Source organism: Bacteroides sp. 1001302B_160321_D4, assembly GCF_015667765.1.
GTDB lineage: Bacteria > Bacteroidota > Bacteroidia > Bacteroidales > Bacteroidaceae > Bacteroides > Bacteroides xylanisolvens.
The window spans coordinates 57,672-110,353 of sequence record NZ_JADPLO010000013.1; the positions used below are offsets into that span (position 1 = coordinate 57,672).

Here is a 52,682-nt window from a genome sequence, read left to right on the forward strand (position 1 = left end):
CCAAAGATCAAGTTTCTTATCTTCTGCTTTCTGAATAACGAACAGCTTAGCCAATGATGAAAAGTAAGTTTCATTACCCCGTCTCAATGCACTTCCATAAGCAATAAAGAAGTCCTTAGCGTTCTTTGCTTCAGTACCTTCTGGGTAAGAAACTGCAAACATATAAGCATCTGTCATCCAGCCGTCGGGCATAATCCATGAATTACTGTGCATTAATCTTCCGTCCGCCAGTTGGTTGATATATAAATCGGTAATTTTACCTTTATGACGGATACGAAGCCCTATCCAGTCCTGCCCTTCACGTCTTTCCATTTGAGGCAGGTCTTTTTCATCGGGAGCGTCTTTCAGAATAATAGCTGTCAGTCCTTTCACACGGTTCACCTCGGCTGGTAAATGGAATGAATAATATTTTTCGGTTCCTTTCAGATCTTCCGTAGGAGCTTCTATTTCTTCCCAATATAAATCTTCGGGATAGTCGTGCACAAAATCGGACTTAGCCAGCATGCGGGGATATAAAGGACGGATGACTACTGAAGAATTTCCGTTTGTCACATTCACGTCAATGCCCGATTTCTCATAAGTTCCATTAGTATGCCATAACCATTCGAACTGCCCTACCTTATGTGTCTTCAAATCATCGATCATATAAATCACATTATCCATCCACAGGAAATGACGGAAGTTACGGCTGAAATTATTAGAGACAGGACCTGTTCCATTGGCCAAAACATATTTCACATTACCCGCATCCAAGAGATGATAAAGATTTCCTCGCAAAGTAGAGCCGCTATACTGTTGTTCACGAGGTTGCCCCTCCCCGTTGAACAGGACTACATTATGTGCCTGGCTTTGAAAAAAATAGTTGCGATAGGCAGGATTGGGATACCAGCAGTTTCCTCCATCCTTGATAATATCGACGCCTTTATGAAAAACAATAAAGGAATTGGCATCCGCATGGGAATGATTCCACGTATGACCGCTTTTCACAGCAAGCATCGTAGCATCTTTTTCCCAAGAAGTACGCATGGTGGCCCAACCGAAATCCGAGAATAGCTGTGAGGTTTTCAAATCGGGAGTTACGGGAGCTTTACTCAAATCAGGGGTATAGAGAAAGCCCATCGGACGATTCAGGAAAAATCCATCGCGATGCTGTCCTTGCTCTACTTGGGTTATATACCACAGAATAGTCGGGTCTTTCAGTCCCAATGCATACAATAACATCATACTGGATTCTGCTGATACATTCTTATGACTATCACCAAAATTCAAACTATACAGCATACCTGTACGAGGATAGCATACTTGAGAAAAGTAGTTCGGAAGTTTTGCCAATTGGGGTATATTGCCGGGATTTTGTCCCGGATGAGTGTTTATCCAAGCGATTCGAAACAATAGGGCTTCCTGAATACCAAAGTTTGCATAATTCAAACTTTCATACATTCCTCCGGCCTCATCAAAACTCTTTGCTTTCTGTTGCAAGGCATCGCCGGCAAAGTCAAACCATTCGGGAAGTGATTCATGAAGTTGCTCCACCCAATCTTTTACTTCGGGAAGTTCATTCTGTAGGCTTAATGCTAATATTCCACCCTGGCATACGCAGGAAGTCCACCAGTTGTGTCCCATAGAGTTCAAAGAATGGATTCGGGCAGGTTCCAACAGCCAGTCGCCCAAGGCAGGCTCTACAGCCAATCGTTTCAAGCCTTCGGCAATCTTTTTTCTTTCCGAAGAAGACATTATGTTATAAGCCGCATCATATCCTATGGCAGAAAGGAAGCTCTTATGTGCCATGCCCAGTTGCGAACGCCAGACTGGAATACGTGCCATCATTTCCATATCTCCCCAGGATTCGGCTTCCACAGCTTTCAAAAGAATCTCTTTGATTATATTTGCATACTCTTTATTATCCGTCATCAGATAGGCCAACGACAAATAATCCAACCGATTGAAATCTTTCTTTTGTAAGGCTTCATCGGCGGTTTTCTGAATATCCTCCCAGGCTTCCCGCAATTTCGGTTCATTCTGCATACGTTGTTTTACCTGCTGAATACGTTGAGGGGTATACAAAAGTGAAGGATGATTTATCTTTTGTGCAGATACAAACGATGCTAATAATATTCCGATCAGGCATAGAACTATTTGTTTCATGATACTTATTGCTTTTTCATTTTACTGTTCAATATTGATTAAAAATTCTTCTAAAGCTGTATTGAATTCCTCCGGTCGCTCCATATTCATCATGTGCCCGCAATCCTCTATGATTTTCAGCTTTCCATTAGGTAGATATTCCAATATGGGAGGATTTTTTGAAAATTTGTTATCAGAAGAATGACCTTCTACAATTAAAGCAGGTACAGCAGGATGACTCTTCTTCAATTCTTCAATAGCATCCAGCCCTGCTACTACCCGTACTTCTTTGTGCAGCGGTTGCCATGCATCCCATTCGTCAATCATCTGCCACAAAGGAGCACGCATCCGCTCACGTTGACTTCCACCGGATTTCATTAATCCTTCAAACCACTCTTTCTTCATCACTTCCACTCCTTTCTGTTTCAGGGCAGCTATTTCTTCATCACGCACCTTTGCTTCTTCTTTAGTCATCGGCTCACTGGGACCCTTCGATTTCCGGATGTTTCCACTGGCTAAAAAAGCCGATAACATCCGGTCTGGGAAATACGCCAACATATCAGCAGTAATGAACCCGCCCAAAGAAAGCCCGACAATATGCGCTTTCTTGATGTGCAAAGAGTCCATTAAAGTAACCAGATCTTCAACATGCATAAATTGATAATCTTCTGTTTGGGAAGAAGAAATGCCGTATCCTCTTAAATCATAGCGAATGACATGATACTTTTTCGCAAACACAGAAAATTGTTCATCCCACATACGATGGTCGAGCGAATGACCGTGAACAAAAATTATCGGTTCACCCTGACCGGCTTCTTCATAGTATAGAGAGCCGTTTCCTACATTGATACGCCCTTGTTTGACAACCAATGGCTTGCCTTTCAGTATTTCTGAAACAGTCCGTGAAATGACAGGGCTGCCAAAGAAAGAAGAGAAACCGTCTTCTTTAGCGAAAGAACCTGTTACATGGGAGATAAAGAATCCGTAAACTTTATCACGCTTATTTATCCATGGGTAAGCACCAGCCCATCCCGGTGAACTGATCTGATAAGCTTCGCCTGTCTTTTTGTCTATCAGTTCACGCCATTCTCCCAATCCATAGATTCCATTGTGGGATTGTCCCAGTCCTTTCGCTACATAATTATCCGAGTTATTCGAAGGGGTTATGGCGCCTTTCACTTGGTCGGCCTGCATTTCTTTCACAGTTTCTGCTGATATAATTTGCTTGCCATCATACATTCCATCGTGATAAATCATGGACAAGAAGTGAAGATAATCATTCATTGTAGTACACAGTCCGCCCCCTAACATAGGTGCATGTCCGCCGTCCGTGTTGATTGGGGTAAAATGAGAGTTTTTCATTTCCAAAGGTTGCGCCAGCAGTTCTTGAAAAAGAGTCTCAAACTCCTCTCCCATCGCCACTTCTGCCATTCTTCCGGCAATTTGCATGGCAAGTCCACCATATTCAAAACGAGTGCCGGGAGTAAAGACTGTATCCAAAGGGAGAATTTCAGTGACTGCCGAATCCAAATGATTATAGTTATCTACACGGGGCTCGGGAAGATATGGACGTACTCCTGATGTATGGGATAATAATTGCCGGAGAAGAATCTTACCTTTAGCATCGTCTTTAAATTCCGGCAACCATTTTTCTACCGGATCATCCCATCCCAAATCAGTACGGTCTACCACCGCGCCTATGACAGCAGCCGCTACCCATTTTCCGGCAGAAGCGACATATACTTTTGTATCGGGTGTATAATCCCGATAGTTCTTCTGAAAAATGACGGTATCATTCTTCACTACACAAATGGATGCTCCGGGGTAATATCCCTTGTCTACCCATCCTTGGATAACAGAATCCAAAGAAGAGAAGTCATACCGACTTCCCTGACCGGATGATATTTTGCAAGAACCGGACAAAAAGCAGATACTTACAAAAGCGGCAATTAATAAACGATTATTCATTTCGTTGTTTACTATCTATTCTTCTGATTGTAAATCCCAATATACGACATAGCGCTGGCGATGCAAATCGTATAGCGGACGAATCACATCTCCTTGTTCTGTCGTAAACTTCAAATCACTTCCTACACGTTGCAAAGCACGTTCAGGGTGTTTCTTATCTAGTTTCAAAGAGGTACGCAAATGTGCTGGGACATGAAAATTATAGGTATAATAATCATTATAAAGAGCAGGATTTGAGAAAGGAGCAGGGGCTTGCATACCTTCAGTTCCCCGTTCTCCCGCCAATACCAACGGGCCATATAACAGGGCTGCCTTATCCGGGTTATCCGGAGTAGTTTCCAGTTTGATTTGCATCGGATAAGTAGCCGAGATTTGATCGCCATCTTTCCATTCACGGGTAATGGCAATATAAGAACCAAATTTCTGTTTTACAGATATTTTCTTACCATTCACCGAAACTTTTACATCCTTGCTCCACGAAGGATAGCGCAGATAAATAGTCGTGCGGACAGGATTTTCTGCCTGAAGAGTAAAACGTGTTGTTTCTTCCTGTGGGAATTCCGTTTCCTGACGGATTGTCAGTCCTTTTTCTTTCCAGGTTACCTGTGAAGGGATAAATAGATTTACATATATTCCCTGATTGTTATGGTAGTAGATGGCTTCTCCAAACTTTGCATGATTCTCAAATCCGCTACCGACACAACACCAAAAAGAGTTCTCTTTTGTGCTATACAGTTTATGAGACCCGGAAAGCAAAGGCAGAAAATAAGCTACCATACCTGTTTCAGGGTCTTGTTGTCCCAAGATGTGATTATACAATGCCCTTTCGTAATAATCCGCAATAGATGAATCGCCCGTCCAGCAGAAAAGATGGCGGCTAAGTTTGAGCATATTATAGGTACAACAAGTTTCTCCGGTATAGCCGGTCAGATGTTGGGATAACTTCCTCGGATCAAAGTAGTGTTCTTTGTCACTGCTACATCCCGGAGCAAAAGTATGATGGTCAATCATGGTGTGCCAGAAGAATTCCGATAGTTTCCTGCTTGTCTCGTTGCGGGTTAACTCGTAGTTGCGGGCTTCGGCTATCACTTTCGGGATGAAAGTATTGGTATGCTTCGTTCCCAAGTCATCACGAAGTTCTTTCAATGGGTCGATTACGTCATTGTGGTAGAAATATTCCGCCAGCCAGCGATAACGTTCATCTCCCGTTATTGAGTATAAATTATAGAATGACTCATTGATACCGCCAAATTCATTGCGGATCATAAGTTTACGTGTTTCTTCACTAAGGGGTTTCAATTTATTGTATGCCCAATCACCCATTCGGGTGACGATAGTCAATGCTTTCTTATTATCCGCATACAGATATTGATCTATCAGCCCGGAGAAAAGTTTGTGCAGAGTATACCAGGGAGCCCATACACCTTTTCCCTGAATATTCCGGTTTATCAGTTCTTCGGGCCAGGCACTCAAATACCCGTTTTTCAGTGCATTCTGCACTTCTTCCAATCCGTTAACCAAGCTATCGCCTTTCAGTTTGAATATCTCACTGCCGGTAGCTGCGTACATCAAACCAAGTGCCGAGAGCATGTGTCCGGTAGTATGTCCGCGAAGTTCGCAATCCAAAGATTCCCAACCACCCAGTTTCTTCACTGTCATATATCCGCCCTCACGTCCGGCAAACACACCGGCATTGGTACGGAAGCTATGTAGCAGACGATTCACATCTATTGACGTCATCCAGGCAGAATCCCGAAGCATATTATCACGGAAACGACTTGGCAACAGGCGAACATCTTTCAAATCAAAACTTTCCGCCTGAAGGGGAGCGACTGTTTCCTTTTTCAACTTTCCCTGATGTTGTCCGGGATATACAGATTGAGCTGACACTATACCCGATACTGTCAATGAACCAAACAAGATTACCGTAACTAAAACTTTCTTATTCATATTATTTCTATCTTTTATCTATAAGATACGAACAAGGTGCCTTAAACACTCAAAGCCACAAAATTATTTAATTAAGCTACAATTCTTTAATTTAAAGCCCACTTTCTTATAAAATTCATCTAAAACGTCCTATCTTTATTCCCCAAATTAAAGAAAGGAGCTACATGGATTTACGTACGGCAAATGTTACAAGATATATTCTTCCTCTGCGTGAGGGAGGCTCATTGCCTGCTCTAGCCGAAGCTGACGATGAATTTAAGTATGTAGTCAAATTCAGAGGGGCAGGACACGGAACAAAAGCGCTGATTGCCGAACTGATTGGTGGGGAGATAGCCCGTGCACTAGGTTTCAGAGTCCCCGAAATAGTTTTTCTGAATCTGGACGAGGCCTTCGGAAGAACAGAAGCAGACGAAGAGATACAGGATTTACTTCAATGGAGTCGAGGACTGAATATGGGATTGCATTTCCTTTCCGGTTCGTTGACTTTTGATCCGATAGTACATCAAGTAGATGGAAAAACGGCTTCGCAAGTAGTATGGCTGGATGCCTTGCTGACTAACGTAGACCGTACCATTAAAAATACCAATATGTTGATATGGCACAAAGAACTATGGCTGATAGATCATGGGGCGTCCCTTTATTTCCACCATTCCTGGACTAACTGGCAAAAACAGGCACTGGTTCCTTTTGTACAGATAAAAGATCATGTATTATTACCGTTTGCCGATAGACTGGAAGAAGTAGATATCGAATTCAGACAGATATTGACTTCTGATAAAATCCGTGAGATAGTCAATGCTATTCCCGACGACTGGTTGAACTGGACAGAAGGCACAGAAACTCCACAGGATTTGAGAGACATTTATATTCGATTCTTAGAAGAAAGGATGAAACATTCCGAAACATTTGTAAATGAAGCGCAAAATGCAAGAAAGGCACTTATATGAATACGCAGTCATCCGTTTCGTTCCTAAAGTAGAACGGGAGGAGTTTATCAATATGGGGATTGTGTTGTTTTCCAAACAAGCCAAATACCTGAAATCCCTCTATACGATAGATGAGAACAAACTAAAACTGTTTTCTTCCGAACTGGATATTAATTGCCTGAAAGAAGGGTTACAGGTCTTTGACAAGATATGCATGGGAAATAAAGAGGGAGGAACCATAGCCAATATGGATATTCCTGACAGATTTCGTTGGCTGACTGCAGTAAAAAGTTCCTGTATACAAGTATCTCGCCCACATCCGGGATTTTCTACTGATTTAGATAAGACTTTGGAAAGATTGTTCAAGGAATTAGTACTCTGATTCCTTGAACAATCTCTTTGTCAAACTAACGGGCAGTAATATAAAAGCTCTGTTCTACTGCTTCAGCAGTCTGCACTTTAGATTCTCCGCTACGCCCATATTGCCAGGCTACCACTGTCACCTTTACCGGAAATTTTGCACGTGGGGGAATTTTAGTCAATACCAGTTTATCTCCCTTTATCTCTGCCGGACCTTCTTTTACATAATAGTAAACCGGAAGGCCGGAGTCAGCAGTTCCATTTAAACTTATTTCTTTCACTGAAGCTTTTACATCGGATAGTTTCGGGAAAATTATACGTTGGGGTATCCCTTCCTTATTCCGGTAAGGAATACGAATCTCTACCTGCTGAACGGCACTCCGGTATTTATGATCCTGTTTTACGGAAGCCATCAAACAGATGCCTCCTGTACGTTTAGGATTATCCAATCCCATCCGATAGAAACGAACAGTAAAAGTTGTATCATTCACCACTTCCACCGGACCGCAAATTCTCGACATTCGAATGGGATGCGTACTGTGTTCTTTTGAATATTCGTTCCTTAACATATCTGTGTACACTGCTTTCAGGTGGAAAGTGACTCCGTCCGCTTCGGGTTGAAAAGAAGGAGACATACGTACATGGGATTTCGGATTGAAAGTTATCAGTTTTCCTTTTTGCTCAAAGCCGATATACTGCTCTGTCTTTCCACGCTCATTGGCGTAATATTTTTCTGTGGCATCTGCCATTTCCTTATCAAAATACCAAAACGCATGGTTCTTGTCTCCTTTATACTTATCATAGGAAGCGGCTTCGGCTGTAGGCTTTTCATTCTTTCGCCAACGGTCTGCCAGCCAGCCATTCTTTGCTTCTACCGGAATTAACTGAATCGGAGCATCCAATGACGAATGCTCCGGCAACCGATATTCCACTGTCTTTTTCAGAAAGAGGGAAAGATAATCAATCAATTCATCGGATATGTCGAAATGTCCGTGTCCTGCATCAGCAAGAAATGCAAGGGGAGCATTCGGATATTCACGACGATAATCGAAAGAGGTTATCAACCGGTCTTCCCACCATTCGTCCTCTCCCATCACCATTAATGAGGGGATACCTTCAATCGTACGGGTTCCCCAATCCAAATTCGCACGCCCGTAACCAGTCAAATGAGTTCTGGGAGAATCACCGTGAATAGAGAGTACGGCCAATGTACGTTCAGGATTCCAGGCGGCAAAGTTCCACGGATAAGTAGCCATTGCCGAGTGTCCGATAGGTATAACCGGGGCAAACTCCAGTTCTGTATATCCGCTTATTTCAGACAAGTTCTTCATCATTGTTTCAAAGATTTGTTGGGTACCTTTTGTCACGTCCCAGCGTTGGTCTATTCCGGGAGTGATCCATATCTCTGCAATTCCCAGTTTGCCCATATTCTTCCGAAATTCAGAATGCTCGAAAATTGTTTCTTCGGTCATATTGTGTTGCCCGATGATGACGGCACGGACTTGTTTACAGTTTTCCGGTATCCATAGATAGGCAGAAGGGTGGGCGTTTGTCTCTTCTGAAATCAGCTCTTTTATTTCCACTGACCATTGCCAGGGGGCTGCTGCCACCTTAGCAACCTGCATGAATAATGACAACAATACAACAAGAAAATATTTATTCATAATGCTTCTTTTAATTGATTTAACTTCCTATACTACGAATATGAAGAACAAAATACTCAAAAAACGACTATATATAATAGTAGATATTAAATGCAAAGATAGCGTTATCCGTAAAAAAGGTAGCAAAACCCGTAATCTATATAAAAACAGATTACCTTTTACAGACTAACTTTGTATAGAGGAAATAAAGATAATAAAAACATTAGAATACGCTTTTATTTTAATAATATACTTGATTATGGAAAAAGTGAAATTGAACAATGGCATTGAAATGCCTATTTTAGGTTATGGTGTTTATCAGGTTACGCCTGAAGAGTGTGAACGTTGCGTGTCGGATGCAATCAGTGTGGGCTATCGTTCTATTGATACGGCACAAGCCTATCATAACGAAGAAGGTGTTGGAAATGCAATCAGTAAATGCGGCGTACCACGTGGGGAACTGTTCATCACTACAAAAGTATGGATTTCAAATGCCGGTTACGAAAAAGCTAAAGCTTCTATTGATGAATCGCTGCGTAAGTTAAAGAGCGATTATATTGACCTATTGCTCATTCATCAGCCGTTCGGTGATTATTATGGAACTTACCGGGCTATGGAGGAAGCATATAAGGCTGGTAAACTCCGTGCAATCGGTGTCAGCAACTTCTATCCTGACCGCTTTATAGACTTGGCAGAATTCTGTGAAATTACTCCTGCCGTCAATCAGGTAGAGACACACGTTTTCAACCAACAGATAAAGTTGCAGGAAGTAATGAAAGAATATGGTACTAAAATTATGTCATGGGGACCGTTTGCTGAAGGTAGAAACGACTTCTTTACCAACCCGACTCTCCAGGAAATCGGTAAAGAATATGGCAAATCAGTGGCACAGGTCGCACTGCGTTATCTGATTCAACGCGATATTATCGTGATTCCTAAATCGACTCATAAAGAACGTATGATGGAGAATTTCAATGTCTTTGATTTTTCATTAGCACCGGATGACATGGCGGCCATCGCTGCGCTTGATACAGCTAAAACACTCTTTTTCTCCCACTATGATCCGGAGATGGTGAAGTGGTTGATTAATTATGGTAAATAGTGGTAAGTAGTAAATCCCAATAAAGACTACAAATGGGAATTTAGCTCATTCCTACACCGTTATGAATATATTTTTAGACGCGGATGACACGGATTACGCGGATTTTAATAGGCTGCGCAATAAAAGAATCGCGTTATTCGCGTCATCCGCGTCTAAAAAATATACCACAATAATTTATTTCTATTCTTCTGCAAATAAATTAGCATTTACTTGTCATTTTCACATACTCAATGACCATCAAAATAATTTGAGTCATTTTTCCAGCGGAGTAAAATGCAATGCGGCTCCGCCACTCACTTTTAGCTTCAAAACAAGCTTATCTCCGGCTTTTATCTTCTTATGAGTACTACGTACTTTCGTTCGTGTATTCAGCTTGTCATCATCTTCGTACAGGTGAAGCATATACTTCTTACCCGGTTCCAGAAAATCCGTAGTCAATGTAATTGTGCGGGCTTCCGTATTCGTCATTGCTCCTACAAACCAGTCATTCCCCGAACGACGTGCCTGAACGATATATTCACCAATCTCTCCATCTAACGCGCGGCTGTCATCCCATACACTCGGAATTGCTTTCCAAAATTCCAGTTCTTCTTCTCCCTGGTAGAATTCCGGTCTGTCATACCAAAACATAAATTGCAAAGGACTGTAATACACAGCTGCCATCGCCAACTGATGTGCTTTCGTATTCTTCACCCGGTTATTGAAATAGCAAAGCGTATAGTCTCCTGCACCTGCCAGATAGCGGGTAAAAGGAAGAGTCATATTGTGTGTAGCATCCGGCATTTCTTCATTTCCACGAATACCTTCCTGCGTCATCAGGTTAGGATAAGTACGGCTGAAACCTGTCGGACGATATTCGTCATGAATATCTACCATCAGACCATATTCTCCACATTTACGAACTGCATCATGCAGCCAGGTACTCCAACGCTGATTACCTATCTGTACAAAACCGAACTTGACACCTTTCAGCCCCCATTTCTTATACAATGGCAATAAAGTATCCAACTGCTGCACTAATGCGCGCTGATTGACATACACCATAAGTCCGATTCCTTTCGATTCGGCATATTTACACAAAGCGGGTATATCAAGGTCTTTATCAGGAGAAACAGTAGTAGCGTCCGAACTCATTTTCATTTCCGGTCCGTACCATCCTGCATCCATGTGCACATACTGAATACCACGTTCTGCCGCAAAGTCAATGGCTGCTTTTACTCTATCTTGTTTCAAGTCGCCCGAACGGAATACTTTCCCGGGTTTGATCCAAGAAGTATCAGCCAGTTTGCAAGCCGGATTCAGATTCAAGACAAGATCATTATTATTAATTAAATCGACCGGACGTTCGCCAACCATGATTACACGCCACGGAGTACTGTAAGGAGAAATAATATCGACGCTACTATACAGGCTTGTCTCCAAAGTGGAAGGTTTCTCTGCCGATAAACGGAATTTACCACGAACATAATCCACCATTTCTGCTTCCAACAAAGCTACTGATAATCCATCAGGAAGTTTCAATGTCAATGGACGCTCACTCTCCTCTTTACCCCATCCTTTCAACGGACGAAGTTCATAAGGTCCTTGCGCCCAACGTTCATAATACGCCATCGTTCCTTCAGGCATTGTGAAGCTAGTCTGCTCACCGACAATATGCAAGAAAAGCCCGTTTGTCATTTCCGGAAAATGATAGCGGAAAGCAACTCCTTCATTATAGGCGCGGACTATAATATTCATAAAGTAGTTTTTACGCTTATCATAACCACCATCCCGATTACCTTTTCCTTCTCCCTTCTTGAATTTCAAAGTCATCTCATTGTAGCAATCACGTACTTCCGCACGTTCGCCATATACAGGCTTCCATCTCTCGTCCGTCTTTTGATGTTCAGTCTCTGTCAACTTCAGATTCTCACACCAAAAATGACAAGTATCATTCGGTATACCCAACGCCGATTCAAATAACTGATTTTCAATCAGAACACCCAGTTTACTTTCTTCAATCACCGGACGATTCTTATAAGTCAAGGCATAATACATTTGTGTATTATCCTCTCCTACCGCACGCTGATAAAAGGTAAAACGATAAGCTCCGTCGGGAGACGTCAGTTCCTGACGGGTTTCTGTCATCACATCTTGCGCTTTTATCAATGCCGGTATCACCAACAACAAAAGTAAAATTCTTTTCTTCATTCTATTTACGCTCATGTTTATTCATCTTTTCTATTATATACGAACGAGGAAGAAATTATACTCAAATGTTTATTGCCTGAAAAGCTTATTCCATCTGCTCTCTATATAAAGTAGGTGTCATTCCTGTCACCCTTTTAAAAATGCGGTTAAAATGTACAGGTGATTCAAATCCGCAAGTAGCACTGATTTGAGATATATTCATCATACTACTATTCAATAGTTTACAAGCATATCCGATACGCATATCAAGTACATACTCTTTGAATGTTTTTCCTGTGTTTTCTTTAAAGTATCGGCAGAAAGCAGCAGGGTTCATCGCTGTATAAGAAGCAATTTCATCCAGACCGATAGACTCGGTATAATGTTTATTCAAATAGGCAATCACCTTTTCCATTCTTTCATTACGCATAATCGAAGGGGACGGAGTATAATGAGAAGTAGTCAGATATTTCTTATGATTGCTAGTAGCCATCATCTGTAGAAGTGAAAGCAACAGGATGATTTGATCTGCTCCTTTGGCAGAAGGAATTTGCTCCAATAATTTAATGATTTTCCCCGAACGGGTAATTGTGAATTTAATCCCTCTGCAAGCATCCTCCAATAAATTCCTGATAGGAATAAACTGGGAGTATTGAGAAATAGAATAATGCATAAAATCTTTCTCAAACTGAATATTGACTCCTCTTACTTTCGGTTCGGTTTTTTCTTCGTTATCAGATTCTTCCCCGCCGTCCGGTGGACTTTGCATACTATGAGGCAGTTCGGAACCAAAAAGAATCAAATCACCTTTTGAATAGGAGATAATGCTGTCACCCACCAGACAATCCCCCTCTCCCTTTTCCACATAAATAATTTCATACTCACTATGAAAATGCCACGGATACGTGAAACGTGGATATTCATAAAAGCGGGCACGGACGGGATTAGAAGTCGTAATAGTCAACTTCTCATTCATTATCTTCTTCATAAATCTCCTTTCTAAACTGCTTTTGCAAAGATAGGTAAATATCTTGCAAAAATACGCATCATAGCATGTATAAAAACCCGCTATTTTTGCATCCATTCATAAAAACATTTGATAGAAACCATGAACGAATTATTTAGTATTGCCGGTAAAGTTGCTGTTATTACCGGAGCAGGTGGTGTACTGGGCGGAAATATTGCCCAACACTTTGTACAGCAGGGAGCAAAAGTTGTAGCTATTGACATTCGTCAGGAGCAACTGGACAACCGCGTAGCTGAACTTAAGCAATATGGTAACGATGTAATCGGCATCATTGGTAATGTACTTGACATCGCCAGCCTGGAGAAAGTAGCCGAAGAAGTTGTAGCCAAATGGGGAAAGATCGATATTCTATTGAACATTGCCGGTGGCAATATGCCGGGAGCCACTCTCGAACCGGATCAGCACTTCTATGATATGGACATCTCTTGCTGGGAAAAAGTGACTAACCTGAATATGAATGGGACAGTCTATCCGTCTATGATATTCGGTAAGGTAATGGCAAAACAGAAGAAAGGATGCATCATCAATGTATCTTCTATGGCTGCTTATAGTGCTATCACCCGTGTACCGGGTTACTCGGCCGCTAAAACTGCAGTAGCCAACTTCACCCAATGGCTGGCAAGCGAAATGGCACTGAAATACGGTGATGGTATCCGTGTTAATGCTATCGCTCCGGGATTCTTTATCGGTGACCAAAACCGTCGTGTACTTATCAACCCGGATGGTTCATTGACCGACAGAAGTAAAAAGGTGTTAGCCAAAACTCCGATGAATCGTTTCGGCGACATCAAAGAATTGAATGGTGCTGTACAATTCCTGTGTAGTGAAGCCGCTAGTTTCGTAACGGGAGCTATGTTGCCTATCGATGGTGGTTTCAGTGCATTCAGCGGCGTTTAATATTTAATCTTTTAATTTATTCAAACGCTATGATGGAAAAAACATGGAGATGGTTCGGCAAGAAAGATAAAATCACCTTGCCGATGCTCCGTCAGATAGGTGTTGAAGGAATCGTCACTGCATTACACGAGGTACCGAACGGAGAGATTTGGACAGTAGAAGCCATCAACGATTTAAAATCGTATATTGAATCGTATGGGTTGCGCTGGTCGGTCGTGGAAAGCCTTCCGGTTTGTGAGGCAATCAAGTATGCGGGTACGGAACGTGAACAGTTGATTGAAAATTATAAAGTAAGTCTTGCCAACCTGGGTAAATGCGGAGTGAAAACAGTCTGTTACAACTTCATGCCGGTAATCGACTGGATACGTACGGATTTACAGTACCCTTGGCCGGACGGTACCAGTTCGCTTTACTACGACCGTATTCGTTTCGCTTACTTCGACATCAAAATACTAGAACGTGAAGGAGCTGAAAAAGACTATACAGAAGAAGAACTGCATAAAGTTGCCGAACTGGACAAAGTGATTACAGAGACCGAAAAGGATGATTTGATTGATACTATTATCGTCAAGACACAAGGATTTGTGAACGGTAATATCAAAGAAGGAGATAAAAACCCGGTTGCTATATTCAAACGTCTGTTAGGTTTATATAAAGACATAGACCGGGACGCTTTACGAGAGAATATGTGTTACTTCCTTTCTGCAATTATGCCTGTATGCGATGAATATGGTATCAACATGTGCGTACACCCGGATGATCCTCCATTCCAGGTTCTCGGCCTACCCCGTATTGTCACCAATGAAGAAGATATAGCCTGGTTCCTGAATGCCGTAGACAATCCGCATAATGGGCTGACTTTCTGTGCAGGTTCTCTTAGCGCAGGCGCACATAATGATACTCGTGAATTGGCAAAGAAGTTTGCAGGAAGAACCCATTTCGTTCATCTACGCAGTACAGAGGCCATGCCGGGTGGAAACTTCATCGAAAGTTCTCATCTATCAGGAAGAGGACATCTGATTGATCTCATCCGCATTTTCGAGAAAGAGAATCCAGGACTTCCCATGCGCGTAGATCATGGACGAATGATGCTCGGAGATGAGGATAAAGGCTACAATGCCGGTTATTCTTTCCACGGACGTATGCTGGCTTTAGCACAGGTAGAAGGAATGATGGCTGTGGTGGATGATGAGAAACAACATAAGATAGAGTTTTAATCTTATTTTTCATCAATATACTTTGAAATACAGGAAAGGAGCTTTACTTTTGTGAAGAAATAAAAAAGAAGAATATTATGAAAGCAAAAATGGCGAAGCTCTGTCTACTATTTATTCTATTATGCTCCCTTCCTGTATTTTATTCATGCAGCGACGAAGCTGATGCTTTTTACCTATATGAATATTGGGAAGTGATGTTCGACCCGGAACCTCCTATCAGTGAAACCAGTTTGTCAATCACGGGAGGAACAAAGTTGGGAATTAAAGGTGGCGTAGCTCCTTATACAGCAGAAATAGCCGATGGGCAAATTGCTACAGCTTATGTGGACGAAAACAATGATATTCAGATCAGCTCTATAAAACTGGGCAGCACGTCATTGATGGTAAAAGACGCTGATGGAAGAATCATAAAAATAGGGCTAAAGGTCGTCAACGGCAAACAATCTTTTTCAGTGAATTCCGTGGAAGCAAGAATCACAGGAATAGATGAAAGTCTGTTGGATGAACAACAAAAAGAAAAACTAGAAGCGGTCAAAAAAAAGATAAAGGATGAAGCGGGTATACAAGCTACAGGAGGAATAGCTTTCTCTTATGACCAAAAAAGTAGTGGTAAAGTGACAATTGTTACTAGTAAAGATAATGCTCCGAAAATAGAAAGAAGCTTCTCCCGCTCCACATCAGAGTCAGGCACTACATTCCAAATTACAATCAATGGTAAAGAGTATGACTGCAAATTTAAACTTCCCGAACGTTCCGATACTTCAAAGAGTATCACCACACGAGACCTTGGCCCGATTCCTTATTGGTTAGTGGAAGATGTGACTGAAGATTATAAATCAGATGTGACCGACCTATTCGGAATAAATGCCACCTCCCTGAAAATAGAACGCATTTATATAGGTTCATTCACTCCTTTACGATAAGTTTATTCCTCTTTCTATAAAATAGATGCGGCAAAAAGCACGAAAAACTGTTTTTTGTCGCATCTTTCATCTTTTAGTTATTAGCTACTTTATCCGTATCTTCTCTACAAAATCTTTTTTATCTATATTCAATTCTTCCAAAGAAGTGATCCGCCTACCGTTCAACACAATGTTTTCGAACAAAATATTCTCAATCTTCCTATTTTTATCATAACCTTCTATTAAAGAAGAATTGATATATTTCCCGGTACATGAAATATTACGGAATGTTATGTTCTTGACACCTCTGCCGGGAGCTGTATTGTATTTTTGGTTATACATCACCCGAAGATGAAATAACTGTCCTTCCTGAATATGTTCCACACGAATGTCCTCAAAAGTAATGTTTTGTGCTAGGTTGTGATCCCCTACATTGATAGTCATACAGCCTTGGTAATCACGATCATCCTCATCATGCTCCAATATATCAATATTCCTGAATACTATATCTTCCAAAACTTCATCTCCCGTTTCCGTATTTCCATGTGTACCGATATTGATAGGATGCGCAATATCTGCCCATAGAGTAGAATTAAGTACATGAATATTGCGACAGTCGCCATAATAATTCCAACGATGCGTATAAAGAGCTATACAATCATCCGAATTACGAAGAAACACATCATCAATCATCACATCCGAGCAGGACATAAAATCCAGCCCATCACTCCAACCCTGATAGCTGAATGATTTCAGATTTTTGATAGTAATTCCGGTAGATTGTCCCCCAGAGACAGTATAATGCCGTGGATTTACCACCGTAACTCCATCAATCAGTACATTCCGGGAGTAGGTAACCGAAATTCCCTGTTGCGGTTCAAGCAACATGCCATGTCCCAATATTTTCACATTCTCTACACTGTCGCAAGTGAGACAACCTTTCAAAACGGCACCACCTTCTAAATAAACCGTCGTATTACTGGGAATACGGAAGCATTTTCCAGCCGTATCAGTCGGTTCATGTATTCCAGCTTCAAAATAAATCACGTTCGGATCATTCTTATCCGGCACATTTTTGATGATAGGATTGGCAAATACATGCAAATTATTCAGGCGATCTCCATTAAACTCGACCGACAACTTTTGTGGTTTATCTATCGTAAACAATAAAAAGTTACCATCAATCTCCGGTTGGATACCTTTGGATAAAGGACGCACCACTGCCGAACGGATCTCCCCATTGTTCTTTTGTACCAATACTTCCACTTTCCCTGAAAAGTCGAACTGAACCATCGTGGCATCGGACTTCGTATCCATATCCACCTTTACGTTATACTCATAAAGGTCTACCCAGTCTTTTTCTCCCACTTGCCGTACTTTTACCGTATAGTCATCATTGTGACGGGCATAATAGATGCCTTGAGGTACCGGATAGATGACTATTTCTGCTTGTATGACTCCTGTGGTCATTACAAGTAAAAATGTGAGCGCTATTCTTATTAGTTTATTCATTTCAAGTTTTTACTAATACCGTTAATGTCCTGGAATTCACCACAGATTGAAACAAATAATCCATCCACACTGGCATATCCGAATCTGTGGCGAAGTCTAACACATTTTATTCATTTTATCTTGCATACATCAGCGTACCGAGCCCAAGTACGTCATAGCCACCGGAGTTAGCGTCATAATACCCACCTCCTCCTTCTATTCCTACATATTCCGTAGCTATCTTAGTATATTTGAGATTATCATCCGAGATGTCTTTTACCCCTTTGTAATGATAGTAAGGCAACGCCCATATTGCACGTTTGATCCATTTACCGCCACCAAGTGTTGTTTGCTCTTCCGGAATCGGATATCCCCATTGACTCTGTTTTTGCCATATATAAGTAGTATATGGTACAGTCTCATTAGTGTAATTACAACAAGCAGCATATTCACAAGCCCGCATGAACAGATTGTCATCATAAGCAAAGAAATCGTCTCCCTGACTCCATGCCAACTGACAAATAATTCCCATCAATCCGACACACATCAACGTGTGTCCTTGGTCACGTCCACTTTCCTGCCATTGAGCAAAGTTATAGTCCGGTGCATAATCGTGATAGATAGCACGACGTAAACGTCCGTTTGTATCACCTGTCTGCAAATGGCCGATACCTTCATTATAAATATCACGACGATCGGTTACAATGCCGATAGCCATTTTAGCTGCAATATTACAAAGACACCAGTTAGCCCAATAGTGTAACGGATTGGTATCGTGATGACGTTTCAAAAAATCATCATTAGCAGGATAGAACACTTTAAGCAACCAATTCTGGAATGCTGCGAAGTCCGCACGATCCCATCCTTCATAATCCCTTAATAATTCACCGGCAATAGCAAATTCATAACCATAAAGTCCTGCAGCAAGCGATAAATTCGTATTACCTGTTACACCTACACAAGTCTGTACCCACTTATTCAGATTCTCCACCGCTTTTGCTGCATATTCATCATCTTGTTCAATCTTCCAACGAAGCGCCTGCTGATATGCAATAGTGGCCCCTCTGGCTGCATTCATATAATTTTCATCACCGGAAACTCCACGTTTAATCCATTCCGTAGGATAAGTATCTGCCGTCTTCTGCGAAAACTGACTTTCTACTAATAATTGATAAGCGCTAACCCAAGGCTCTTCTCCGGCAGCTTTTTTATCCCGGATACGCTGAAAGTCTTCCTCTGTATGCAACCCTTCATGCAGCATGGGTTCCGTTGACGGCTTAAGTTCAACCTGTTCCAAATTTACGTTATTATCAGGAAGAGGAATTTTATTCAAATCAGTTTCCACATTGACACCCGGAAGGTCAATGCCGTCCCCACATCCTACTAAAAACAGGGTAGCAAATACTGCGGTTATATAATATATCTTTTTCATCATATTTTTGGTTTAATGGTACACCGTATCTACCATTGATTACGGTGCACCCAATTATAGTTTATTGCTCTACTAACTCTAATTTGAAATTATCTATCTTAGCCCGTCCTTGTTTTACTGTAATCGTACATACAAAACCAATGACAACATCGGTAGGCTCTTCAACAGAAATATCAACTACTACATCACCCGTACGTGAAATAGAAGCGTTTGCCAGACTCTTACTTGGTATATCACTCGTATTTGCCATCTCGTTACCTTTACAAACCGCAACATAACCGGTAAAACCTCTGCCGTCATATTCATAAACGTGTGCCGTCAACTTATATTTTCCTTTTTGAAGATGAGAAGTCTGATATACCTTACCATCATTTTTAGGATTGTCAAATCCCCAATCTGTTTGTAAAGCCAAACCTGCATCACTTCCATCACCATATTTCGTTTTAAATGCCAAATCAACAGCAGCACCTCCTTCACCAGCAGTCAAGTTAGAGTTCTGAACTATCCAATAAGCAGCTTTTGCCCACTCTCCTTTTTTATGGAATCCTTTATCCCCACCTTCTTTTACATATTCAAAAGGCTGTTTATAGTTCATGAGTACATATTGAGAAATATCTCCATCCACCGGCAGAGGTTGTAACATATCACTCTCTACGGGTTGTGCAATACCTTCAAACACCATTGTTACTTTTCCACCATTGAAACCCTGCGGAACCGTTACAGTAATAGAAGTCGTAGTAATCTCTTTAACCGTAACGGGTACGGATATTCCCTCAAAAGTAACTGTAACAGAATTCTTATCCGTTCCAAAACCCTTTCCTGTAAATGTTATTTCCTGTCCGGCTTTTACTAATGTACCATAAGGATAAATATACGGTGTTTCAACAGAAGTGATTTCTGGAGTTTCCCAAACCTCAAATGTGCCCGATTCGCCCATCTCTATTTCCTTACCCTGAATTATCAGTTTAATCTTCACCGGAGCTTCAGATGAAACTCCTTTGGGAACATTCACTACGATATTACCTTTATCATTCAGTGTCACTTTATCACAAACTGTTTCTCCGAAAAAGACCTGAATATTTTCAGCTTTCGTACCAAAGTTCTGACCAATGATCGTTACTTCCGCATTAATATATCCGGCTTTCGTTGAAATGCTTGTTACTGTCGGCATCGGTAATACCGTATATTTCAACTGTGTCCCGATAGTTTCAAACGGAGTAATGACAGTAATTGTATAATCTCCGGCTTCCAACGAAGCAGGTACAGTGAGTGGAATACTCTTATCCATCAAATTATCTGTATCTATTACAGCTTCTACAGGTTCTCCGCCAGCTTTAGAGAAAATTACTTTCAAAGGCTCCAACCCTTCAACAGACTTATCCAGCAATTCTTGCACAAGATTGGTTCCTGTTATTGCAAATTTACTGCCAGCAAAACCTGATGGAACCGGTTCGTCTTCCTTAGGAATATCAAGCGTTGCATGCTTCAACACAGTGAAAGGATAAGAAGTCAAATCAATCGTTTGTTCTGCCATAATAAGTGTCATAACTCCACTGACAGCTGTCTCGGGAATTTTGGCCGTAAATTCGGTATCAGTAGGTGTACCCACAATCTCTGCCTTGTCTGTAGAAGTCCCGAAAGTCAAAGTATACAGTGTTTTAGAAGAAACAAATTCTTGTCCTTCGAAAACAATACTGGCACCCGGAAAACCATAAGAAGGTTTCACTACGCTGACACCCGGCTTACCAAGTACACGATAAACTAGATCAGTCTCCACACGTTGCCCGAAAACCTCAACGGTTATCTTTCCGTTTGTTGCCGATTCCGGCACTTTCGCAAGGATAGCATCATCGGCACAGGAGACTACTACTGCCTCCTGGGAACCGATAAACACTTTTACATCTTCAGTTCTGATTCCAAAATCATCACCATTAATGGTAAATTCATTCCCAACATATCCTTCGACGGGTTCTATCTTTGTTACGGTCGCCACAGGATCAGTGTAACTCATTGGAACAATTTCTTCATTGTCCTCGTCACAAGCAGCTAATGCGAAAAACGAGAGAAAAACGGGAAACAGATAGCTATATATTTTCTTCATAATCTTAATTATATTATCACGATGAATTACTCTTTTTTCTTTTTCCACATTATTCAAGAATCAATTTCAATTCTGTCACCTTAAAGTATGAATTACCCTTTGCCAGTGAAGTCAGGAATCCAATAACAACGTCCGTTGTCTCCGTTACTTCAAATGAAGGTGTAACCAACGTACCCGAATCATTCGCTGTTCCCATTTTATCATAGGCCACATAAACTCCATTTAATTGCTCAAGATCAGCGACATTCGGTATATCACTTTCACTATCTCCTTTAGCTATCAATACGGAAATAAAGTTCCCCGCATCAGTAACTACCAATGTATATGCATAAGTGACTTCCAGTCTGTATTTACCAGGACGGAGCGTAGCAACCTGCCACATTTTCCCATTCGTATAAGCTTCTTTATCCCATCCATTCTGGAATGCTAACGTTAAGCCTTCTTCTGATTTATATTGCATTCCGGAAACAGTCGTATTGCCTTTTGCATTGAACGATGCTGCATTTTGATTCCACACTGCCGGAGTCCACCATTCACCGTTCTTCCAACTTTCATCATTTGCCTTGGCAAACGGCTGCTTATAGTTTTGAAGATAAAGCACTGTCACATCACCCTTCGAGTTAGGATTGAACATTGCACCACCTGTCATTGTATATCCGTGAATAGTCACAGTCACACTACCTGTCTGATAATCAGCAGGAGTTGTCGCAACAATAGTAGACTCATCCACCAGCTCAAATTCGGCCGGCGTTCCATTGAAACTAACAGAAATATCGGATGGATCCGTACCAAAGTTTTCACCTGTTATAGTGACCTTGTCTCCCGTATCGGCTACCCCTTCACCGTCTTCACTATCAGAAGTCACTGTAATGACACGTGGCGTAGGCAGTACTGTATAATGACCGATATTCTCCACCTTTTTATTATAAATCTGTAAAGACAGATTGCCTGTTACTGCAGTTTCCGGCACTTCCACTACCAAACGGTTATTTTTGCAATCGAGTACTTTATTGGATTGGGCTTCACCGAAGAAAACTTTCACTGCTTCAGCACGGTCACCAAAATTGGTTCCCATAATAACTACCTGTGTAGTGACATATCCGTCCGTAGGATAAATGCTCTCCACTACTGGTACAGGATAATCATAAACTCTATACTTGGGGTCTTGCTCACAACCGGAGAAAAGTGCGGAAACACAAGCAAGTATTGCCAAGTGAAATGTATATTTGAATAAAAACTTCATATAACCTATGGTATTATACGTTAAACGATTGAATGATTAATATCCTGGATTTTGTACCAGATTTGAATTCAGGTTGATTTGATTTCTTGGAATCGCCCACAAATAATCTCCCTTAGTAAATGCGCAGTCGGATGATTTGAGGAGTACTACACAAGGTAATTTGCCTTTACCTGTTTCCACTTCTTCCGTCCCCTTCGTAAAGATAGCCGGATTGAAAGCACTGGTAGCATTCCCGTTTTCGTCTATAAATGCCGTCGGATAGCTGGCATTACCTACTACCGCACCGCAACGAGACTCATTCAGATTCTTCTCCGCAATACCCCAACGTTTCAGATCGTCACAACGGAAACCTTCCATATAGAGTTCCAAAGCACGTTCACGGCGGATCTCATCCAACATTACCTGATTGACTGTCTTACTCGCATTTGCCGGCACTCCTTCCTGAATTCGCTTTGCCAATGCATTTGTTAGGTTAGCAATTCCCGCACGGGCACGGATTTTATTTATCGACTTATTCAACTGGTCATCTGATATTTCACCATAGCGTTCCATCACAGCTTCGGCATAGTTCAAGTATACTTCTGCCAACCGAAGTACCGGATAATTGGCCGATTCATCTTTACTTTGGCGTTGAATATCGGTAATAGCAAACTTGGAAACACCATACCCACAGTTCTCAACTGTCAGGCTCGTAGCATATGAACCTATATAAGAAGTCAAACGGAAATCCCGATTCTGAAATTCGTCCCCCGGATTTTTATATCCCTGGAACTTATCAGACATGCTGATCGGAAGCCCGTCAGTGCATAAAAACATATCAATCAATTTCCGGCTGGGACGCATATCCGTATAAATCACCTGATTCAAATCTACCTGTCCTTTACGCGTTTCCTGACTATATACAGAAGCGATGATAAATTCCTTGTTCGTCGCTCTTCCGGCACCGGCAGGATTACTGGCTTCTTCTTCAATATTAAACAGGTAACGATTGCTCATATTTCTCATAGCTGCAACATTGTTATAATTCCAAAGGGAATAAGCAGCATCTCCCATCACTGTTTCGGATAATTGAACGGATTCTTCCAGAAAAGCATTTACCTGATCGGAAGCCGGACCGGCAGAACCTTCAAAATCAGTAGAAGTGCCATTGTACTTACGCCAGGTAGCTTCATAAAGTAACACGCGAGCCTTAAATGCCTGTGCAGCCTGTTTGCTGATTTTACCTTTGTCGGCAGAGGTTATATTCTGTTCCAACGGCAACCCTGCAATAGCCTCATCCAAATCGGAAAGAATCAAGTTGACAACCTCATAACGGCTGTTACGTTTTCCATATAACTCCGGTGAAGTCACGTCGAGAACTTTCGTAACGACAGGCACTCCACCAAAAAACTTCAATAAGTAAAAATAGTTATAGGCACGGAAAAAATGACCTTCGGCTAATTCTTTTTTAATATCCGCTAAATTACCTGTATAGGAAGAAACTGCTCTTTCAAACATGTGATTAGTGGCACGAATATTACCATAGCAATTACCCCAACGGCTATCGTCATTAGGAACTCCCATCACACCGGTCCCCACACCATACGAATATCTGAAACAAGTAGAAAGATCGGATGCCGCATCCATGTGATCGAATATACTTCCATAGGAAGACTGCCATCCCAATAATTGCCCGTAAAGCCCGTTAGCATATTCACGGAAATGCTCCGGAGTTTTGAAATAAATCACATCTGTCTTGGCATCCAGTGGTTCCAAGTCAAGGAACGTATTCACGCATGAAGAAAATCCCAATGCGCAGGTGAAAATTAATATATAGTTCGTTATCTTTTTCATATCTTCTATTCTGTATTTAATTTTCCATAGCTACTATAAAGTGATGTTCAGACCGAACGACCAAGTACGTGCAAACGGGTATCCACTGTTGTTGGAGGCTGCTCCCATTTCCGGGTCGAAACCGTCTCGAATACTGGTAGCTTCCCATAAATCATTACCAGAGAAGTAAACACGCACTTTTTCCAGTTTCACCTTGCGCGTCCATATCTGCGGCAATGTGTAGCCGACTATTAATGTTTTCAAACGGATATAGCGGTTATTCTGCATCATAAAGTCGTTATTCTGATAATTCCAGCGTGCGAGATTCGCATTGGTAGTCAAGCGAGGGAATTCAGCATTCGGATTGCTCTCTGTCCATGTCTTTCCCAAATATGTCGGGTTCTGATTGGCAGTACGTGTTTGAAAAGGATAAGCCATCCAGTCATTACGGATAACATACTGCTTGCCGACACCTTGGAACATTGCGTTCACATCAATACCTTTCCATGATCCTCCCAGTGTGAAACCGAAAACAAAATGTGGATTGGAGTCACCGAGATATTGCAAATCGCTATTTTCATTCCCTGCACCGGAAATCTTATAATCACCATTCAAATCCAAACGTTTGGTATCACCCGGACGCAACCGGCTTGCACTTCCTGCTCCTACACCAGTCAGATCTTCTTTACCCTCTCCATAGAGTGCATAATAGCGGTCTACTTCTGCCTGATCTTTAAAGTAACCATCTGTACGATAAAGGAAGTACGAATTCAAAGGATACCCATTCACGGCTGCATTCCAACCAGCCCCATAAGAATCTGCTCCTTCCATCTCTTTCAACAGACTCTTTGTATCACCAATATTAAAGTTGGCATAGTAAGAAAAGTCTTTAATCTGATCGCGCCATCCAATAGTGAACTCCCAACCTTTTACATTCAAATGACCACTATTCGTTTTAGGAGCTTTACCTCCTAAAACACCCGGATATGTGACATTTACCAACATACCGGTATTATCTTTTATAAAATAATCGAATGTAGCTTTCAAACGATTATCGAAAAAGTTAAGATCGATACCAAAGTTTTTCTGTGAAACTTTCTCCCAAGTACGGTCATAAGAAATTAAACCGCCAAAACCTGAAGATACTTGATTAGCAGGTATAGTTCCAAAACCGGCTGTTCCAAGAGAGACAGTAGACACATAATCGTAATCACCCAGCCCGACATCATTACCCGAACTACCGTAACTTAAACGCAACTTACCAAAAGAAAGAACAGGTTTTAAAAATTCTACAAATTGTTCTTCCGAGAACGCCCAGCCCAAAGAAACGGAACCGAAGCTCTTAAAACGATAACCGGGAGCAAACTTGGAATTTCCGTCACGACGCCCCATCAATTCAACCATATATTTTTCCGCATAGTTATAATTCAAACGGGCAATATATGAATAGGTACCATTATGAGTCTTTCCTCCACCGTTACCCTGTGTACCCGTAGCCAAATTCAAATCGTAAATTCCGGCATCCTCAAACTTCTCACGGGCGGTAACGACTTTTTTATTTACCCACTTCTCGGCACTGATACCGAACATAGCATCTATATTATGTACTTCGGCAAATGTACGCTTATATTTCAATAACCCTGAATAGTACTGATACCGGGCATTATTTGCCTGTACCAAATATCCCGGCTGATGAGAATCTTTAAAGTTCATCACATCTTGCGGAGTACTAAGGGTTTGTGTTGTTTCATATACTAACTTCGCCGTCTGCTCGCCGAACCAATTGTAACACTGTACCGGAAGCGAATAGCGTTCTCTACGGTATTCCTCATTTTGAAAGGAAGCAGTACCCTCGAAAGTGATTCCTTTCCAAATATCCACCAATGCTTTGAAATCGACACGGGTAGTCAGTTTTTCCCTCTCGTCACGTCCTCCATCTGTTGTAGCTGCCGCCGCATTGCGGTCGCCCACATTACCAAAGTTGGCATACCATTGTCCATAGGGATTCTTAGCCGGAAAAAACGGAGCATCATTTCCGTAAAGTGTACGGTCGATACCATGTGTCGGTGTTTCAGTATTTGTTTTAATCATACTTGCCGAAGTTTCCAATTTGAACCAATCAGTCAATTTGATTCCATAATTCAAACGCAAGTTCAACTGTTTCTGCCCGTCATAGGCAGTGGCCAAATTGGCTTGATTATCAGCATAAGCCAAAGAAATACGGTAATCAGATTTATCCGTAGAACCTGCTACACTCAAATTATGCTGATAAGAATAACGACGGGCAAACAATTCATCCAAGCGATTGGCATTGCCCACAAACATTGTACCCCAATCGGCTACAGTCGACTCGTAAATTCCTTCAATGCCTTGAGCCATCTTTTTCAGGTTTTCTTCTCCCCAGCCCCACCAGTCATGTTCCGGCATTTCTTTATTGGCTTCCAACCACATGGTGGCATATTCCTGCATACTGGGAGAAAAAGCCATAATACCATTGGTAGTGAAACGCATATTGAAGCCATAATCTACCGTTGTCTTGCCTTTACCTTTTTTGGTAGTTACCAATATAACACCATTAGCTGCTTTTGCACCGTAAATGGAAGCTGAACCGTCTTTCAATACACTAATATTCTCAATATCATCCGAATTTAGATTTTGAAATGACTCTGAATTCAATACGGGTACTCCATCCACAATAATCAACGGACTACCGCCATTGACAGATGTCAAACCACGAATCTGAAAATTTAATCCTTCATTACCCGGACGTGAAGAAGAACGAGTGACCACCAATCCCGGAGTAGCTCCTTGCAAAGCAGCACCGACATTGGTAATGGCACGACTTTCCAATACCTGGCTACCAATTTGTTCTACCGCCCCTGTCAACGTCGCTTTTTTCTGCGTACCATAACCTACTACCACCACTTCGTCCAATGCATTATTATCTTCTTTCAACACAACCTTGAAATCTGACCGCCCATTCAAATTGACAATCTGATCTGCATACCCGATATAAGTAATTCTAATTTGTTTTGCATCCGCAGGAACATTCAGCGCGAACCGACCGTCAATATCGGTAATTACCCCTGCATTGCTTCCTACGACCACCACATTACAACCAATCAGCGGTTCACCATTCGCGTCCGTAACAAGTCCTTTGATGGTACGCCCTGCCTGGGCTACCATCAAACTCTCTTCTACAGAATCATTTGCATAGAGCAATACACCGGGCGAACCACCCAGCAGCATGGCGAAAGCCAATGCGACTCCTTTTGAACATAAGAATTTGGATTTAATTTCCATAATACTATTAAATTGTTAAAGTTAATATGTGTTTTTCCGAATCTGGTATCTAACCGACTTTGGAGAATTCATTTTTCAAATAAGTACGAACCGTTTTACGAGCCAGTAATAATTGACATTCTACTGTACGGGGAGATAAGGACAGCTTTCCTGCAATGGCAGGACAAGAGAGTTCATGATTGAAACTAAGTTCATAAATCTGACGGCGTTTGACAGGAAGAGTTTCCATTACCTGGTCGTGCATCTTCTTTAGTTCACGAAAATGAATGGTATCTTCTGTGGTATTCCGACTGGTGTCTTCCATCCTATTATATACGTAGGCGACGAAATCTTCCTGCTTATAATAACGACGTATCTTGTCCGTTACGATATTGCGGGCGATGGTGAAGAGCAAAGACCAGACAGTGTCTTTATTCACGAATGCCCTGTGTTCCCATAAGCGGACAAAGACATCCTGTGCCAGATCTTCCGCTTCGTGCGGATGGCAAATGCGGATAGCGATATAATTTTTGATATACTCCCTATATTTAAGGTAGCATTCGGAGAAGAAGTCGTCAAATGTAGTCTGCTGTTTATTCATGGCATTAAATTTATCCGTTTAACGATGATACAAAAGTAGGAACAAGTTTCAAATTCAAATATCACAAAAGTAACAGATAACAAAACTATCGTAACAAGCGTGTATTTTTGCAAAAACTTCCCATTTCATCGGGATAAATCTAACCGTCACACCAATAAAAAAGGGGAGGTCGTTACATTTGACGACTCCCCTGTTCTTATATTTGCATGGATGAAAGCTTTCATCCGGAAGGATTCATTATTTATTTTCCTGTGATGCCTGGAAATCCGGTATACGTTTTACGTTCGCACCTTTCATCACACCTCTTTTGATCGCTTCATTCGTATCGGTGATTTCTTTCTTCACACGTTTATAGTATTCTTTTGTCAGTCCTTTCTCTACTGCTTCCGATTCTGTTACGGCCCAAAGATACTGATAATCCATCAACATCAAATCCGGTGCCACTATTTTAAAGAAAACACTATCATTTGCAAATTTTTCACGTAAGTCTCCCAAATAGATGGTATCTGCAGGATTTACCTCCTTAACATTTGCATTATTTTTTGAACTGCTACCTCCGCAAGAGGATAACATCAAACCTCCTACCAATGAAATTAAAACTAATACTTTCATATCAACATATATTATAAAATAAAACTTCTTCTGCCCCAATGTGAACAAGAACTTACAATTATCTCACTTATTCAGCGCAAATGTAATAATTAAACTACAAACACAGGCACAATGTCATTCTTTTCTTCCCGATTCCTCGGCATATTGCTTGGGAAGCATACCGAACATTTCTCTAAAACACTTCGAGAAATAGCTGGGTGAACTGAATCCTACCCGGTTCGCTATTTCAACAATCGGCAACTGACTTCCTTGTAATAATTGTGCCGCCCGTTTCAAACGGATGCTGCGAATAAAGTCTGTCGGTGTGTGTCCGGTGATGGATTGTAACTTACGGTAAAGGCTCATACGCACCATCCCCAGATCGCCACTCAATTCTTCTACGCCATATTCCGGATTATCCATGTTCTTTTCTATGTATTCCAGACACTTCTGTATGAGCTGCTCGTCTACTGAAGTAATGGTGATAGCACTCGGATTTACTTCTATGTTCTTACGGAATTCTTGTTTTCTCTTTTCCTGCTGCTCTATCAGCTTTTCAATGCGTACCATCAGCATATCAAAGTTGAAAGGTTTCGACATATAAGAGTCTGCTCCTACTTCATAGCTGTTAATCTTGATGTCATCGGCAGTACGGGCTGTCAATAATATCACAGGTATATGGGATGTCTGCACGTTCGTCTTGATCCGACGGCAAAGCTCGATACCGTCTACTTTTGGCATCATGATGTCACTGATAATCAAGTTCGGGTTTTCCTCTATCGCTTTCCGCTCTCCTTCCTCGCCGTCTGCCGCTTCAATAATCTGATAGAAATCTTCCAGCTGTTCTTTCAGGAAAGTACGGAATTCCTGATTGTCCTCCACTAACAACAGTTTCTTCAGGTTATCATCGACTGTAGATGTAGTGGTTTCTTTCTCTTTAACATCTGATGCTTCCGTTCCGATGATTTCTTCCGGCAGTTCGTCCGGTTCCGGTTTCAGGTCCATCGGCAACCAAACGGTGAATACTGATCCACGATCTATCCGGCTGTCCACTTTAATACGGCCACCATGTATATTTACATATTCCCTTACCAAATGAAGTCCGATGCCACTACCTATTTTTTCGTCTCCTTCATTTCCTACCTGATAGAAACGGTCGAAGATATAAGGAAGGTCTGATTCGGATATTCCGATTCCAGTGTCGGATACGGATATTCTCACGTAGTTTCTTCCTTCTATTTCTTCTGTTGCAAGCAGTAAGTCGACCGTCCCGCCTTCCGGCGTATATTTGAAGGCATTGGACAAAAGATTATTCACAATCTTATGTACCTTATCCCGGTCGAAGAACATATAAAGCGCTCTATGTTCCGATTGGTTCACAAAGTTAAGGTGCTTCTCTACTGCCATTGGCATGAAGTTGTTATAGGCAGAAACAATAAATTCCTCCATATCGCCGTTCATCAGATGCAACCTCTCTCCTTTCATTTCCAGTTTGCGGAAATCGAGTAGCTGATTCACCAATGACAATAGGTTTTGAGCATTCTTATAGATGGTATTCAGTTGTTTTTTCATCGCATCGTCTGTCAATCGACGTATCACCATGTCTAATGGCGTGATAATCAATGTCAGCGGAGTGCGGAGTTCATGGCTTATATTTGTGAAGAAGCGGAATTTCATCTGATCCAGTTCTTCTTTCTGCTTCAACGCTTCCTCTTCTTGCATACGAATCATCTTCTGCCGGTTGCGGCGGTTTATTACGTAGATCAACCCGAAGATTAAGAGAATAACTAAAATTGCATAGAAAAAACGAGCGGCCAGTGTATCCCAGAACGGGGGATGAATTACAATTTTGAATGCAGACTCCGGTCCCCATATCCGGTCGTTTCCGGCAGCGGACACACGGAAAATGTATTCGCCCGAAGGGAGATTATTATAGACCACACGTCCTTGTCCATTCTCAAAAAGGGTTTCCGTCCATTCTTTGTCAAATCCTTCCAGTTGGTAACGGAAAGAGGTTTGAGAAGGATTAGGGAAGTTCAGACCGGAGAACTCAAGTGTAATATAGTTCTCATCATATTTTAATTGTACTTCGCCCGAATAACTTAATGCTTTATCAAATAAGACACGTCCGTTATATGTTTCGCCCGAAACAACCGGAACATTAAACAAGCGGAATGAGGTAAACAGAGGACGATTGAGGCACTGATTATCTATCATGTTTTCTGGTGAGAAAGCGATAAAGCCGTTCATCAGCCCCAGGAAAAGCTGATTGTCCCTGGTCATTAACGAAGGGAAACTATATAAATCATCCTGACGGATTTCATCTTCCGACAGACAGCTGATTACATGAAAGCTGTATTTATCTGCTCTTCTGTCTACTTTTATCTTATAAATAGAAGTGACTGTCGAAATCCATATATCATGGTTCTTATCTTCCACTACGTTCAGGATAGCTTTAGACAGACCTTCTTCTTTCCCTAATGTGTAGCTTTGCCCATTGTAAGTCAAAACGCTCAAGCCATATTGTGTAGCAAACCATAAAGTTCCCTCATGGTCTTTGAGTATCTGATTATACTTGATACTTCCCTGATTGAATATAGAATTAGCCTGGCCATCTTCCTCCGGTATCCATATTTTATTCGTTGCAGGATCGTAAATGTAGAGTCCGTTATCACTGCCTACGACCAACCGGGATTGATTATCTATGGCCAATGCATTCGCTACTTTGTATTTTTTGAGTTCGGGAAACTGTTCGGACAATAAGTTTATTTGCCCGTTTTCAGGATTAAATAATCCTACACCCCCATATATACTTACCCACAATCGACCGGAAGAATCTTCGACCATGACACGGATATTACTGAAATCCAATTCATTCTGATAATCCGTATCGGGATAATCGTAAGATTGTACCTTTCCATGATCTATGCAGTAGAGCCCATCGTGGTATGTTCCGACCCAAACACGCTTCTTGCTATCCTCATAAAGTACACGGCAATTCTTCTGACTGAATTCATGATAGAATCTGTTCATGCTTTTAGTCTCCGGTTCATAGCGATAGACACCCTGCGTAGTACCCATCAGAATTTCTCCTTTAGATGTTTCGAGCATACAACGGATTTCCTCTCCTTTCCAGTCGCCATTTATCATCTTCTTATTGTACAGCACTATTTTATTCATGCTGGGATGATAATAACACATTCCCTGATTATAAAGTCCTATCCAAACGGAATTATTTTCCCGGTCGCAATAGATGCTTTGAATACCGTTTCGTACTGTATTACCTGATAATAAAGGAATATCCAGTGTCCGGGTTACAGAGAAATTGTGCATATCAATGATATAGAATCCATCAATAACGGTTCCTACCCATGCATTTCCACCTTTATCCACATCCATAGAAGTAAACCATGAATAGTGTCCGAGTTGGATACCTGAAATTTGGTTCCATTTTTTATTATAGACATCATAATAGCCTACTCCACGATCCCACATCAACCAAAAGTCACCATTATCGAGTATCTTCAAAACCACACGGTCATCCGGTTTCAGTTGGTCTTTCAGGAAATCAAGTTGATGCACGAAACGTTTCTTTTCCAAATCGTAGCAACGGATAGCCCCTTTCTGATGAACCATCCAACTGTATTTTCCATGACTTTCTACTCCGAGTAATCCTCCATAGTATTCCATAAACTCATCATTCCTGCAAACCTGTTCGATTGACTTTGTCTCTGCATCGTACATATAGACAGAGGAACCCGGCGTCAGAAACCAACAATGTTTCTCTGAATCAATAATCAGGTCCGCCACTTTATCCTTTAAGCCGAATTGTTGAAATAAAGAATCTACGTTATAGATGTACTGTTCGGTAGTCAAATCGAAGACGCGTAGGCTCTTGCGTTCTTTCATCCACAAACGTTTGTCGGCATCAATATATTGTTCGGGAATAATATGGTTATATGCTATCGAATATTCGCCATGAATATTGAAAGGGAAATTTGAATAGTTCGCACCATCATACAGGCTTAATAACACAGTACTTCGCACACCGATACGTCCGTCGGGAATGGGGAAAACGCTTTTTACATAGTTATCCGGTAATCCTTCGACAACTCCAATCTGGCGGAATACATAAGGGGATTCTTGCGAGCTAATATAACCCGGATACAATAATCCCATTAGTATGATTAACAAACATATTCGAATTTTCATGGCCATCTTTTTTTGTAGTACTATTATTAAGTACGAACGAAGAATCAAATCCCCTTATCCTACTTTACTATTATTTTCTGAATTTCGAGTTTATCTCCGGCTTGCTCTATCTGTAAACGAAGTACACAAGCTCCTGCGGGAAGAGTGAGTTTTCCTATTTCTCTTTCCGTCCATTGTATAGAACTGGGTAATTGCATGGGTTCTGTCTTTACTTCTGAATCAGAAGCTACGGACAATAAAGAATTTCCTTTTGATTGATAAACAAGATAAACGGTATAATCTCCATCGGTAGGAATACTTACAGTATAATTCATCCATTCTCCATCTTCTATTTGGGTAACGACGTAATTATCTTCTTCTTTTCGTAGCTCTACTGCTCCGTCAGGTCTGTATTCGTTGCCACGTTTCTTTCCTACATTGTGATAGGTATGCCCTTCGGGATCTTCCGCAAGACAATAATAATCGTAATCGGCAGCCGATATTTCACAAGGTAGCAAATGAATTCCTGATACACGCTTTCCCGTAGAGAAAGAAACGGGATCGCCTGCCATCCAGGGAGTCAATCGCTTGGTCAATGTTCCCCAGCCAGTCCATTCATAAAACCAGTTGGGTGCTATCCCCCAGTTTTCGCAACCGTGATGTTCTATCATATAATCACGGTAACGTTTCAACCAGGTATAGTTGTTCTCCGGCAATCCAGCACGTACTGCATAATGCGCCAATGCCATTTCACGAGTTCCGCCACTACCTGCTACGTCTCCACGTCCGTGAGGAGATACGGCTACGGATTCCCAACGTCCACTACGGCTTTTTATCTGGAGAAATTTTCCGTTCTCAAAGGTAACTTCATTTGAATTCTTACTATAACTTGTCGGTTCCCAAGGCTCTTTTTGCTCTTCATAGGTCTGGACTTTAGAGAGGTTATAACGATAGTTCCATTCCAAACCAAGAAGCAAACGGTTATTGAGACAATTATACAAAGAATCTCCCTGATTCCATGCCATTTCTGCGATAGCTACATAATTGTGGATACCTGCCAATACATGTCCCTGGTCGCGACTCGACTCCTGACATTGACCGTTTGGATAGATATAATACTGTAGCTGTTCATCGTATCCATAATCTGAAATCTTGTTTTCTCTTCCTTCCAATTTATAATCAAGCATGGTTGGTGATTTCTTAATCGGTTCTTTGCTAGTGACCGTCGGTCCTGAAGGATAAGGTAAATCATCCGGTCGATGCTTCATTCCCAATAAATAACGGTAAGCACGGTCATACATTACTTCGTTATCTAAGTAAATCCCCATTGCCATCATTCCACGAGCAGCGAAAAGTCCTTGATTACCAAACCTTGCGGCATCGAAATTAAAAATATTCCAATAGAATGTAACTCCGTTCTTTGAATCATCCCAGTAATTTGCATATTTGGAAGAGAAATCTTCCGTATTGCTATATCCAGGATAGACCAACATATTTTTAAAACGTTGCTGGTCTTCTACTTTCCAACCGGAATAATCACGCATTAATTCGGCGGCATCAATTAAAAGGTAAATCTTTCCGTTATCTAATGGTCCTGTTCCACGACTACTTGTATTGGTATAATAAGAATTAGCATTCAGATATTCGACCGCTTTACGGGCATAAGCCTCATCGCCCGTCAGATGCCAAAGCAATGCTAAGTCATGTGCCCGCCTGCCATCTACTCCGATAGTAGCATTAAAACGTCCTTCTCTGATTTGTTTTCCCCGATTGATAACTTGCGTATTGAGTGAAGAATAGGGAGATTCCTTTAATTTCAGAAAAGTAGAATAATAAGGCTCATGTTTCGCCTTGACCATAGCTTTCATCCGGTCTAAATCACCTTGGGTATAGGTGATTCCGGGATGGATAAAGTTACGTCGTTGCGCTTGCACTCCATTTTGAATATTCCCAATCCATACAATCCCAATAATCCATATAATTTTGTTAATCATAGTGCGATTCGTTTTTTATACAAGTGATAAGCAAAGATAGTATTTAGTAATAAAAAGGAGTTCAAAGTGAATGAAACATTTACTTTGATTAGCATAAACCCGGGAATAAAACTCTTGTATTTATACTCATGGTTCTCTTCCAGACTCCTTAATTCTGATTCCAGTGCAGCTTTGCTCTCATCTATTAATAGATAAGTTATTATCTTCCTATTGCAAAGTTCTTTCCTTCTAATACTAAAGTTACTCTTATCTAATAGAAATCTATAATTGCAAGCTTTGATTATAAAAACGAAAGTTTCATTTATATAATTGCAAGTTCTAATTATATAAATGAAACTTGCATTTATAGTTTATGTTTAACCTAAAGAAAGTTTGATATTAGAAGAAAAGAAGTTTGCACCTAATACAAAGAGATTTTTCCATTCATACTTCATATACCAGATTATGCTATTTGACTGTGATATTCTTTATGTATTCATTCGTGATAAAATCATCTATATTTTTCATCTTCATGCCGTTGATAATCACATTATCGAAGATGATATTCTTGACGGAACGTTCTTTATCAAACCCTTTCAATAGAGATGGATTCTCCCCTACTCCATTATAAATGATATTCCGAAAAATAATATCTTCAATTCCCCGGCCGGGTTGCTTATCATACTTTGAATTGAAACGAACATTAATATGAAACAATCTTCCCTCCTGGATATTCTCTACACGGATATCCTCAAATAATACTTTGCGTACCAAGTTTTTATCACCGCAATCCACTGCCATACAGCCCTGATAAAGAAGATCATCTTCATCATGTTCCAGAATATCGACATTACGGACAGTTATATTCTCAAGAATCTCTCCAACCTTATCGTCCGGGTTACCGTGTCCTCCAATGTTGATCGGATGAGCAATATCCGCCCAAAGGATTGAATTCTGTAAAGTCACGTTACGACTTCCTCCGTAATAGTTCCAGCGATGGGCATAGATGGCAATACAATCATCACTGTTCCGCATAAAAACATTGTCTATTAATACGTCACTGCAACACATCAGATCTATGCCATCACTCCATCCTTTACAACTAAAAGACTTTAAATTATTGATGGTCAACCCTGTAGACTCACCACCAAATACTGTATAGTGATCTGGATTTATAACTGTAATACCGTCAATCCATATATTTTTAGAATGGGTAACTTCTATTCCACGGATCGGATGGTCGAGAATACCACGCCCGACAATGCGTACATTTTCAGCTTTGTCAATCAATAATTTAGCTTTTACAACAGCTCCGGGAGCTAAATAAACAGTAGTATTGGAAGGAATCTGTATCTGTGTGTTCGGCAAATCTTTCGGACGATGGACACCCGGTCCGAAATACATTACTTTGTCACTGCTTTCAGTATAAGTTTCTGTTTCCAAAGGATTAGCAAACAAATGAAGATTATGCAAACGATCACCGTTAAACTCAATCGACAGGCATTGAGGTCTAGTGAGTGTAAAAAAGATAGCATTGTGGTTTACCGTATGTTGTATACCTATTGCTAACGGACGGATTTTCACATCCTGAATGGTGCCATTGTTCTTTTTCACCATCACTTCTACGGGACTGCCTATATCAAACTGTACCATTGAAGCAGATTGTACCCGATCCATATCTACTTGGACTTCATATTCGAATACATCTTTCCATTCACCACCTGCTTCACGTACTTTGACTGTATAATCATCATTATGTGGCATACCAGTGTTCAATCCTTCCGGATAGGTTACTAATTGGGCATTCCCGAATGTCGAAAATGCAATAGCTATTGCTAACAAACATTTTCTTTTACCTGATAAAACTCCTACTATATTCATATCACTAAACTATGTTATATTTTAATTATTCTGTTTATTGAAGTTCTTTCTAAAACTATACTTTCTATTCCACCCAGGTTGGCAAACTGGTAACAGAAACTATAGAAAAAATAACCAATGCAAAAAATCTCCTTTATTGTCTATTACGAACAATAAAGGAGATTTACCTAGAACATTCCAGTTTTTTCTGTCTTCTTATTTTTTACTTTTTACATACGGTTCTGCATATTGAGTCGGCAGTGCTCTCGATATGTCTTTGAAACATTTAGTAAAACTAGTATACAATACACCTTCCTATTCTTTATTATAGCTTTATTCGAACGGAACTGCCAAGTACTAGAATATGAATTGAAAACGTCCCTGTACTACACTAAAGTTTGTGCTTTCGATCTCTTTGATATGCGAGCCGGGGATGAAGTAGCTATAATTCAATTTGACAGCAATGTGTTTATTGATATAGTAATTCAATCCGAAGGAGAGGTCTTTCTGTGTTCCGCCTTTTATTCCGGCATCATTCAGAGAGAGATAATTGAAACGGGCACATAGTTCGAGTGCTTTTCCTTCCGGTCTTCCGGGACAGGCTACTTCTTCGTCATACAGATAATTCTGTCCCAACAATAGCCAGGAACATTGCAGATAAGCTCCTTGTGCCGTATAGTTCTCAAAACCCTTTTCCCGTTTTACATGGGCGCGGATGTATTCACCCTGAAGAAAGAATTTATGATAGTAAATTAGCAGTTCGGTTCCTATTTTAAATTGGGATGCTGCATGATCTACATCTGCTTGTATTAATGTACGATTATCAATCGTGCTCACGCCCGGAGATTTATAAGTAAACGTATTCCTGTTCTCATCTTCGGGAAGCGTGCCGTCCGGTGTACGATGGATAGCTGCTAATCCTATATGTACCAGTTTCGCTTGCTCATAAAGTGGACGGTAAACCAAACGTCCGTCAATGGCATATCCTTGCGATGCGTTTTTCAGGTTGCTCAAATCATTATCGGTAAAGAATCCGCCACACAGATAGTAATATTGGGTACGATAGGAATAGGCTACTCCCATACGTCGGCTATTTGTCAATGCCAGCACAGCTCCCGGAGATTGGTTGAAGCGAAGATCAAATGTACTACAAATCATATCGAGACTGAATGGCTCATAGAATTGTCCTATCTGAATGGAACTATTCTTATAGGAATAGGTGGCAAAAGCATCTTTGATGGCTACTTTGTTTCCGGCATATCCCATTTCCAGTTTCATTCCCCAGTTCTGATAGGTAGCTTTTACACCGATGCGAAGGTCATTAAATTCCGTGCCGTTGCCAAAGTTATTCGGATTCTTCAGATACACTCCTCCATCCATTAATAGACGCCCGGTGATTTTATATTGTATGCCATCGGGCAGATTCTGTGCCGTTATCCGGGAAGTCGTTAGTATTAGAGATAGAAGGAAGGAGAATTTCAAATATAGTCCTATTATTTTCATCGTCCACCTTTTATCAAATTTGTGAAAAAGTAGTTGGCTCCATACCTTCTCCCGTAAATTTTATCCCGTTGCTCATTTCGGCTTCTTTCGCTTTCTTCAGTTGTTTCTCTTTTTTATAGCGCTGTATCAGGTAAATCATGGAGCAGGTGAAAGCAACCGTACAGATCAGTCCTACGTAACCGGATAATATATTATAAAATTCCAACCAGTTTATGTCTGCATGGGCAAATTCTTTGAACATCAAGACAAGTACAGTTCCCGTATATCCGATAAAATCAATGGTCACAATGAAGAAACCGACATTTCCTTTTATCTTGAAACAAGCGATGAAGCGGTCGAAAAAAATGCTTTGAAAACAGAGGTAGGCAATATACAGACAGAGACTTTGGACAAACAGCCAGGTGATTGCATCCAATTGCAGAGAATCATAATTGAAAGATATAAAACTCATGGTGGCTGTCCCAAGTACGACCAATCCCAGCAGGGCAACCAAAACTTTTATGTTACTTTTCACAAAGGCCATCGCTCCGAATAACGCCAGAATTATTAATGTAACGACTGTATCTACCTGCGCAAACATCCATGAGGACTGTCCGTTCATATCAATAATCTTCACCAGGAAATCTTCCTTAATATCTCTAAGCACTACCAACATTAGGTTAGCTACAAACAATAATACAAGAAATGGCATAAAGTCGATGAACAGTTCTTTCCGTTGCTTGCCATTCAGAGTTACACGACTACTTTTTTGTTCTATATCTTGTGCCGTAGGTTGTGGCAAACGGGTTAAGCTATATCCCAAAAGAGCCAATAAAGGAAGTGCAAAAGCACCGATAAGTGCCGGCATCCAAAATTCGCTGACGTTCAATGTATTCATAACGAACAATCCGATGGATTTTGCCGTTCCCGAACTGATAACAATACTGATTCCTAAAAGACTGGCCAAAATATCCGTAGTGCGGCGACCTTCGATAAAACTGAAAATAACTCCCCACATACAGCCCAATGACAATCCATTGAAGAACATGGCAAACATATTATAAGGAGTGGGAAGTGCTCCGAACGCAACCAATGACAATTCCGCTACGGCAATGGAAACGAGTATAAACTTCAGGCGATTCTCTCTCTTCAATTCGGAAATCAACTTGATACCTATAAACTTGGCTATCAGATAACCTGCTATCTGAATGATAGTAACCAGTACTTTATAATCAAAACCGAATGCTTCTATCCCGTCAAAAGTAGCAGCTGTGAAAGGTTTACGCAATGCATAAACCAGTGAGTAAGAAAGAAGGGCTGCTCCACCTGCCCATAGAATAAAGAGGAAATCGGCTAATCTTCTGTTTGAACTTTGTTTCGATATTGCTTCAGTAATCGTTTTCATACGTTTTCGTTTTAATTTCTGGAGCAAAAGTAGAGGAGAATAGCAAGGGAGAAAATGAATTCTAAAGATTCATTTTATTCATTATCAGGTAGAAATGGAAGTAATATTAATGTAACGTTTATGTAACCGTAATTTCTTGGAAATGGAATACAAAAAGGGTTGCACAATCACTAATCCGGTATTGCGCAACCCTTTTTATTCGATTTCTTATTTTTCTTCTTATTGGAAAGTAGGCATCTTGAATCTGTACAATAATCCACCTACCATGGAAGCTACGCGGTCAGGTCTTCCCTGTTCGGAGCCATCGTATGTATCGGTACGGATACCGACTTTAGGTTCGGCATACAGATACAAAGAAGAAGCCACTTTCAGCTTTACCTGCACACCGGCATCCAGTCCCGGCACTGCTCGGAACTTACCGTAACGGCGTACCAGTCCGGCCGTAACTCCCACAAAAGGAACAACATCTATCACATGGTCGGGGCTGTATCCTTTTGCCAATGTGGCCAGACTCATCATATAATCCATACCCAAACCGGCATAATGAAGATTCATCTTCGACGACGTTTTGGCCTTGTACATAATTGTTCCATTTACCCGCCATGCAGATAACGGAGTGTACCATTTACCTATGCTTCCTTTTGCTTCTACACCTGCATTCTTCACCAAATCTTTGTTGGCTACGAGCAAGCTACCCAATCCAAGTGCACCGGAGATGAAGTAACGCTTGTCATCCTGACCAAACACGCTGCGATTGGCTGCTTTTGAATAAGGAACAAAGCGATAGTGGAAACCTGCATTGACTCCTACCATTACGTCTTTCTGCATAAAGCCCAGATTACCTTCAATGAATTTATCTCCATACAAGCGAATCTGCGGTTCAATGTACAAACCGAGAAAATCATTCACATGCCATAATCCCTGTATGCCTGCATTAATACCCAGTTGGAACTTATGGTCTGATTTGGAAGTATAAGCAAGGTTGACACCTACCGAACCTATTAAATCAAAGATACGATCGGAATTATATCCACTCATGGTAGACGTTATGTTCCACAAGTAATCAAGACCACCACTGACGCTGGCATGTCTAAGTTTGCCCGCTTTAACACTTCCCGGAACTACATAGTTCGTAAAGAATCCACCCGTACCCACCAGGCGCAAACCGGAATAAGGGCTCAACCACTTACCGATAGAGACAGAAGCCTGCGGACCTAAAGAACCAAGGTTTTCAAGATTCGTCTTATTCAGGAACATTTGCACACCGATTCCCGAAGTCATAAACAGATTGTCTGCGATGTGATTGCTTGAGAATCCGTTCTTCGGACGTGCCGCACGGTCAATCGTATGATAAGTCAAACCAAAATTCAACTCTCCGAGCTGATCCGTATTGCCACCTACTCCGCGACCTCCTGCATATCTCTTATTATACACATTGAGGCGAGGTTCTATAAATAAATCCACAGAACGGTTGATACGGAAACTTCCTTGCACACCGACTCCTATTCCCGGAGCATACTTGGCGGTTTTATCCACTCCTTTCGTACCTGCCAGGTTAACTCCGGCAATACCGATCAGACTAAATATTCTGTCTTCATCATATCCCCAAAGAACATTATTGATATTCAACAGATAGTCCGCATGCAGATCGACATGTTTAAAGTAGCCGCTTGCACTGCCCGAAGGGGTGTCTGAAAGTCCAACCGTCCCGGACAAACGCAGACCGGAAGAAGGACTGAACCATTTACCGATTCCGGCAGAGAACTGGGGACCTAATCCTTTAATCGTATTCTTGATTCCCGGAACTTTCAGTGTACTGATACCACCGGATAAAGAGATAAACATATGATTCAGGAAGGAACTTTTATCGAAATCATCGAAATGAATCTTAGTTCCCATCGGAGCAGCAGGCATATAGGTCAGACCTACCAGAACCGAACCAGCCATTTTATAGTTTCTCCAACTTTCCGTATACGCAAAACCGTCATTATACCATCCGATCCGCGGTTCTACAAACAAATCCAATGTAGAAGAAAGACGTACATTTCCCTGTAAACCGAGATGAGCGCCGTAATAAAGCTGACCGCCGCCTTTCAAATCCGGATACTTTTCGGAACGATCGCTATTGTCGCCCACCTTAGAATAACCGGCTTCTATACCTGCAATCCCTACTAACTCAAAACAACGGTTTGCATTGTATCCGTATGCCAGGGAGGACATATTCAACAGATAGTCCAGGCTGCCGCCACCCATTTTTATTTTAGAATCGTAGATACTCGACGGCAGATAACCTAAATTCACCCCTATCCGAAGTCCATGAACCGGAGTAATCCACTTTCCCATAAAGAGATGGGCGGTCATTCCCATTCCATCCTGACTATCTCCACTTGTTAACAAGCTGTATGGCCCTATTCCGGCAGAGAAAAAGAGATGTTCATTGAATTTATTGCTCTCGAACTTTTCATTTGCAGGCCGTTTCTGTAACATATATTGCAATGCACCATAATCCTGTGCCTGTAAGGTAACAGCAAGCATCAGGAAGATTGCCACTGCTACATATTTATTGTTGATTCTGAAGATATTCATCGTTTACTCTTGTTGTATATATCATTATTTAATTTTCTGCTCTTCCGGCAGCAAGTCAATAATATCACCGTCCACCTTCGCTACTTCCAATAAGGAAGGATCAAGTTCAAGGGCCTTCTCAATGCTCATAATCGCATCACCTATTTTCTCCAGGCGGTTGGCGGCAATCGCTTTTATATAATATTCGCGGGCGGTCTCTACATCTATGGTAGAAATCTTATCCCATGCTTCCTGATTCTTCTTCATTGCCAGCAGCATCACCACCTCATTGAAAGGGCTGGTAGCCGCCACCTTTTCGAAAGCATCATTATAATAACCGGCCAATGCCTGAACGATGGCCTGCAAATCTTCAGAAACCGCTTCTTCGGGAACCAATGTCAAGACTGAATCCGCTTTTGTATATTTCCCTTCGTGTAGCAAGGCAATAGCCTGATTAGACAATAACTCCGCCGGTGCCGATTTACTGACAAACGGTTCGAGAATACGTGAATCCGGAGTATCTTTCTGTATCGTTGCCACTGCCAGTTCATTGGCTGCATACGTAAAGTTATCATAAAGTTCAAGAGCTTCCCTACAATACTTTTCCCTTTCGTCGGGAGTTTTTGCTGTCGTAATCATACGGTAATATTCGAAACGGGTCAGTTCCTTCGGATTCTTTCTGTAAAGTTCTCTAATCTCGTCGTCCGTCAAAGAACGGAAGATTGAATAACCATAGGTATATTGCACCTTTCTCAATTTAGGCAAATAAGTAGCCGCAAGTTCCTTGTAGAAAGGTTTCGATTTCAAGACCCCATTCAACCGGTAAGGAGTAGCTGTATATTGTTTGATTAAGTCCTCTACTTCTTTAGCCAGTTCCGGCTTGGAGTTTTTTTTCAGCAATTCAGCTACCTCCTTCCAGGAGGCAACCGATGCATCCGATTTCACCTCCAACAGTTTACGTGTTTCCGGGTCCAGTTGTGCCAGTATACGTTCCAGGGCCTTATCCGTACGCAATTTTGCCAGACGAAGATTCGTCGCGTAAGAACCGTCCGGCGAAGCCACCCCCGTAATATGAAAACTCTTCAAAGAGGCATCCGGGTTCGTCTCAATACCACGCAATTCCTGATTCAACCGGTTCAGTTCCACCTGATTTTGTGGATTCTTATCATCCAGGTCGGCTTTACCTACCAGGAAGGTTAAGTTTACCTCACCTTTCGTATCCCGCAACTGCATCACGGGTTTCGGAAGGTATTTCTCGTCCGTCAGGCTGAAAGCGGAGAATTTATACTCCAAGAAGCGAAGCGGGTTGACCGTTCCGCGTGCAATGGAGAAAGAGTCACGATAAATGATATTCCGGTAATTTTCCATCGCCAGATGCACATCTGCACGGTAGTCATGTTGCAGATATTCTATATAGATAGAATCATGGTAAGCAATAATATCCCCCTTGCGTGAAGAAGTAGTTTTCACACGGATGTAATCGTGCAAAGGATCTTTATCCATATCATAATCGTACATTCGATTTTGCGTTGTATTATAAGTATCCCCGTCGAATACAACAGGACGCATCAACAGACGCTTTTTCAGTGTCACATCATAAATGGAAGGCTGCAATACCAAGCGACGATGTGAGTTAAACATCTCCTTAGGCACCGGGACACGAGTTTTCAGATGGAAATAATTACCTTTGATTTCGATGTCCGTAGGTTCCGGAATCACTTTGTCCTTCACTTTGGAAGTAATTGTAACTTCGTCCAGTTCGATGACGGCATCTTTCAATACTACATTCAGAATCTGCTTTCCTGCCACCTTCACTGTTTTGTCTTCATAACCGACACATGTAAACTTCAACGAGCCGTTTTTCTCAACCAAGACACTGTAACGGCCATCCTCGTCGGACATTTCTATACGTTCGTCATTGACCGGATTCAACACATTTACATTCGGAACACTTTTTCCCTGCGGGTTTGTGATATGCCCCTGCACGCGGATCCGTTGGGCGGATACATTCATACCGACGAACATCATCGCCACGAGAAGTATACCTGTTAATCTATCACGTTTCAAATTGATTTTCATTCTCTTTTCTGACTAGCTAATGTTCGTTATCGAATAATATAAACAAAGGATACCCCCAGTTTGACAGGTGCAATGGTGGTCTTACTATCGTTGACCGCACCCGGTTTCGGAGTACCCTTATCATACTTAAACTGACGGTAGCGCAACACACCCACTCCGGCAGTTGCTTCGATGTTCCAATGATCGCCCAGCACCCATGCGTATCCATAGGTCAAACCGGCGGCGTATGCATCGCCTTTGTGATGCACATCTTTTACCATCATATCAAAATTATTCACGAAAGCGGTGATTCCAAGAAAATGACTCACCATCGGACGATTTAGCCAGTAACGAACTTCAGGCTGAAAATGCGTGAAAGTCGTTTTAAAGTTGTCTGTACTGATTGGGTTCGCAGCAATCCCCATGTTCAAGGAGACATGACTACCCAATACAAATTCTGCTTCTACATTCGGACTGGCGGTCAGCCAACCCAATGCATTTGTCTTTACAGCCACCCGTTGTGCGTGCACATGTACACCACAACATAATAACAGAAATGATAACGCAGCTATTACCCTGCGACCATTTCTCATCACATATACCATCATTTATTTCCCACTAAATATTTCCCACTAAATATTTCCCACTAAATATTTACCCACAAAAAAAGGGCTTACTGTCCATTTTATATACTACTTGGACAGAAAGCCACAAAATTAGAAAAAATATAGTATTAAAAACGTTTAAACACGCTTTTTTTGTTTTTTATTGCAACAATTTCCATCTTAGGCCATAATATACCATACTACGGATAAGATATACAATTTTTCTTTATTACCAATGAAACATCAGATACGCAACAACATAGGCTCCGACGAAGCATCGGATTTTATCTTCTTATCGCCGATAACAACCGTACAGGGAGCAGAAGAAATAATATACCATTTCCCTTCTTTCTTTTCGAGCAATACATTAGCGGCATTGTCGGTCTGAATCATTACCCCGGGTGCAACCAATTGGGTCCCATTCCCTAAAAACAACGTCCGGTTTCCTGCATATTCATTGCTGATAACAGCATAATCCGCTTTCACTTTCATTCCTTGATAAATAGCGGTTTGTGCAGCATCAGATAGAGAGAAGATATGATCTATACGTCCGTTTTTGCTTTTCACACAGATACCGGCAAAGTCTTCCAAACCTGCTCCTTCTGCATCAAAGTAAGAGACGGACTGAATAGCAGACGGTTCCTTTTTCGTACTCGGTTCATATATCGAGACAAAAGGACGATTCCAAGCTTCTCCATGCTGACGGGCAACAAATGTCAGCGTCGGCTGCTCCTTTATATTATAGGGCATATTCGGTGTACGGCTTAGCCCTTCGGTCATTGGCGCCAAAGCCGTAAAGACTTCACGATCCGGTTCGCCTTTCATCCAAAGATTCATGTATATATCATCGCCGTCCTTATCTTTCATATCTATGGTGAAAGTTGCCTTGACATCCTTATTGGTTGCAGCCACTTTCTTATCATATAAATAGGAATAAGCGTAAAGATGTGCGCCTGCAAAGGCGAGTTCTTCCGTAGACTGGAGATTCAGGTCGCTGCCATCTGCTGCCGTCAATGTCAAAGTCTGTCCAAGGTTGTGATAGAAGTAATCGTGCATCTTATCGCCTCCTTTCTCTTTCCGGCTGCGGAATACATCGACATAATACCCCGTCTCCGCCCCGGTAGTGACAATACTCATCATACGGGTCTGATCCGCCCTGCTTTCCGGTTCACGAAAATAAAGGTTACTGTAAGTAACGGACGTAAATGCTTTGCCCGGTTCCGCTGATGCCGGGAAACAGGAAAGCAAATCAAAAGAATGATTACTTTTCATCACCGGATAGCTCGATATTCCATCCACACAAACTGTATTATGACTGGGGAATTGAGAATAATATTCCGCATAATCCAGTCCGCTATACAGGAAAAGCCCGATACCTGCATCCGGCCCCAGTACGTATCCTTTTCCATAAAGTTCCATCGAAATGCCGTTAGCGTGCATGTGGTTCCCTTCACTGCCATTCAACGAAATCATCAAACTGTTGCGCGGATGCATACCGTTGCGCTGTACCAGCCATGACACATTGGGAGCATAAAACAAAGGAGAAACATAATCTTCTATCTTTCCCGGCTGCACTTTGGGATTTAGCGCCAGCGGTTTATCTTCAAAGAAAGAATTGACAGATACACGCACATTCTTCTTTTCTGTTTTATCATTTCCCAAATCCGGGTTCAGGCATTTCAATAAAGCCGTGAAATAGTTTTCCTGTTCTTTCTTCCCGTTCGCCTGTGCATTCTGTATCATACGGATAAAGAAGTTCGTACTCAAATATCCCGGATGCGTATCTCCAAAGCCACAAATCATACGGTTGGGAAACAGATATTGGGGAGTGGTTGCTACCGCTTTCGACAATACAGGCATTGCTTTCACCAAATCATATTGCAGATTCGTATCAAACTGATTCACAAAATTGGCATAATCATTGATTACCACACTGCTATATCCCGGACATTCTGCCCAAATTCCCGTATTTATATCGAAACCATAATCTGCCAATTGCGTCAGACTCCATTGGCGGATGCTGGAACGGTTCATCACATAGTCGATATAATATTCACGTCCTTTTCCGTCGGCATATTCTTTATTGTCTTCCAATACCAATCCGACATTCATAATAAACCGTGCCTGTAGCAAATTCCAGTTGTTATGAGGTACACCGTTCGCTATGATATTATCCGCCCATTTCTTAAAAGCTCCGGCGTAGATTTCCATTTTATCCGGGTAATTGGCCTTTAGATAATTATATAGAAAATCGTATAAAGGGACAGCGATATGGAGTGCGTCTTCATGGATGACTTCGAAAGAAGTCAATCCTACCAATGTTTGCTGATGGCCGTGATTCAGGTCGATGGGCACGTTTCTATAATAAATACCTGTCATATATGTATCAAAGACCCCCGCGGCAAGTTTAGCGAATTTCTCTTCATCCGTCATCCAATAAAGGAAAGCGGCATCACGGGCAATTCCCAGGATTTCGCAGTTCAGGCTTTCAATATTCCGGCCTGTTTTGGATGGGTGTACACTCTCCATAGGACGGTCGGGAAGTGCATTATTGCAGAAAGTGACATTCCCATCCTCATCATCATAAGGAACGACATCCGCCAATTTGGGACGGCCGTGGGTAGCAGCTGTGCCACGGGTTCCTGTGTAACGCACAGTGGGATAAGGAGCTTTTTCACCACCTGCATGGTCGAACGTTTCACCTTTCACATATACTTCCGTGGCATGAGACTTCCAGTACATTGCCAAACGAGACAGCAACCACGCCGGTTGAGCATCCGTCAGGTTCGTATATACTTCCGTCCGTTCCTTCAATTTATTGAAAACATCTTTCGCCCATTCTTCTTTTTTAATCAGCTTCCATGTTTCCTGCTTTCCCGCCGGAGTAGTCAGTACCCGCGGATGTGTCTGCGGCATCTTTTCCGGCAAAGGAATCTCTTGTCCGGATGCGCTGTTCAGAAAGGATAGAAAACATAGTCCAAGTAAAATTCGTCTCATACTTCAATTTTCTTTTTTTAGGTTTGATACCTATTAAATACGAAGATAGAGATTTATTTACCTAAATCCTCCGTCAAAGAACAATTTTATTTGTACGAGACTACGCTGTTATTTCAAACAAAGAATTATATTTGCAAAAAACCGACTAACAATTCTGATACTTATGAAAATTTTATCTATCCATGATTTGGCAACAATCAGGAAGAGAGCAGAGCACAATCTTTCATTGCGCGAAGAAAGTAATGAAAAGGTGACTGAAAAGTGTTACGGACTGGCATCCGGTGCGCAACATCTTCAGATTCTGATCTGCGGTGGTACAGGCTGTAAGGCATCTTCCAGCCAGGGTATTACAGACAATCTTCTAAAAGCCATCCAAAAGAACGAAATCACCGACAAAGTAGAAGTCATCACCGTAGGCTGTTTCGGCTTCTGTGAAAAAGGTCCTATCGTGAAAATTATCCCCGATAATACCTTTTACACCCAAGTCACTCCCGAAGATGCGGAAGAAATCATCAACGAGCATATCATCGGAGGACGAAGAATCGAACGGTTGCTGTATGTAGATCCCAAAACGGAACATACCGTCAGCGACTCCAAGCACATGGATTTCTACCGGAAACAACTCCGCATCGCATTGCGTAACTGTGGTTTTATCGATCCCGAAAATATTGAAGAGTATATCGCCCGTGAAGGATACTTTGCATTGGCCGATTGCCTGCTTAACAAAAAGCCGACGGACGTTATTGATATTATCAAACGTTCGGGACTTCGCGGACGTGGTGGTGGCGGTTTCCCGACGGGACTGAAATGGGAATTTGCCAACAAGCAACAGTCAGATGTCAAATACGTGGTTTGTAACGCCGACGAAGGAGATCCCGGTGCATTCATGGACCGTTCCATTATGGAGGGCGACCCACATTCGATTGTAGAAGCGATGTGTGTCTGCGGTTATTCCATCGGGTCCACCAAAGGATTAGTATATATCCGTGCCGAATATCCGTTAGCTATCAACCGACTGAAAACAGCTATCAATCAGGCGCGCGAATACGGATTACTGGGAGATCATATCTTAGGAACAGATTTCAGTTTCGACATAGAAATACGATACGGAGCCGGAGCTTTTGTCTGCGGAGAAGAAACTGCCCTTATTCATTCGATGGAAGGAAAACGGGGAGAGCCGACTCTGAAACCTCCCTTCCCTGCCGAATCCGGTTATCTGGGAAAACCAACCAATGTAAATAATGTGGAAACGCTTGCCAATATTCCCATTATTCTAACCAAAGGAGCCGACTGGTTTGCAACGATTGGCACAGAACGTTCCAAAGGAACCAAAGTGTTTGCTCTTGCCGGAAAGATTAATAATGTCGGACTGATCGAAGTGCCGATGGGAACTACTCTTCGGGAAGTAATCTACGAAATCGGAGGAGGCATCAAAGGCGGAAAGAAGTTCAAAGCTGTACAAACAGGAGGACCGTCAGGCGGCTGTCTGACAGAAAAACATCTGGACACTCCCATTGACTTTGACAACCTTCTCTCGGCCGGTTCCATGATGGGTTCAGGAGGGATGATTGTCATGGATGAGGACGACTGCATGGTATCCGTAGCCCGCTTTTATCTGGATTTTACAGTGGAAGAGTCCTGCGGGAAATGCACACCTTGCCGCATTGGAAACAAACGTCTGTTGGAACTACTGAACAAGATTACAGAAGGAAAAGGCACAGAAAAAGACCTGGACACACTTGCCACTTTGGGACAAGTCATCAAAGATACGGCCCTCTGCGGACTGGGACAAACCTCTCCGAATCCCGTTTTATCCACATTGGATAACTTCTACGATGAATATATGGAACACGTACGGGATAAGACTTGTCGTTCCAAGCAATGTAAATCACTATTAACATATACCATCAGTCCGGAACGTTGCATTGGTTGTCATCTATGCGCCAAAAACTGTCCGGCGGATGCTATCAGCGGGCTGGTGCGCAAGCCACATGTCATTGCTCCTGATAAATGTATCAAGTGCGGCATGTGCATGGCACGCTGCAAATTCAACGCTATTCTTGTCTGCTAAAATCTTATTTACTATGGAAGAAAAACAAATTACTCTCCAGATAGACGGTCATTTCATCACTGTGCCCGAGGGAAGCACTATTCTTGAAGCCGCTATCAAAATCGGTATCAATATACCTACGCTGTGTCATATCGACCTGAAAGGAACCTGTATAAAAAATAATCCGGCTTCCTGCCGTATTTGTGTGGTTGAAGTGATGGGACGGCGCAACCTGGCTCCTGCCTGCGCTACCCGTTGCACGGAGGGCATGGTAGTAAAAACCAGTACCCTGCGCGTAATGAACGCTCGCAAAGTGGTGGCTGAACTGATCCTTTCGGATCACCCCAATGACTGCCTCACTTGCCCTAAATGCGGCAACTGCGAGCTCCAAACGTTAGCACTGCGTTTCAACATTCGCGAAATGCCTTTCAATGGCGGTGAGCTGTCCCCCCGCAAACGGGAAATTACCGCTTCTATCGTCCGTAATATGGATAAATGCATTTTCTGTCGCCGTTGTGAAAGTGTTTGCAATGATGTACAGACGGTCGGAGCATTGGGTGCCATCCGTCGCGGATTCAATACAACCATCGCTCCTGCCTTTGACCGAATGATGACGGAAAGTGAATGTACTTACTGCGGTCAGTGCGTGGCTGTCTGTCCCGTAGGCGCATTAACAGAACGTGACTACACCAACCGTCTGCTCGACGATCTGGCTAATCCGGACAAAGTAGTGATTGTGCAGACCGCACCTGCCGTACGGGCGGCCCTAGGTGAAGAATTCGGATTTCCTCCCGGCACTCTGGTAACCGGAAAAATGGTGTATGCACTTCGCGAACTGGGATTCGACTATGTATTCGATACTGATTTTGCAGCCGACCTTACCATTATGGAAGAGGGTTCTGAAATTCTGAACCGCCTGACACGTTATCTCAACGGAGATAAATCCGTACGATTACCTATCCTGACTTCCTGCTGTCCGGCATGGGTCAACTTCTTCGAACATCATTTCCCGGACATGCTGGACATTCCGTCCACCGCCCGCTCCCCACAACAGATGTTCGGTTCCATTGCCAAATCCTATTGGGCGGAGAAAATGGGCATACCCAGAGAAAAACTGGTTGTCGTATCTATCATGCCTTGTCTGGCTAAAAAGTACGAATGTGCACGTGATGAATTCAAAGTGAACGGTATCCCCGATGTGGATTATTCTATCTCTACCCGTGAACTGGCACGACTAATTAAACGTGCCAATATCGGGTTCCCTCTCGTACTGGACAGCCCATTCGACAACCCGATGGGTGAATCGACAGGTGCCGGTGTCATTTTCGGAACAACAGGTGGTGTAATGGAAGCCGCCCTCCGTTCTGTCTATGAAATCTATACCGGAGAACCTTTGAAAAATGTAAATTTCGAACAGGTACGCGGACTAAATGGCGTCCGTCGTGCTACCATTAACCTAAACGGATTTGAATTAAAAGTAGGCATTGCACACGGACTAGGCAACGCTCGTCATCTACTGGAAGATATACGGAACGGGCACAACGAATATCATGTAATCGAAATTATGGCTTGCCCCGGAGGCTGTATCGGTGGCGGCGGGCAGCCTTTGCATCACGGCAACTCGGAAATACTCTATGCACGCGCCAACGCACTTTACCGTGAAGACGCCAACAAACCTTTGCGCAAATCGCACGAGAATCCGTATATCAAGACATTATACGAGGATTATCTCGGCAAACCGCTAGGTGAGAAATCGGAAACTCTCCTGCATACGCATTATTTCAACAAAGCGATTGATTAACTTTTAAATGAAGAGTATTATGTCAGATATCAAACTAGCCTGTGACATGGCAGAGCAAATCAAAACGATCTGCGACAAGCATGGAAACAAACCGGGCGAACTTATCAATATTTTGCATGAGGCACAGCATTTGCAAGGGTATCTACCCGAGGAAACGCAACGGATTATCGCTTCCAAACTTGGAATTCCCGTATCGAAAGTGTATGGTGTCGTCACTTTCTATACTTTCTTTACCATGACTCCCAAAGGAAAACATCCCATCTCTGTTTGCATGGGTACAGCTTGTTATGTACGTGGTTCAGAAAAACTGCTGGAAGAGTTCAAACGTGTATTAGGTATCGAAGTCGGTGACACTACCCCGGACGGAAAGTTCTCATTAGACTGTCTGCGTTGTGTAGGCGCCTGCGGACTGGCTCCGGTAGTGATGATCGGCGAGAAGGTATATGGTCGATTACAACCGGTAGATGTAAAGAAGATTATTGAAGAATTGGAATAACCGAATTCCCGAAAACAATATAAAACAAACGGCTGCCTTGATAAGTCAAAACAGCCGTTCATTAATATTAAAATGTAAAAAATGATGCGGAGAGAACGAGATTCGAACTCGTGATACCCTTTAGGGGTATACACGCTTTCCAGGCGTGCCTCTTCAACCACTCGAGCACCTCTCCTTACAATTACCAACTAGAGAAAAAACTCTCCATAAAAACAGAAAGCAGCAAAAAGCTGCTTTCTAGCGGAGAGACAGGTTCTATCACCTATCATTTCAAACAATATCATAAACTCGTAATATCTTGTTAATTACCAAGTTATTACAAAGTAAACAGAAAATAAAATATCTCTTAATATCTTTGCAT

Annotated in this window: 32 protein-coding genes and 1 tRNA gene (1 of these 33 only partly in view); 9 read left to right on the plus strand and 24 right to left on the minus strand. The window is 41.9% G+C overall.

Going from position 1 to position 52,682, the window contains the following annotated elements; translation table 11 throughout:
* The 3 genes in view from KFO40_RS07455 to KFO40_RS07465 are tightly spaced (at most 21 nt apart) and all read right to left on the minus strand, a layout consistent with a single transcriptional unit that may run on beyond the window.
* On the minus strand, positions 1–2,145 hold the 5' portion of the coding sequence (locus KFO40_RS07455) for a heparinase II/III family protein (protein WP_211146224.1). The gene continues 123 nt to the left of window position 1, outside the view; the window shows 2,145 of its 2,268 coding nt (coding positions 1–2,145); it begins with the start codon at positions 2,143–2,145; its stop codon lies off the left edge, out of view.
* 21 nt (positions 2,146–2,166) lie between these two features.
* Positions 2,167–4,092: an alpha/beta fold hydrolase gene (locus KFO40_RS07460; RefSeq protein ID WP_211146225.1), complete on the minus strand. Its 1,926-nt coding sequence runs from the start codon at positions 4,090–4,092 to the stop codon at positions 2,167–2,169.
* 15 nt (positions 4,093–4,107) lie between these two features.
* Positions 4,108–6,042 carry a glycoside hydrolase family 127 protein gene (locus KFO40_RS07465; RefSeq protein WP_211146226.1) on the minus strand — a complete coding sequence of 645 codons (1,935 nt, stop codon included), beginning with the start codon at positions 6,040–6,042 and terminating at the stop codon, positions 4,108–4,110.
* A 164-nt stretch (positions 6,043–6,206) separates the two neighbouring features.
* Between KFO40_RS07465 and KFO40_RS07470 the strand changes: the two genes are divergently transcribed.
* Together KFO40_RS07470 and KFO40_RS07475 are read left to right on the plus strand one after the other, a co-directional pair.
* Positions 6,207–6,989, plus strand: coding sequence for a HipA family kinase (locus KFO40_RS07470; protein ID WP_004308580.1), 783 nt, complete (start codon positions 6,207–6,209; stop codon positions 6,987–6,989).
* On the plus strand, positions 6,967–7,350 hold the full coding sequence (locus tag KFO40_RS07475; protein WP_151936147.1) for a DUF3037 domain-containing protein: 384 nt from the start codon (positions 6,967–6,969) through the stop codon (positions 7,348–7,350). Before KFO40_RS07470 ends, KFO40_RS07475 begins: the two co-directional genes overlap by 23 nt.
* Before the next feature lie 25 nt (positions 7,351–7,375).
* On the opposite strand, the gene KFO40_RS07480 is transcribed toward KFO40_RS07475, so the two are convergent.
* Positions 7,376–8,992 (minus strand): alpha/beta fold hydrolase, encoded by a 1,617-nt coding sequence (locus tag KFO40_RS07480; RefSeq protein WP_115484091.1) that lies wholly within the window; start codon positions 8,990–8,992, stop codon positions 7,376–7,378.
* A gap of 238 nt (positions 8,993–9,230) precedes the next feature.
* Here KFO40_RS07480 and KFO40_RS07485 point away from each other — a divergent pair, with 238 nt between their 5' ends.
* Positions 9,231–10,073 (plus strand): aldo/keto reductase, encoded by an 843-nt coding sequence (locus KFO40_RS07485; RefSeq protein WP_004325493.1) that lies wholly within the window; start codon positions 9,231–9,233, stop codon positions 10,071–10,073.
* 252 nt (positions 10,074–10,325) lie between these two features.
* On the opposite strand, the gene KFO40_RS07490 is transcribed toward KFO40_RS07485, so the two are convergent.
* Both KFO40_RS07490 and KFO40_RS07495 read right to left on the minus strand, forming a co-directional pair.
* Positions 10,326–12,278 (minus strand): glycoside hydrolase family 97 protein, encoded by a 1,953-nt coding sequence (locus KFO40_RS07490; RefSeq protein ID WP_115484092.1) that lies wholly within the window; start codon positions 12,276–12,278, stop codon positions 10,326–10,328.
* A gap of 70 nt (positions 12,279–12,348) precedes the next feature.
* Positions 12,349–13,230 carry an AraC family transcriptional regulator gene (locus KFO40_RS07495; protein WP_055236566.1) on the minus strand — a complete coding sequence of 294 codons (882 nt, stop codon included), beginning with the start codon at positions 13,228–13,230 and terminating at the stop codon, positions 12,349–12,351.
* Between the two features lie 120 nt (positions 13,231–13,350).
* On the opposite strand from KFO40_RS07495, the gene KFO40_RS07500 reads away from it, so the two are divergent.
* From KFO40_RS07500 to KFO40_RS07510, 3 genes are all read left to right on the plus strand, one after another.
* Positions 13,351–14,166: an SDR family oxidoreductase gene (locus KFO40_RS07500; protein ID WP_004310214.1), complete on the plus strand. Its 816-nt coding sequence runs from the start codon at positions 13,351–13,353 to the stop codon at positions 14,164–14,166.
* Positions 14,167–14,195: 29 nt separating this feature from the next.
* The gene (uxuA, locus tag KFO40_RS07505) at positions 14,196–15,383 is read left to right on the plus strand and encodes a mannonate dehydratase (protein ID WP_085931479.1); all 1,188 of its coding nucleotides are present in this window, start codon (positions 14,196–14,198) and stop codon (positions 15,381–15,383) included.
* A gap of 77 nt (positions 15,384–15,460) precedes the next feature.
* Entirely contained in the window at positions 15,461–16,306 is an 846-nt protein-coding gene (locus tag KFO40_RS07510; protein ID WP_211146227.1) for a pilus assembly protein N-terminal domain-containing protein, read from the plus strand.
* Positions 16,307–16,390: 84 nt separating this feature from the next.
* Here KFO40_RS07510 and KFO40_RS07515 read toward each other — a convergent pair whose 3' ends face one another.
* The 17 genes from KFO40_RS07515 to KFO40_RS07595 form a co-directional block, all read right to left on the minus strand.
* On the minus strand, positions 16,391–17,797 hold the full coding sequence (locus KFO40_RS07515; RefSeq protein ID WP_128859271.1) for a glycosyl hydrolase family 28 protein: 1,407 nt from the start codon (positions 17,795–17,797) through the stop codon (positions 16,391–16,393).
* A gap of 115 nt (positions 17,798–17,912) precedes the next feature.
* A complete protein-coding gene (locus tag KFO40_RS07520; protein ID WP_211146228.1) occupies positions 17,913–19,211 on the minus strand; it encodes an alginate lyase family protein in 1,299 nt (432 codons plus the stop codon).
* Positions 19,212–19,269: 58 nt separating this feature from the next.
* Positions 19,270–21,309, minus strand: coding sequence for an IPT/TIG domain-containing protein (locus tag KFO40_RS07525; protein ID WP_128859272.1), 2,040 nt, complete (start codon positions 21,307–21,309; stop codon positions 19,270–19,272).
* Between the two features lie 49 nt (positions 21,310–21,358).
* Entirely contained in the window at positions 21,359–22,552 is a 1,194-nt protein-coding gene (locus tag KFO40_RS07530; RefSeq protein ID WP_128859273.1) for a DUF5013 domain-containing protein, read from the minus strand.
* 36 nt (positions 22,553–22,588) lie between these two features.
* Complete coding sequence (locus KFO40_RS07535) at positions 22,589–24,385, minus strand: RagB/SusD family nutrient uptake outer membrane protein (RefSeq protein WP_211146229.1); 1,797 nt, start codon at positions 24,383–24,385, stop codon at positions 22,589–22,591.
* Between the two features lie 33 nt (positions 24,386–24,418).
* On the minus strand, positions 24,419–27,667 hold the full coding sequence (locus tag KFO40_RS07540; protein ID WP_128859275.1) for a SusC/RagA family TonB-linked outer membrane protein: 3,249 nt from the start codon (positions 27,665–27,667) through the stop codon (positions 24,419–24,421).
* Between the two features lie 49 nt (positions 27,668–27,716).
* On the minus strand, positions 27,717–28,247 hold the full coding sequence (locus KFO40_RS07545) for a sigma-70 family RNA polymerase sigma factor (protein ID WP_115484102.1): 531 nt from the start codon (positions 28,245–28,247) through the stop codon (positions 27,717–27,719).
* Positions 28,248–28,484: 237 nt separating this feature from the next.
* Positions 28,485–28,859 (minus strand): hypothetical protein, encoded by a 375-nt coding sequence (locus tag KFO40_RS07550; RefSeq protein ID WP_004305864.1) that lies wholly within the window; start codon positions 28,857–28,859, stop codon positions 28,485–28,487.
* Between the two features lie 114 nt (positions 28,860–28,973).
* A complete protein-coding gene (locus KFO40_RS07555) occupies positions 28,974–33,050 on the minus strand; it encodes a hybrid sensor histidine kinase/response regulator transcription factor (RefSeq protein ID WP_115484140.1) in 4,077 nt (1,358 codons plus the stop codon).
* Between the two features lie 59 nt (positions 33,051–33,109).
* Positions 33,110–35,023, minus strand: a complete 1,914-nt coding sequence (locus KFO40_RS07560) for an alginate lyase family protein (RefSeq protein ID WP_004302341.1) — start codon at positions 35,021–35,023, stop codon at positions 33,110–33,112.
* Between the two features lie 447 nt (positions 35,024–35,470).
* On the minus strand, positions 35,471–36,883 hold the full coding sequence (locus tag KFO40_RS07565; protein ID WP_004305858.1) for a glycosyl hydrolase family 28 protein: 1,413 nt from the start codon (positions 36,881–36,883) through the stop codon (positions 35,471–35,473).
* Between the two features lie 336 nt (positions 36,884–37,219).
* A complete protein-coding gene (locus KFO40_RS07570; RefSeq protein WP_004305856.1) occupies positions 37,220–38,365 on the minus strand; it encodes an OprO/OprP family phosphate-selective porin in 1,146 nt (381 codons plus the stop codon).
* Positions 38,366–38,378: 13 nt separating this feature from the next.
* Entirely contained in the window at positions 38,379–39,749 is a 1,371-nt protein-coding gene (locus KFO40_RS07575; RefSeq protein WP_004305854.1) for a DUF5690 family protein, read from the minus strand.
* Between the two features lie 219 nt (positions 39,750–39,968).
* Positions 39,969–42,335, minus strand: a complete 2,367-nt coding sequence (locus KFO40_RS07580; protein ID WP_004305853.1) for a hypothetical protein — start codon at positions 42,333–42,335, stop codon at positions 39,969–39,971.
* Between the two features lie 24 nt (positions 42,336–42,359).
* Complete coding sequence (locus KFO40_RS07585) at positions 42,360–44,393, minus strand: tetratricopeptide repeat protein (protein WP_004305851.1); 2,034 nt, start codon at positions 44,391–44,393, stop codon at positions 42,360–42,362.
* Positions 44,394–44,419: 26 nt separating this feature from the next.
* Positions 44,420–44,965: a DUF3575 domain-containing protein gene (locus KFO40_RS07590; RefSeq protein ID WP_004305849.1), complete on the minus strand. Its 546-nt coding sequence runs from the start codon at positions 44,963–44,965 to the stop codon at positions 44,420–44,422.
* 255 nt (positions 44,966–45,220) lie between these two features.
* Entirely contained in the window at positions 45,221–47,974 is a 2,754-nt protein-coding gene (locus KFO40_RS07595) for a heparinase II/III family protein (protein WP_004305847.1), read from the minus strand.
* A gap of 163 nt (positions 47,975–48,137) precedes the next feature.
* On the opposite strand from KFO40_RS07595, the gene KFO40_RS07600 reads away from it, so the two are divergent.
* From KFO40_RS07600 to nuoE, 3 genes are read left to right on the plus strand one after another with little or no spacing between them, the layout of a single operon-like run.
* A complete protein-coding gene (locus KFO40_RS07600) occupies positions 48,138–50,045 on the plus strand; it encodes an NADH-quinone oxidoreductase subunit NuoF (RefSeq protein ID WP_087318456.1) in 1,908 nt (635 codons plus the stop codon).
* A gap of 13 nt (positions 50,046–50,058) precedes the next feature.
* A complete protein-coding gene (locus KFO40_RS07605) occupies positions 50,059–51,825 on the plus strand; it encodes an NADH-dependent [FeFe] hydrogenase, group A6 (protein WP_004305843.1) in 1,767 nt (588 codons plus the stop codon).
* A 19-nt stretch (positions 51,826–51,844) separates the two neighbouring features.
* Complete coding sequence (gene nuoE, locus KFO40_RS07610; RefSeq protein ID WP_004305841.1) at positions 51,845–52,321, plus strand: NADH-quinone oxidoreductase subunit NuoE; 477 nt, start codon at positions 51,845–51,847, stop codon at positions 52,319–52,321.
* 87 nt (positions 52,322–52,408) lie between these two features.
* On the opposite strand, the gene KFO40_RS07615 is transcribed toward nuoE, so the two are convergent.
* Positions 52,409–52,496 (minus strand) — tRNA-Ser (locus KFO40_RS07615).
* Between the last annotated feature and the right edge of the window lie 186 nt (positions 52,497–52,682).

What these genes read in the sequence shown, in the direction of transcription:
- KFO40_RS07460 (WP_211146225.1), bottom strand. Translation starts at nt 4,092, where the DNA reads ATGAATAATCGTTTATTAATTGCCGCTTTTGTAAGTATCTGCTTTTTG.
- KFO40_RS07465 (WP_211146226.1), bottom strand. Translation starts at nt 6,042, where the DNA reads ATGAATAAGAAAGTTTTAGTTACGGTAATCTTGTTTGGTTCATTGACA.
- KFO40_RS07470 (WP_004308580.1), top strand. Translation starts at nt 6,207, where the DNA reads ATGGATTTACGTACGGCAAATGTTACAAGATATATTCTTCCTCTGCGT.
- KFO40_RS07475 (WP_151936147.1), top strand. Translation starts at nt 6,967, where the DNA reads ATGCAAGAAAGGCACTTATATGAATACGCAGTCATCCGTTTCGTTCCT.
- KFO40_RS07480 (WP_115484091.1), bottom strand. Translation starts at nt 8,992, where the DNA reads ATGAATAAATATTTTCTTGTTGTATTGTTGTCATTATTCATGCAGGTT.
- KFO40_RS07485 (WP_004325493.1), top strand. Translation starts at nt 9,231, where the DNA reads ATGGAAAAAGTGAAATTGAACAATGGCATTGAAATGCCTATTTTAGGT.
- KFO40_RS07490 (WP_115484092.1), bottom strand. Translation starts at nt 12,278, where the DNA reads ATGAGCGTAAATAGAATGAAGAAAAGAATTTTACTTTTGTTGTTGGTG.
- KFO40_RS07495 (WP_055236566.1), bottom strand. Translation starts at nt 13,230, where the DNA reads ATGAAGAAGATAATGAATGAGAAGTTGACTATTACGACTTCTAATCCC.
- KFO40_RS07500 (WP_004310214.1), top strand. Translation starts at nt 13,351, where the DNA reads ATGAACGAATTATTTAGTATTGCCGGTAAAGTTGCTGTTATTACCGGA.
- uxuA (WP_085931479.1), top strand. Translation starts at nt 14,196, where the DNA reads ATGATGGAAAAAACATGGAGATGGTTCGGCAAGAAAGATAAAATCACC.
- KFO40_RS07510 (WP_211146227.1), top strand. Translation starts at nt 15,461, where the DNA reads ATGAAAGCAAAAATGGCGAAGCTCTGTCTACTATTTATTCTATTATGC.
- KFO40_RS07515 (WP_128859271.1), bottom strand. Translation starts at nt 17,797, where the DNA reads ATGAATAAACTAATAAGAATAGCGCTCACATTTTTACTTGTAATGACC.
- KFO40_RS07520 (WP_211146228.1), bottom strand. Translation starts at nt 19,211, where the DNA reads ATGATGAAAAAGATATATTATATAACCGCAGTATTTGCTACCCTGTTT.
- KFO40_RS07525 (WP_128859272.1), bottom strand. Translation starts at nt 21,309, where the DNA reads ATGAAGAAAATATATAGCTATCTGTTTCCCGTTTTTCTCTCGTTTTTC.
- KFO40_RS07530 (WP_128859273.1), bottom strand. Translation starts at nt 22,552, where the DNA reads ATGAAGTTTTTATTCAAATATACATTTCACTTGGCAATACTTGCTTGT.
- KFO40_RS07535 (WP_211146229.1), bottom strand. Translation starts at nt 24,385, where the DNA reads ATGAAAAAGATAACGAACTATATATTAATTTTCACCTGCGCATTGGGA.
- KFO40_RS07540 (WP_128859275.1), bottom strand. Translation starts at nt 27,667, where the DNA reads ATGGAAATTAAATCCAAATTCTTATGTTCAAAAGGAGTCGCATTGGCT.
- KFO40_RS07545 (WP_115484102.1), bottom strand. Translation starts at nt 28,247, where the DNA reads ATGAATAAACAGCAGACTACATTTGACGACTTCTTCTCCGAATGCTAC.
- KFO40_RS07550 (WP_004305864.1), bottom strand. Translation starts at nt 28,859, where the DNA reads ATGAAAGTATTAGTTTTAATTTCATTGGTAGGAGGTTTGATGTTATCC.
- KFO40_RS07555 (WP_115484140.1), bottom strand. Translation starts at nt 33,050, where the DNA reads ATGAAAATTCGAATATGTTTGTTAATCATACTAATGGGATTATTGTAT.
- KFO40_RS07560 (WP_004302341.1), bottom strand. Translation starts at nt 35,023, where the DNA reads ATGATTAACAAAATTATATGGATTATTGGGATTGTATGGATTGGGAAT.
- KFO40_RS07565 (WP_004305858.1), bottom strand. Translation starts at nt 36,883, where the DNA reads ATGAATATAGTAGGAGTTTTATCAGGTAAAAGAAAATGTTTGTTAGCA.
- KFO40_RS07570 (WP_004305856.1), bottom strand. Translation starts at nt 38,365, where the DNA reads ATGAAAATAATAGGACTATATTTGAAATTCTCCTTCCTTCTATCTCTA.
- KFO40_RS07575 (WP_004305854.1), bottom strand. Translation starts at nt 39,749, where the DNA reads ATGAAAACGATTACTGAAGCAATATCGAAACAAAGTTCAAACAGAAGA.
- KFO40_RS07580 (WP_004305853.1), bottom strand. Translation starts at nt 42,335, where the DNA reads ATGAATATCTTCAGAATCAACAATAAATATGTAGCAGTGGCAATCTTC.
- KFO40_RS07585 (WP_004305851.1), bottom strand. Translation starts at nt 44,393, where the DNA reads ATGAAAATCAATTTGAAACGTGATAGATTAACAGGTATACTTCTCGTG.
- KFO40_RS07590 (WP_004305849.1), bottom strand. Translation starts at nt 44,965, where the DNA reads ATGAGAAATGGTCGCAGGGTAATAGCTGCGTTATCATTTCTGTTATTA.
- KFO40_RS07595 (WP_004305847.1), bottom strand. Translation starts at nt 47,974, where the DNA reads ATGAGACGAATTTTACTTGGACTATGTTTTCTATCCTTTCTGAACAGC.
- KFO40_RS07600 (WP_087318456.1), top strand. Translation starts at nt 48,138, where the DNA reads ATGAAAATTTTATCTATCCATGATTTGGCAACAATCAGGAAGAGAGCA.
- KFO40_RS07605 (WP_004305843.1), top strand. Translation starts at nt 50,059, where the DNA reads ATGGAAGAAAAACAAATTACTCTCCAGATAGACGGTCATTTCATCACT.
- nuoE (WP_004305841.1), top strand. Translation starts at nt 51,845, where the DNA reads ATGTCAGATATCAAACTAGCCTGTGACATGGCAGAGCAAATCAAAACG.